This is a genomic window from Sediminimonas sp. (assembly GCF_024637375.1).
In the GTDB taxonomy this organism is placed as follows: domain Bacteria; phylum Pseudomonadota; class Alphaproteobacteria; order Rhodobacterales; family Rhodobacteraceae; genus Sediminimonas.
Genome location: NZ_JAGXFK010000061.1, coordinates 1 through 52,771 on the forward strand (window position 1 = coordinate 1; position 52,771 = coordinate 52,771).

A 52,771-nucleotide genomic window follows, 5' to 3' on the forward strand; every position below is an offset into this window, starting at 1 on the left:
ACGACGGGCGGCAACGCGCTCAAGTTCTATTCGTCGGTACGGCTCGACATTCGGCGCATCGGCGCGATCAAGGACCGCGACGAGGTGGTCGGCAACGCCACCCGGGTCAAGGTGGTCAAGAACAAGGTCGCACCACCGTTCAAGCAGGTCGAGTTCGACATCATGTACGGCGAGGGGATTTCCAAGACCGGTGAACTTCTCGATCTCGGGGTCAAGGCCGGGGTGGTCGACAAGTCGGGCTCGTGGTTCAGCTACGGCGACGAGCGTATCGGGCAGGGCCGGGAGAACGCCAAGCAGTTCCTCAAGGACAACCCGAAGATGGCGCATGCGATCGAGGATCAGATCCGGGCCGCGCACGGGCTGGAATTCGACGCGCCAGAAGAGGGCGACGACGGCGACGTCGTCGAAGCCTGACAGGCAAAACCCGTGCCCCGGCCAGCCGCGCCGGGGCACGGGTTGCGGTGGACAGTGGGGCCAAGCGGATATAAACGAACGGGAAATCCCGTTCATCCGGAAAGACCCCGCCATGCCCACGCTCAACGATATCCGTTCGACATTCCTGTCCTATTTCGAGCGACAGGGGCACCAGGTCGTGCCATCCAGCCCGCTTGTGCCGCGCAACGATCCGACATTGATGTTCGTCAATTCGGGCATGGTGCAGTTCAAGAACCTGTTCACCGGGGTCGAGCACCGCGATTACACACGCGCGGCAACGGCGCAGAAATGCGTGCGCGCCGGCGGCAAGCACAACGATCTCGACAATGTCGGGTACACCGCGCGGCACCATACCTTTTTCGAGATGCTGGGCAATTTCAGCTTCGGCGACTATTTCAAGGAACAGGCGATTCCCTTCGCGTGGGAGCTGATCACCCGCGAACTGGAGATTCCCAAGGACCGGTTGCTGGTCACCGTCTACCACACCGATGACGCGGCCGCCGAGATGTGGAAAAAGGTGGCCGGCCTGCCGGATGAGCGCATCCTGCGTATCCCCACCGACGACAATTTCTGGATGATGGGGGCCACCGGGCCCTGCGGGCCGTGCTCGGAGATATTCTTTGATCATGGCGAGGAATACTGGGGCGGCCCGCCGGGCACACCCGAGGAGGACGGCGACCGCTTTGTCGAAATCTGGAACCTCGTGTTCATGCAGTACGAGCAGTTCGAGGATGGCACCCGGCGCGACCTGCCCAATCAGTCGATCGACACCGGCATGGGGATCGAGCGGGTCGCGGCGCTGTTGCAGGGCACCAATGACAACTATGCCACCGACCTGATGCGCGCCCTGATCGAGGCCAGCGCCGATGTCTCGAACAGCGATCCCGACGGCCCCGGAAAGACCCATCACCGGGTGATCGCCGATCACTTGCGCTCGACCTCGTTCCTGATCGCCGACGGCGTGATGCCCAGCAACGACGGGCGCGGCTACGTGCTGCGCCGGATCATGCGCCGCGCCATGCGGCACGCGCACCTGCTGGGGGTGCGCGACCCGCTGATGTACCGCCTGGTGCCGGCGCTGGTGCAGCAGATGGGCGCCGCCTATCCGGAACTGGGCCGCGCGCAGCCGCTGATCGAGGAGACGCTGAAGCTGGAGGAGACGCGATTCAAGCAGACGCTCGACCGCGGGCTCAGGCTGCTGGACGAGGAACTCACTGGCCTGCCTCGGGACGCGGATCTGCCCGGCGAGGCGGCGTTCAAGCTGTACGATACCTTCGGGTTCCCGCTCGACCTGACCCAGGACGCGCTGCGCGAGAAGGGCCGTACCGTCGACGTCGACGGGTTCGAGGCGGCGATGGCCGCGCAGAAGGCGCAGGCCCGCGCGGCCTGGGCCGGGTCCGGCGAGGCGGCCGATTCCGCCATCTGGTACGACATCGCCGAAACCCACGGCGCCACCGATTTCCTGGGCTACGAGACCGAATCCGCCGAGGCCCAGATCATGGCGCTGGTGCGCGACGGCGCCGAGGTGACGCGCGCCGCGATCGGCGAGCGCGTGCAGATCGTGCTGAACCAGACGCCGTTCTATGCCGAAAGCGGCGGCCAGGTCGGCGACAGCGGCACCCTGCGCGGCAAGGACGGTGTGGCGCGGATCACCGACACCCGCGCCACCGCCGGCGTTTTCATCCACTTCGCCGAGGTCACCGAGGGCGCGCTTGACGCGGGGGGATTCGTCGAGCTCGAGGTCGATCATGACCGGCGCCGCGCGATCCGCGCCAACCACTCGGCCACGCACCTGTTGCACGAGGCGCTGCGCCGCGCGCTCGGGGCTCATGTGGCGCAGCGCGGCTCGCTCAACGCGCCCGATCGGTTGCGCTTCGACTTCAGCCACGCCAAGCCGCTGACCCCCGAGGAAAGGGCACGCGTTGAACGCGAAGTCAACGCCTATATCCGGCAGAACGCACCGGTAACGACACGGATCATGGCGCCCGACGACGCGCGCGAGATCGGCGCACAGGCGCTGTTCGGCGAGAAGTACGGCGACGAGGTGCGGGTGGTGTCGATGGGCGAACTCGATGGATCGGGCAAAGGGGTCGACGGGCGCACCTATTCGATCGAGCTGTGCGGCGGCACCCATGTCACGCAGACCGGCGATATCGGCGCCTTCAAATTGACATCCGAGGGCGCCTCGTCGGCCGGGGTGCGCCGGATCGAGGCGATAACCGGCGACGACGCGCTTGCGTTGGTCCAGAAGAACCAGGCGATTCTCGACGAGCTGGGCGAGGCGTTGCACACAACGCCCGACGATCTTGTGGCGCGGGTTCGCCAGTTGCAGACCGAACGCAAGACACTGAGCAACGAAGTGGCACAGCTGCGCCGCGAACTGGCCATGACCGGCGGCCGCGGGCAGGGCGGCGCGGCGCCGGAGCCGCACAACATAGGCGGTATTCCCTTCGTGGCGCAGGTGCTTTCGGGGGTGTCGGGCAAGGATTTGCCGGCGCTCATCGACGAACACAAGGCCCGCCTGGGCAGCGGAGCTGTGTTGCTGATTGCTGACGCGGACGGCAAGGTTGCGGTGGCCGCCGGGGTGACCGGGGATCTGACCGACCGGGTCTCGGCCGTGGACCTGGTGCGTGCCGCCACTCCCGAACTGGGCGGCAAGGGCGGCGGCGGCCGCCCGGACATGGCACAGGGCGGCGGCCGCGACGCCGGCAACGCCGAGGCCGCCATCAAGGCCGCCGAAGCGGTATTGGAGGGCTGATCAGATGCCTGCACTGTGGATCGCCCATGTCACCGTCACCGACGAGGATGCCTACGGGCGCTATGCCGCGCTCGCCGGGCCGGCCATCGCGGCGCACGGTGGCCATTTCATCGCCCGCGGCGGCCGCTACGTGCAGCTTGAAGGCAAGGACCGTCCGCGCAACGTGGTGGCCAAGTTCCCGTCGGTCGAAGCGGCCGAGGAATGCTACCGCTCCGATGCCTACCAGGAGGCGCTGAGCCACGCGCGCGACGCGTCCGAGCGCGAATTGCTGATCGTCGAGACCAGCGAATAGACCGCGCGCCCCCCGGATCACCGGCGCGCGCGGGCGAGGGTCAGTCGGTGCGTGCCCGGCGCTTGCGTTCGTGCGGGTCCAGGTGGCGCTTGCGCAGGCGGATCGAGTGGGGGGTGACCTCGACCAGTTCGTCGTCGTTGATATAGGCGATCGCCTCTTCCAGCGACAGGGTGATCGGCGTGGTCAGGCGCACGGCGTCGTCGGTGCCGCTGGCGCGCACGTTGGTCAGCTTCTTGCCCTTGAGCGGGTTCACTTCCAGGTCGTTCTCGCGGCTGTGTTCTCCGATGATCATGCCTTGATAGACCTGCTCCTGCGCGCCGATGAACATGCGCCCGCGCTCTTCGAGGTTCCACAGCGCATAGGCCACCGAGATGCCGTTTTCCATCGAGATCAGCACGCCGGCGCGGCGCCCGGGAATGGGGCCCTTGTGCGGCGCCCAGCCGTGAAAGACGCGGTTGAGCACCCCGGTGCCGCGGGTGTCGGTCAGGAATTCGCCGTGATAGCCGATCAGCCCGCGCGCCGGCACATGGGCGACGATGCGGGTCTTGCCGGCGCCGGCGGGCTTCATCTCGACCAACTCGCCCTTGCGCGGGCCGGTGACCTTTTCGATCACCGCGCCGGAGTAGTCGTCATCGACGTCGATGGTGACTTCCTCGATCGGCTCCAGCCGCTCGCCGTTCTCGCCCTCGCGGAACAGAACCTGCGGGCGCGAGATGCTCAGTTCGAAACCCTCGCGGCGCATGTTCTCGACCAGCACGCCCATCTGCAATTCGCCGCGGCCTGCGACCTCGAACGCCTCGCCGCCGGGCGTGTCGCTGACCTTGATGGCGACGTTCGACTCGGCCTCTTTCATCAGGCGCTCGCGGATCACGCGGCTTTGTACCTTCTTGCCGTCGCGCCCGGCCAGCGGGCTGTCGTTGATGCCGATGGTCACGGTGATGGTGGGCGGGTCGATGGGCTGCGCGTAAAGCGGCTCTTCCACCGCCAGGGCGCAGATCGTGTCCGACACGGTCGCCTTCGACATGCCGGCGAGGCTGACGATGTCGCCGGCCACCGCCTCGGGGATTTCCTGCTGCGACAGGCCCCGGAAGGCCATGATCTTGGAGACGCGGAACTGTTCGATCTTCTGGCCCACGCGGCTGAGGGCCTGCACCGTGGCGCCGGCCTTGATCCGCCCCGATTCGACGCGCCCGGTCAGGATGCGGCCCAGGAACGGGTCGGCGCCCAGGGTGGTGGCCAGCATGCGGAACGGTTCATGATCGTGCGCGGCCTGGCGCGGCGGGGGGACGTGGTTCACGATCAGGTTGAACAGCGCCGTCATGTCCTTGCGCGGGCCGTCGATATCGGTATCAGCCCAGCCGCTCAGCCCCGAGGCATAAACATGCGGAAAATCGAGCTGGTCCTCGTTGGCGTCGAGGTTGGCGAAGAGGTCGAAGACCTCGTTGAGCACGCGGTCGGGCTCTGACGTGGGCTTGTCGACCTTGTTGAGCACCACGATCGGGCGCAGCCCCAACGCCAGCGCCTTGGAGGTGACGAACTTGGTCTGCGGCATCGGCCCCTCGGCGGCATCGACCAGAAGGCACACGCCGTCGACCATCGACAGGATGCGTTCGACCTCGCCGCCGAAATCGGCGTGGCCGGGGGTATCGACGATGTTGATGCGGGTGTTCTTCCACTCGACCGAGGTCGCCTTGGCGAGGATCGTGATGCCGCGCTCGCGCTCCAGATCGTTGCTGTCCATGGCGCGATCGGTGGTTGCCTGGTTTGCGCGGTAGGTGCCCGATTGCTTGAGCAATTCGTCAACAAGGGTCGTTTTGCCGTGGTCGACATGCGCGATGATAGCGATGTTTCGCAGTTCCATTCCGGGGTCCTTTGGGGGGAAGCGTTTGCGGCGACCTATACCGCATCGCGGCGGAATACCAGACCCAAAGCCGCCACGCCCGCGAACAGGCCAGTGTGCATGGCTTGTGGTCGCCGGGCCGCGTCTGGCGACCATGACATCTGGCGACCACGACATGCCGGGCGATCAGGCGCTCAGAACGGGATCTCGTCGTCGAGGTCGCGCGATGCGCCGCCGCCGCCGGGTTGCGGGCCGGGGTCGCCGCCGTCCTGGCCACCACCGTAGCCACCGCCACCTCCGCCGCTACCACCGTCGCCGCGGCCGTCGAGCATGACAAGCGTGCCGTCAAAGCCCTGCAACACAACCTCGGTGCTGTAGCGATCCTGACCGTTCTGATCCTGCCATTTGCGGGTCTGCAGCTTGCCTTCGAGATAGACCTTGGAGCCCTTGCGCAGGTATTGTTCGGCGACGCGGACAAGTCCTTCCTGGAAAATGGCGACGCTGTGCCATTCTGTCTTTTCGCGGCGTTCGCCGGTGTTGCGGTCTTTCCAGGTTTCCGAGGTCGCGACGCGCAGGTTGCACACCTTGCCGCCGTTCTGGAACGTGCGTACCTCGGGGTCGCGGCCCAGGTTCCCGATGAGAATTACCTTGTTTACCGAACCGGCCATGCCATCCTCCCGTCGAATCCGTATGCCGAGGTTACACCACTGCATCGGGCTGAAGGAAAGGTTAATCTTGCCCCGGAAACCGCAAAAATCGCCCCGCGCGCCGGGGCTGGCGCGGCGGCAGGTGCTGGGCTATACTGTGATCCTTGCATTCCGGGGGGCATATGCGACACGGCATTTCCATCACCATCGCGTTGGCCATGGCGGCCGGCGGCGCGGCAAACGCCGACGTTCTGGCATCGAACGCGCGCAAGGCCATGTTCAAGGGGCAGACCAGCGTTCTCGACAAGCGCGCATCGGGCCGCACCGCCACCAAGGTGCGGCTTGCCGCGCCGCAGGTGGTCACGCCCACCAAATGGGGGAGCGCCAAGCCCTATGACGGCGCCTATGACGGCCCCTATCTGGACATGGCGCGCAGCGCGGCGAAGCGGCACGGCGTGCCGGCGGACCTGTTCCTGCGGCTTGTGCAGCAGGAATCGGGCTTCAACCCGAAGGCGGTATCGTACAAGGGAGCCATCGGGCTGGCGCAGTTGATGCCCGGCACGGCACGCCGGCTTGGTGTCGACCCGGAAGACCCATACCAAAACCTTGACGGCGGGGCGCGATATCTTGCCACGCAACACCGCCTGTTCGGATCATGGCGCCTTGCGCTGGCCGCATACAATGCCGGCCCCGGGGCGGTGCGCAAACACAACGGCGTGCCACCCTATGACGAAACCCGCGCCTATGTGCGCGTGATCCTGGGCCGTGGCTGATCAGCGGCCCGCCGGGCCCTCGTACTGGCGCTCGACCCTGGCGATGCGCAGGCAATAGCGGTCATACCAGCCGGCCTTTCCCAGTCGCTGCGCCACGCGGTGCCGGGCGTTGTCTTTCCAGGCCGTGATCGCCGCCTCGCTGTTCCAGTAGCTCACCGTGATGCCCAGGCCATCGGGCCCGCGGGCGCTTTCCATGCCCAGAAATCCCGCCTGCGCGGCGGCCAGTTCGACCATGGTGGTCGCCATGGCGTCGTACCCGTCGCCCTCCCGCGCGTGGCGCTGGCTGGTGAAGATCACCGCGAAATACGGCGGCTCGGGCAGGGGGGCAATTTCGGTCATGCATGTCCGCGCCCAGGCCGATGGCGGGGCGGCTCCTTCCATAGTTGCGTCGCCGGGGCCTGACAGAGCGCACCCGCAGCCGGTCTATTCCGCGGCGACCTTGATCACCGTCTCCATCCGCGCGAGCAATTCCTCGGCCAGGTGGCACTTGATCTGGTGCCCATCGCCCAGCTCGCGCATCGGTGGCACCTCGGTATCGCACAACCCGCCGGGCACCTGGTCTTTCCAGCCGCAGCGGGTCTGGAACGGGCAGCCCGAGGGCGGGTTCATCGCCGACGGAATATCGCCTTCCAGCACGATGTGGCGTTTCTCGACATGGGTATCGGCGATCGGCACCGCCGACAAGAGCGCCTCGGTATAGGGATGATAAGGCGGGCTGAAGACCTGGTCGGTGGTGCCCAGTTCCACGACATGGCCCAGGTACATCACCATGACCCGGTCGCTAAGGTAGCGCACGATGCTCAGGTCGTGGCTGATGAACAGCAGCGTGGTCTTGTGTTCGCGCTGGATTTCCATCAGCAGGTCGGTGACCGCCGCCTGCACCGACACGTCGAGCGCCGAAACCGGTTCGTCGGCGACCACGATGCGCGCGTCGCCGGCAAAGGCGCGGGCGATGCCCACGCGCTGTTTCTGCCCGCCCGACAACTGCCGCGGCATGCGGTCGGCGAATTCGCGCGGCAGCTTCACCAGGTCCAGCAGCGACAGCATGCGGTCGCGCCGCGCCGCCTCGGTCTTGCCGATGCCGAAGATTTCGAGGGCCCGCATGATCTGCCGGCCCACCGTCATCGACGGGTTGAGCGTGTCGAACGGGTTCTGGAACACCATCTGTATTTCCGAGACGGTCTTGGTGTCGCGGTCCTGGATGGCGATGTCCTGGATTTCGCGCTCATCGAGGATGATCTTGCCGGCGGTCGCGGTCTCCAACCCCATCAGCACCTTGGCGAAGGTGGATTTGCCGCAGCCGGATTCGCCGACGATGGCCAGCGTTTCGCTTTCGCGTGCCTCGAAGGTCAGGGTTTCGTTGGCCTTGACCACCTTCTTGTCGCCGCCGCCGAACAGGGCGTTGGCGGCCACCTCGTAATACTTGCGCAGCTTGTCGATCGACAGCACCACCTCGCCGGGTTCGGCGGGCGCCTTCTGCTCGCTCTTGCGCAACGGCGCGTCCCAGTCGATGTCGTTGAAGCGCAGGCAGCGGCTCTCGTGCAGGCCGGCCTCGTCCACGGGGGTCATGTAGATATGCCCCTGGTCGCACAGCCCGGCCTCGAAGTAATCGCATCGGGGGCCGAAATTGCACCCCGGCGGGCGCTCGTGCGGAAGCGGGAAGTTGCCCGGAATCGCCACCAGCGGGCGCGCGTTCTTGTTCGCGCCCGGCAGCGGGATCGACCGGAAAAGGGCCTGCGTGTAGGGGTGGCGCATCTTGTTGAACACCGTCTCGATGGCGCCGCGCTCGACCGCCTCGCCCGAATACATCACGCAGATCCGGTCGCAGGTTTCCAGCACCAGCCCCAAGTTGTGCGAGATGAAAAGCATCGAGGTGCCGTATTTCTTGCCCAAATCCTTGACCAGGTCCACGATCGCCGCCTCGACGGTGACGTCGAGCGCCGTGGTCGGTTCGTCGAGGATCAGAAGCGAGGGCTTGGACATCAGCGCCATGGCGATGACGATGCGCTGCTGCTGCCCACCCGACAACTGGTGCGGGAAGGCGCGCAGGATGCGCTCGGGGTCGGGCAGCTTGACGTCGCTGATCACCTGCAACGCGCGCTTTTCGGCCTCTTCCCGGGAAACGCCCTCATGGATCATCGGCACTTCCATGAGCTGCTTGCCGACCCGCATCGCCGGGTTGAGCGAGGCCATCGGCTCCTGGTAGATCATCGCGATCTCGTTGCCGCGAATGTGGCGCAACTCGGATTGCGACACCTGCGTAAGGTCGCGTCCCTTGAACTTGATCGTGCCGCCGACGATGCGGCCGTTGACGCCGAGATCCTGCATCACGCCAAGCGCGACGGTGGACTTGCCGCAACCCGACTCGCCCACCAGCCCCACGGCTTCGCCCGGTTGCACGGACATCGAGAAATCCATGACCGCCGGGATTTCCTGCAGCCGGGTGAAAAAGGAAATCGACAGCCGGTAGATTTCAAGGATTGGGCCTTCATAGTCCGGGTTCGCCATTTTTGTCTCCCTGTCGGACGCTTGCGGCGCCCCTGTCTTCATCTTTCCCAAAATACTCCGGGGGGTAACGGGGGGCAGCGCCCCCCGTCGGTCCCGCCCGTCAATCCCGCAGGGATTCCTCGCGCAGCCCGTCGGCCAGCAGGTTCAGCCCCAGCACCAGGCTGAGTAGCGACAACGCCGGCGGCAGGGCGGGATGCGGGTAGATCGACAACAGCTTGCGGCCCTCGTTGATCGTGCTGCCCCAGTCGGGGCTTTCCGGGCTCAGACCCAACCCGAAGAAACCAAGGGTTCCCAGGAGGATGGTGGTATAGCCGATGCGCAGGCAGAAATCGACGATCAGCGGCCCGCGCACGTTGGGCAGGATTTCCCACAACATGATGTACCACGGTCCCTCGCCGCGGGTCTGCGCGGCGGCGACGTAATCGCGCGACTTGATGTCCATGGTCAGCCCGCGCACGATGCGGAACACCGTGGGCGAGTTGACGAACACCACCGCCACGAACACCACCAGCAGGTTGGGCGGAAAACCGATCACGCCCAGCGGGTCGGCATCCCACGCGATCCCTAGGTAGAGCCAGCCGCCGATCAGCACCGTCAGCGCCACGTAGAGGTTGCGCTTGGGCGGTTGCGTGAAGAAGCGCGAATTGTAGAGCACCACCAGGAAAATGATCGGAAAGATGAACAACACCCCGGCCATGTAGACGGGAATACCCGTCGCGACGATTTCCGGCGTCACCAACAGGTAGAACAGCAAGATCACCGGGAACGCCAGGATCAGGTTGGCCAGGAACGACAGGAACGTGTCCAGCTTGGTTCCGTAATATCCCGCCGGCAGCCCCAGCGTGATGCCCACCATGAAGGCGAACAGGGTGGCGAAGGGGGCGATCTTCATCACCTCCCATGCGCCCACGATCATGCGCGAGAACACGTCGCGGCCAAGGTTGTCGCCGCCCAGCAGGTAATAGGGATAGGCGTTCTCGGCCACGTCGCCGATCATCTTGGTGTAGGGGGTGCCGGGCACCTTGTTCTTCATCGCGCCGCTTTGTTCCAGCACGTCATGGGTGATGACCATGTCGAAACCGCCGCCCAGGATGCCGGTGAACACCCAGAACATCACCAGCGCGAAGCCGGTCATGCCGATGGTCGAATCGAACAGCTTGCCGTAAAGGCCCAGCCGTCGCTTGAAGGTGATCGACAGTGCGAAGGTCGCGATCAGGGCGATCCAGACGGGGATGAACTGGATCAGGATCCGGACGAAGATTTCGCCCCAACTCAATGTTTCCATGGTTCCTGCTCTCCGTTAGGACACGCTGATGCGCGGGTTGAGATAGACGTAACCGATATCCGAGATCAGCTGCGTGATCAGCACGACGAACACCGACACCACGGAAACGCCCAGCAGCAGTTCGATGTCGTTGTTGCTGGCCGCCTGCACCAGGGTCCAGCCGAACCCCTTGTAATTGAACAGCGTCTCGACGATCACCACCCCGTTCAGCAGCCATGGAAATTGCAGCATGATCACCGTGAACGGCGCGATCAGCGCGTTCCTGAGCGCGTGGCGCATCACGATGTTGGAAAACGTCACCCCCTTGAGCCGCGCGGTGCGGATGTATTGCGCGGTCATCACCTCGGCCATCGAGGCGCGGGTCATCCGCGCGATATAGCCCATCCCGTACAGCGCGATGGTCAGCACCGGCAGAAAGAAGTTCTCGAAATTGGGGTTTTCCATGGCGCTGGTCGCGGTGCCCTTGAACCATCGCAGCCCGCTTGCCGACGAGGCGAAGACCGCGATCAAAATCACCCCCGAGACGTATTCCGGTGTTGCCGTGGTGACGATGGCGAAGGTCGAAAGCGACCGATCGGTGCGCGTGCCCTCGCGCATTCCCGCCAGAACGCCCAGGGCCAGTGCCGAAGGCACCATCAGCACCACGACCCAGAACATCAGGATACCGGTCAGCGTCAGGCGCTCGGCGATGATCCCCCCGACCTCGGTACGAAACACGGTGGACGTGCCCCAATAGCCTTGCAGGACGCCGCAGAAATCGGGTGCCTCGGCGATTTTCTCGGCCGATACGGTGCCGGTCACGCACCGCCCCCGCACCCCATCGTCTACCTCGACGGTCCAGCCCGGCAGAACGCCCAGCCACTGGCCGTACTTGATCGGCATGGGCTGCATGTGGCCGTTGCGCGCCAGGTAGCTTTGCACCTGCTCGTCGCTCATGCGGAAATTGCCTTGCGTCTTGGCCAGCTTTTCCAGATTTGGATAGAGGTTGGTGAGGTAGAACACGATGAACGTGAGGCAAAGCGCCGTCAGGATCATCACGCCCAATCGTCGGAGAATGAAAAGTCCCATATTGTGCCCCTGTCGGTCGGCGCGTCGCGGCGGGCTGCGGCCGAGTGCGGATCATTCTTTTTGGCGGCCAGGCGCGCGTTCGCGGTGGCGCGCCGGGCTTGCGAAAAAGGGCCGCGCCGTTGCCGGCGCGGCCCTGTGGAGGGGATCGATCAGGCGATGCCCCACTTGTAGTGGTGATGCTCGAAGGTGATGTGCTGCTCGGCATTGATCACGCTCTGCTTCATGTGGCGATAGAGCGAGCGCCAGTAAGGCTGGATCGTCACGCCTCCTTCCTGGATCATCGCCTCGAGCCTGGCGGCGATCTCGCTGCGCTTGTCGGCATCGGCGACGGACAGCGCCTCTTCGAGAAGCGCGTCGAACTCGGGGTTGGACCAGCCGAACTCGTTCCACGCCTCGCCCGAGCGGTAGGCCAGCGCCCATATCTGCACCGCCAGCGGGCGGTGGTTCCAGTTGGTCGAGCTGAACGGGTATTTCGTCCAGTCGTTCCAGAAGGTCGAACCGGGCAGGATCGTGCGCTTCACCTTCATGCCGGCGTCGCGCAGTTGCGCGGCCACCGCGTCGGTAGTGTTCTTGCGCCAGTCGTCGTCGATCGACACGATGTCGTGCTCGAAATCGGCCATGCCGGCCTCTTCGATCAGGGCCATCGCCGCTTCGGGGTCGTACTTGGCCGGGCCGATATCGGCGTATTCGGGGTGAATCGGCGCCGCGTGGTGGTTGGCCGCGACCTCGCCGCGCCCGCCATAACCCAGTTCAAGGCAGACGGCGTTGTTGGTGGCCATCTGGATCGCCTGGCGCACGCGCTTGTCGGCGTAAGGCTTCATGCCGTCCACCTCGGCCAGCTGGTTGGGCCGCACCACGATGGTGGCGCCGGTGACGACCTCGGATTTTTTCAGCCCGAGCCCGTCCATGATGTCGATGAACTCGCCCACGGACTCGTGCAGCATGTCCACCTCGTCGGATTCCAGCGCCGCCAGCCAGGCCGCCGCGTCGGTGCCGAAGTCGATATACTCGATCCGGTCGAGGTAGGGGCCGCCGTAAACATCGGTGCCCCACCAGGTGTGATCGGGGTTGCGCACCAGGGTACTGCCGACGCCGACCTCGTGGCGTTCGATCAGGTAGGGGCCGGTGCCGACGTTCTGGATCGCGTCCGGGTTGTACGAGCTGTGCACCACCGCCGCCGGGTAGTCGGCGAAACCGGGGATGAGCGAGATATCGGACTTGGGCAGCGTCAGCTTGACGGTGTGGTCGTCGACCACGACGATCGCGCCGTCGCGGGCCTTGTTGGTTTCCGGGTCGATCAGGCTGGAGACGCGCGCGGCCATCGAGTTGCCCTCGACATCCTTCTCGCACCAGCGGTTGATGTTGCGCGCCACGTCCTGGGCGGTGAAATCGTCGCCGTTGTTCCACTTCACGCCCTTGCGGACATTCAGCATGTACTCGGTCGCGTCGTCGTTGATGTCCCAGTCTTCAAGCAGCATGCCGCGGATTGAGCCGTCGTTGTTGTACTCGACAAGGTATTCCAGCGTGCCGCGGGTGACGTTGGCGATCTCCGACCAGTCGGCGGTGCGGGTGTCCTTGAGCGCACGCAGGCTCATCTGGCAGCGCAGCGTGCCGCCCATCGGCGGGGTTTCCTGCGCCTGTACCGGCTGGGCCAGGCCACCGAGGCCATAGGCGGTCGCGGCGCTCAACCCCAACGCGGTCGCACGGGTAAGGAATTCCCGGCGGTCGAGCTTGCCCGCCTTGAATTCCTCCGCGTACATCAACGCGACGCTGTGGGGTTTCCGGGTCTCATTGTGGTCGGTCATATCAATCTCCCTGTGACACGATGGTTCGGTCGGTCTGGCGGTCTTCGCCGCACTTGTAGGCGCTGCAACACGCCCGGTGCGATCATTCGTCCGCTCCCGCGATCATTCGGCACCAGATTCCATGCTCCGTCAACGCTTACCTTCGCCATTTCACGACGAAAAAGCGACATCTCGACAATGCAAAAACGACATTTGCGGCGCATGCGCGGCCATCGCGGGCACAAACTGCCGGAACCGCGGCGGTGCGCGATGAACTACATCAGGGTTGTGCAAGGCGGCGCAGCGCGCTTGGCGGCTGGCCGGTCTGGTGCTGCACGAAACGCGAGAAATAGGCGGCGCTGCCGAAGCCGAGCGCATGGCCGATATTCTGCAACGGATGGTCGGATGTTTCGATCAGGTCGCGCGCGGCGTGCAGGGTGCACTGGGTCAGTATTTCCGAGGCGGTCATCCCCGACGCCTCGCGGCACGACCGGGTCAGGTGCGTCGGCGTCACGCCCAGGTCGGCGGCATAGTCGGCCATCGGCTTGCCGGTGTGGAAATCGCGCGCCACCAGCGCGCAGAAGGCCTGCGACAGCCGCCGCGCCGCGGCGCTGCCGGCGGATTGCTCTGGCGTGTCGCCGATCTCGATCATCTGGCGCCTGAACCAGACCGACAAACGGATCGCGTCGGCCATCACGCATTCGTCGGCGAAGGGCCGCTTGCCCGACTGCTCGCGCTGCATGTCCTCGACGATGCCGGTGATCTCGGCCTGCGCGTGCACGTCGCGCACCCGCAAGTGCTGCGCTTCGTCGGGCATGCCCAGGCCGCCGGCGGCGGGCAGTTCGATCGCCAGGCCGAATCCCTGTTTGCCCAGGTCGAGCGAAAACAGATGCCCCGCCGGGATGAACAGCGCGTTATGGATGCCCACGCCACGGCGCACCCCTTGCACCACCGACAGACCCTGGCCCTTGGTGACCCAGAATAGCAGGTCACCATCATGCACATGCAGCAGGCTCAGGCGCCAGCCGGCACCGCGGGAAAGCTGCGAGATGGTCCGGATTCGGATGCGTGGCATGGCGTGATCTGCGGTCAAGGGGCCTCCATTTCAACATGACGTCTGCGGTCAAGGATTCGTGGCATGTTGACGGGAAACTGCGGCAATATGTTGAAATATGTAAAGCGCCCGATACGTTCAGAGTGATTCGGCCGCGAGAATCCGCCAATCGCGCATACGCTTGCGGAACCAGCTTCGCTGGCGCTTGGCATATTGGCGCGTGGCGACGCTCACCGCCGCGCGCGCCTGGTCGAGCGTGATCTCGCCACGCAAATGGGCGATCAACTCGGGCGCGCCGATGGCCTTGGCCGCGGGCCGGGCGGGTTCCCATCCGGCGAGGTTCGCGCGCGCCTCGTCAAGCACGCCGGCGGCGATCATCGCATCGAAGCGCCGCGCGATCCGGTCGTTCAGCCATGCCTTGTCGGCCTCGATCAGGATCGGCGTCGCCGCGCCAAGCGGCAGCAGCGGCGGCGGTGTGCTGTCCTGCCACGCGGCCAGCCCGCGCCCGGTGACCTGCAACACCTCCCACGCGCGCTGCACCCGGACCGGGTTGCAGGTGTCGATGCGCGCGCGTGTCGGCGCGTCCAGTTCGGCCAGCAACGGGCGCGGCCCCTCGCGGCGCATGCGTGCGTCGGCACGGGCGCGAAGCTCGGGCGGCGTTGGCGGGATGTCGGCCAGCCCTTCGGTCAGCGCCGCAAAGTACAGCCCCGTGCCGCCCACGATGATTGGGCGCGCGTCACCGCGACCGGCCAGCAACGGCGCCACCTCGCGCAGCCAGTGCCCGACGGAATAGGCCGTCTCGCCGGGCACATGCCCGTAGAGGTGGTGCGGCAACCGCGCCTCGTCGTCGGGCGAGGGCCGGGCGGTCAGGATGCGCCAGTCGGCATAAACCTGGATCGCGTCGGCGTTCACGATCACGCCGCCATGATGCCGCGCGACGCGCATCGCCAGCTTGGATTTTCCCGACGCCGTCGGCCCGGCGATCAGCACCGGACGCGGCGCATCGAGCGCCCGAGTCAGCGCGGCGGGCAGGGGGGCGAGAGCATCCATGCGCGCCAACATAGACGGCCGCGGCGCCGGATTTAAGACGCACACGGCGGGTTTTTCACCGCCCCGGTCATCGGTCATTGAACACCGGGACGTTTTGCGACATTTTGCGCGCAATCAAACACATCCCACGGAGCCCGCCCATGGACGACGACCCGACCCCGCGACCGCCCATGTTCGGCCGCGTGATGCTGAAGATATCGGGCGAGGCATTGATGGGGGATCAGGGCTATGGGCTGCACCCGCCGACGGTGCAGCGGATCGCCCGCGAGGTGCAATCGGTGCACGAGATGGGCGTCGAGATCTGCATGGTGATCGGCGGCGGCAACATCTTTCGCGGGCTCCAGGGCTCGGCCCAGGGGATGGAACGCACCACCGCCGACTACATGGGCATGCTGGCCACGGTGATGAACGCGCTGGCGATGCAGAGCGCGCTCGAGGGTCTTGACATCCACACCCGCGTGATCAGCGCCATCCGCATGGACGAGGTGGCCGAGCCATACATCCGCCGCCGCGCCGTGCGCCACCTTGAGAAAAAGCGCGTGTGCATCTTCGCCGCCGGCACCGGCAACCCGTATTTCACCACCGACACGGCCGCCACGCTGCGCGCCAACGAAATGAACTGCGAGGCGATCTTCAAGGGCACCAAGGTCGATGGCGTCTACGACAGCGACCCCGGCACCAATCCGAATGCGCGTCGCTTCGACCGGGTAACCTATGACGAGGTGCTGGCGCAGCACCTGGGGGTGATGGATGCCAGCGCCATCGCGCTGGCGCGTGACAACAACCTGCCGATCATCGTCTTTTCGCTGGACGAGCCGGGCGGATTCCGGGGCGTCCTTGCCGGCGAGGGGACCTATACAACCGTGCACGGCCAGGGATAGGTTGGTGGCCAACACGCGCCGCCGGTGATGTGCAAGGCGGGCGGCAGTCAAGGAAAGAGCAAGACGATGGCAGAAGATATCGAAATCGACACCGACGATCTGGAGCGGCGCATGGAAGGGGCGATCGGGTCGCTGCGCACCGAGTTCGCCTCGCTGCGCACCGGGCGCGCCTCGGCCTCGATGCTGGAGCCGGTGATGGTCGATGCCTACGGCCAGAAAACCCCGATCAACCAAGTCGGTACCGTCAACGTGCCCGAGCCGCGCATGGTCACCATCAACGTCTGGGACAAGAGCCTCGTCGGCAAGGTGGAAAAGGCGATCCGCGAATCGGGGCTGGGCATAAACCCGCAAACCAACGGCCCGATCATCATGCTGCCGATCCCCGAGTTGAACGAGGAGCGCCGCTGGGAACTGAGCAAGGTCGCCTCGCAATACGCCGAGCATGCCCGCGTCGCGATCCGCAATGTCCGCCGCGACGGCATGGACCAGATCAAGAAGGCCAAGGCCGACGGAATGTCCGAGGACGACCAGAAGTTCTGGGAAACCGCGGTGCAGGAGTTGACCGACAAGTATACCGGCGCGGTCGACGAGGCGCTGGAGCACAAGCAAGCCGAGATCATGCAGGTCTGAATGCCGCCCGCCGTCGAACCGCGCAACCAGAGAGGGGGCCCAATGCCCGCAACCACGACCACCGCGAAACAGGACCCGGCGTCAGACCACATCGACGGCACGCCGGCCAACGGGCCGCGGCATGTCGCCATCATCATGGACGGCAACGGTCGCTGGGCCCGGATGCGCGGCCGCCCGCGGTTGTTCGGGCATCACGCCGGCGCACGCCGGGTGCGCGAGATCGTCGAGGCATGCCCCGACCTGGGCGTCCGGTACCTGACCATCTTTGCCTTCTCGACCGAGAACTGGAAGCGCACCCAGGCCGAGGTTTCCGGGCTGATGAGCCTGTTTCGCCGCTATATCACGCGCGAAGCGCGCGCCCTGCGCGACGAGGGCGTGCGGGTGCGTTTCATCGGCGACCGGGTGCGGCTTGACGACAAGCTGATCGCGCTGATGGACGAGCTGGAGGCGATGACCGCCGGCAACGACCGCGTGCACCTGACCATCGCGCTCAATTACGGCGCCCGCGACGAGGTGGCGCGGGCCACACGGCGGCTGGCCGAGGACGTGGCCGCCGGCCGGCTTGACCCGGGCGACGTGGATGTCGAGACGCTGCCGCGCTATCTGGATACCCGGGTGCTGCCCGATCCCGACCTGGTGATCCGCACCAGCGGCGAGGCGCGAATATCGAATTTTCTGCTCTGGCAGTCGGCCTATGCCGAATACGAGTTCATCGACACGCTCTGGCCGGACTTCACCGCCGACGAGTTCGCCCGGCTGGTCCATGCCTTCGGCGGGCGCGAGCGGCGGTTCGGCGCCGTCAAGGCATGAGCACCGCCCGCTGGGACGACCTTGTGCCTCGGGTGGCATCGGCCGCCGTCATGGTGTGCATCGCCGCCGCGGCGCTGTGGTGGGGCGGGCTTGCGTTTCGGGCCATGGTATCGCTGGCCTGCGCGCTGATGCTATGGGAACTGATGCGCCTTTGCGCCCCGCATCCGGCCAGTGCGCCTGTGCAGATCGCTTTGCTGGGCGGCGCGGTACTGATGGTGGCACCGCTATTGCCGGCGGTCTGGATGTTGCCCGTGGTGCTGGCCGTTGTCGTTGCCGGGCTGGCGCAGGCGGGTGCCGGGCAGCGGGTGGTCTGGGCCGGCTACGGGGCGATGATCCTGCTCGCCGGCCTTGGCATGATCCTGGTGCGGGCACAGGCCGGGGCAGGGTGGATGACATGGTTGATCGCGCTTGTGGCGATAACCGATATCGCGGGCTATTTCGCCGGCAAGACGTTTGGCGGGCCTTTGCTGTGGCCCCGTGTCAGCCCCAAGAAGACCTGGTCCGGCACCGTCGCGGGATGGGCCGGCGCGGCGCTGACCGGGGCGCTTTTCGCCGGCTGGCTTGGGGTTGGCGCGGCCGCGATGGCCGCGCTGAGCGTGCTGCTGGCAGTCGCCGCGCAGGCCGGCGACATTGCCGAGAGCGCCATCAAGCGGCGCGCCGGGGTCAAGGACAGCTCGGCCCTGATCCCCGGTCATGGCGGGGTGCTCGACCGCTTCGACGGCATGGTGGGGGCCGCGCTCATGCTTTTCCTGGTCTGGTTCGCGGCGGGGATGCCGCCGGGGGTGTCATGAGGCGGGTGACGGTTCTCGGAGCGACGGGCTCCATCGGGCAGAACACGCTGGAGCTGGTCGCGCGCGCGCCGGACCGGTTCGAGGTGGTGGCGCTGACCGGCGGGCGCAACATCGCGCAACTGGCGCATGATGCGCGCCGGCTGGGCGCACAGGTGGCCGTGACCGCGCATGACGACCTTCTGGGCGATCTGCGCGACGCGCTGGCCGGCAGCGGCGTGACCGCGGCGGCCGGCGCGACCGCGATAGACGAGGCGGCAGACCGCCCTGCCGACTGGACCATGTCGGCGATCGTCGGCGCGGCGGGGCTGGCACCGGGACTCAGGGCGCTGGAACACGGCGGCACGCTGGCGCTTGCCAACAAGGAATCGCTGGTTACCGCCGGACCGCTGGTGATGCAGACGGCACGCCGCCACGGCGCCCGCATCCTGCCGGTGGACAGCGAGCATTCGGCGATCTACCAGGCGCTGGCAGGCGAGGATATCGACACGGTCGAACGGGTGATCATCACCGCCTCGGGCGGCCCGTTCCGTGACTGGCCGCTTGACCGGCTGCGCACCGCGACGGTAGCGCAGGCCTCGGCGCATCCCAACTGGGCCATGGGCCAGCGGATCACCATCGACAGCGCGTCGATGTTCAACAAGGCGCTTGAAATAATAGAAACCAAAGAGTTTTTCGGGGTTTCCCCGGAGATCATCGAGGTCCTGGTGCATCCCGAGTCGCTGGTACACGCGCTGGTGGGATTCAACGACGGCGCGCTGATGGCGCATGTCGGCCCGCCGGACATGCGCCACGCCATCGGCTACGCGCTGAACTGGCCCGCGCGGCACGATCTGCCGGTGGCGCGCCTGGATCTGGCGCAGGCGGGGCGGCTGAGCTTCGAGGCGCCCGATCCCGGGCGGTTCCCGGCCCTGCGCCTCGCACGAGAGACGCTCGCGCGCGGCGGGCTGGCGGGCGCGGTGTTCAATGCCGCCAAGGAACGCGCGCTGGACGGGTTCCTGGCCGGACGCATCGGATTCATGCAAATGGCCGAAACCGTCGAGGACGTGCTGTCCCGAATTTATCCCGACAATGGCCTCATTGATGCCGGGTTTTCACTTGATACCGTCGCCCGGGCTGACCATGTCGCGCGGGTGACGGCCGACGCGGCGATGGCCGCGCGCGGTGCCGCGGCGCACTCATAATCACAAACGAAGCGATTACAGGACGAACACCTCGTGGATAACATTGCACTACTTCCCGAATTCGGCGGATTCATCTGGACGCTGGTCGCGTTCGTCGTTGCGCTGTCGGTTATCGTGGCGGTCCACGAATACGGCCACTACATCGTCGGGCGCTGGTCCGGGATCAGGGCAGAGGTCTTCAGCCTCGGTTTCGGCCCGGTACTGTATTCGCGCCTCGACAAGCGCGGTACCCGCTGGCAGGTGGCGGCGCTGCCACTTGGCGGCTACGTCAGGTTCCTGGGCGATTCCGACGCCGCCAGCGGCAAGGACGGCGAGGCGGTGGCCTCGCTGTCCGCCGAAGAGCAGCGCCACACCATGCACGGCGCGCCGCTGTGGGCGCGCACCGCTACGGTGGCGGCGGGGCCGGTGTTCAATTTCGTGCTGGCGGTGGCAGTGTTCACCGCCATCGGGATGACCCGCGGCGTGCCGGTCGAGCCGCTGACCGTCGGCGCGCTCCACCCGGTGCCGGTGGCGCACGACATCCGCCCCGGCGACACGTTGCTGTCGGTCGAGGGACACCCCATCGACGAGGCGACCGGCGCGCAAGCCGCCGACGTGATGGAGGCACTGCCGAAATCCGATCTTCTGGATTACACCGTGCGCCGCGACGGGCGCGAGATGTCGGTGCGCGGGCCATACGTGATGCCGCCGATGGTGCAGCAGCTCAGCCCGAAATCCGCCGCCATAGACGCCGGGCTCGAGCGCGGCGACGTGATCACCGCCGTCGACGGAGAGCCGATCGTCGCGTTTTCGCAGCTCAAGGACCGGGTCGAAGCCGCCAAGGGCGCGCCGCTTTTACTCGAGGTTTGGCGCGAGGGCGAGACGCTGGAGCTGACGCTGGCACCGCGCCGTGTGGATGAACCCCAGGGCGGCGGCGGGTTCGAGGCCAACTGGCGCATCGGTATCATGGGGGGCATGTTCTTTGCCCCGGCGACCGAAACGCCCGGCCTTGGCAGCGCCTTGTTGGGCGGGGTGGCGACGCTGTGGGAAATCATCGTCGGCTCGGTGTCGGGACTGTATCACATGATCACCGGGGCGATCAGCAGCTGCAACATGTCCGGCCCCATTGGCATTGCCGAGGTCTCGGGCCAGATGGCCAGCCAGGGCGCGTCGAACTTCATCTATTTCGTCGGCGTGCTGTCGGCGGCGATCGGGCTACTCAACCTCTTTCCCATCCCGGTTCTGGATGGCGGCCACCTGGTGTTTTACGCCTACGAGGCGGTGACCGGCAAACCGCCCAGCGACGGCGCATTGCGGATCCTGATGGCGGTAGGGCTGGCGTTCATCGTGTCGCTGATGGTGTTCGCGCTCAGCAACGATCTGTTCTGCCCCTGAGCCGCGATTGCCTGAAACGGGGCACGATCCTGTCCCAATTTCGCCACAATTGCCCGCCACGGTCGAGGTTTCTGACGTTGGCGAAGAAGGATGCAGCTCATGCACACGATCCAGGCGGGAACGCGCGGGCTGGGCCTGCTGGTGACCCTGAATTGGGATCGGCTGCTGGCACTTCTGGTGCTGGGTGCCTCCCTGGCGCTCGGGGCATATCTGCACGCTTTCTGAGGTTTTCTCTCCCTGACCGGCAAGGACGCCCGCTCCCCCCTCGGAGCGGGCGTTTTGCTGTCTTCGAAGCGGACGTTTTGCTGTTTTGACAAGGCAGGACAATATCATTACTCAGAAGAGGACTGGGATGTCTGACGGGGTTTTACAATGACCATTCACAATAGCGTGCGCAGCAATGTCCGCGCCGCGGGCGCGGCGCCATCCGACGGCTTGCGGGTATTTTCCATCCTCTTGTTTTCATTGGTTTTCGTTCTTCTTGCGCAGCTTGCCAGCGCGCAAACCTATCGCTTCGATTCGGTGCGCATCGAAGGCAATCAGCGCATCGAGGCGCAGACGATCCTGAACTACGCGGGAATCGCCCGCGGCCAGACGGTATCGGCCGCGCAGGTGAACGCCGCCTATCAGCGCATTCAGAACAGCGGCCTGTTCGAAGAGGTCAGCCTCGACCCGCGCGGGCGCACGCTGGTCATTTCGGTCCAGGAATACCCCACCATCAACCAGATCGCCTTCGAGGGAAACCGCCGCATCAAGGATGACGCGCTCGCCGACATCGTGCAATCGCAGACACGCCGGGTGTTCAACCCAACCCAGGCCGAGGACGACGCTGCCCGCATTGCCGAGGCCTACAGCCAGCAGGGCCGCCTTGCTGCCAAGGTGACCCCGCGCATCATCCGGCGCAGCGACAACCGCGTCGACCTGGTGTTCGAGGTATTCGAGGGCGGGCTGGTCGAGGTCGAGCGCATCAGCTTCGTCGGCAACCGCGCCTATTCCGACTACCGGCTGCGCCGGGTGTTGCACACCAAGCAGGCCGGCCTGCTGCGTGCGCTGATCAAGAAGGATACCCTGGTCGAGGACCGGATCGAATTCGACAAGCAAGTGCTGACGGATTTCTACCAGTCGCGCGGCTATGTCGATTTCCGCATCACCGCGGTCAACGCCGAGTTGACGCGCGAGCGCGACGGCTACTTCATCACCTTCAACATCCAGGAAGGCCAGCAGTTCCACTTTGGCGAGATCAGCACATCCAGCGATCTGCCACGCGTCAACGCCGATGACTTCCAAGCGGTGGTCAAGATGCGGCCCGGCGTCGTCTACTCGCCCAGCCATGTCGACAGCACCATCGCGCGGATGGAACGGCTGGCGATCCGACAGGGGCTCAAGTTCGTGCGGGTGGAACCGCGCGTCACCCGCAACGACCGCGAGCTGACGCTGGACGTCGAGTTCGTGCTCAGCCGCGGGCCGCGCGTCTTTGTCGAACGCATCGACATCCAGGGCAACACCACCACGCTCGACCGGGTGATCCGGCGGCAGTTCCGCGTCATCGAGGGCGACCCGTTCAATCCGCGCGAAATTCGCGAGGCCGCGGAACGCATTCGCGCGCTCGGCTTCTTCGAGAACGCCGAGGTGAACGCCCGCGAAGGCTCGCGCCCCGACCAGGTGGTCGTCGATGTCGAGGTTGACGAAAAGCCCACCGGCTCGCTCAGCTTCGGGGGCGCCTATGGCACCAACAGCGGCTTCTCGCTGCTAGTCAACTTCAAGGAAGAAAACTTCCTGGGCCGGGGCCAGCGGCTGAGCCTGTCGTTCTCGGGGGCCGATGACGACAAGGTATATGCCCTGGGATTCTCCGAACCCGCGCTCCTTGGCCGCGACCTGCGGTTCAACCTCGACCTGTCCTATCGCGAAACCGACAACGACTTCGCGCTTTACGATACCGAGGTGGCGCGCTTCCGACCCGGTGTCGAGTTTCCGGTGGGGGAAAACGCACGGCTGAACCTGTTCTACAAGGCCGAGGCGGTGGACATATCGAATTACACCGGGGCCGGGGCCATCATCGCAGGCGAACAGGCGCAGGGCAGCCTGCTGTCCAGCGCCGTCGGTTATTCGCTCAGCTACGATACCCGTCGCACCGGACTTGATCCCAAGGCCGGGGTGCTGCTGGAGTTCGGGCAGGAATTTGCCGGGCTTGGCGGCGACACCACTTATATTCGCAGCAGCGGCAAGGTCGCCGCGCAAACCCGCGTTCTCAACGAGGAAATCACGCTGCGCGCCACGCTTCAGGGCGGCATCGTCAACTACACCAAGGGCACCAGCCGGGTGACCGACCGTTTCCTGATCGGCGGCGGTTCGCCCATGCGCGGCTTTGAACCGGACGGCATCGGCCCGCGAGAGGTCACCGCCACCTCCAACGACGCGCTCGGCGGCAACGCCTACGCGGTGGCCAGCTTCGAGGCGGAATTCCCCCTCGGCCTGCCCAGCGAATATGGCGTGCGCGGCGGGGTGTTCTACGATGTCGGCTCGGCCTGGGATCTGGACGTGACCAATGCCAACGTCCTTTACGAAAAGTTCTCGCTGCGCCACGTCGCGGGTGTGTCGATCTTCTGGGATACGCCGGTCGGGCCGCTGCGGTTCAACTTCTCGAACGCGCTCCAGAAAGAGAAGCAGGACCGCGAGCAGAACTTCGAACTGACGATCTCGACGCAATTCTGATGGCGGCGGCGCGCGGATGGGGCGCGCTGCTTGTCGCGGCGCTGATGGCGCTGGCCATGCCGGGTGGTGTGGCCAGCGCGCAAGATGCCGACGTGGTGCGCAGCCCGGTTCTGACGGTGGACCCCGACGCGCTGTTCGCGCGTTCGCAGTTCGGGCAGGCCTTCGACGAGAAGCTCGTCGCCGACAGCCGCGCGCTGGAGGCCGAAAACCGGCGGCTGGAAGACGAGCTGGCCACCGAGGAACAGGAACTGACCAGCAAACGCGCCGAGATGTCGCCGGCGGACTTCCGCGATCTTGCCGACGCCTTCGACAGCAAGGTGCAGCGCATCCGTAGCGAACAGCAGGCCAAGGCGCGCGCGCTCGGCGAGCGGGGCGACAAGGCGCGCCGCCGCTTCTTTTCCGCCGCCGCCCCGGTGCTGCAATCCATCATGCAGGAGGCCGGCGCGGCGGTCATCATCGACAAGCGCAGCGTGTTCATGAGCGCCAACATCGTCGATGTGACGCAATTGGCGGTCGAACGCGTGAACGCCGAGATCGGCGATGGTGCGGACCTGCCCGAGGTGCCCGATGACGCCACCACCCCCGGCGACGATATCCCCGGCGCGGCACCCAATACGCCGCGCGCCGACGGGGCCGTGCGCCTGCCCCCCGCCGACGCGGCCCCCGAAGGCGAACGCCCCTGAACCCGGTCGGACAGCGGACGCGCGGCGTCGCTTGCCCACGCCGCGGCGAATTGCTAGGGACACCGGGGCGCCCGCGTCGGGGCATGGCCCGCGCATGAATGACGTGAAAGGATCCCCATGACCGAGCCGCTGCCGTCCGCCGACATCCACCTGATCCAGCGTATCCTGCCGCATCGCTACCCGTTCCTGCTGATCGACCGGGTCGAGCGGATCGACGGTACGCAATCGGCCACAGGCATCAAGAACGTCACCGTGAACGAGCCGCATTTCCAGGGCCATTTCCCCGGCAAACCGATCATGCCCGGCGTTACCATCGTCGAGGCGATGGCCCAGACCGCCGCCGTCATGGTCGGGGTATCCATGGACATGGCCGACAAGAACATGCTGGTCTATTTCATGGCCATCGACCGTTGCAAGTTCCGCCGCATGGTGGTGCCCGGCGACGTTCTGCGGATGGAAATGACCACCCTGCGCGGCAGGCCGGGCGGCAAGGTCTGGAAGTTCTCGGGTTGCGCGACGGTGGACGGCGAGATGGCGGCAGAGGCCGAATTCACCGCCATGATGGAGCTGGGGCAGGGGTGACGGGCATGAACAGCCAAATACACCCCTCCGCGGTGATCGAGGACGGCGCGCGCATCGGCGAGGGCTGCACGGTCGGCCCGTTCTGCCATATCGGCGCGCAGGTTGAACTCGGCCCGCGGGTGCAACTGAAATCTCACGTCGTTGTCACCGGCCAGACCCGTATCGGCGCCGATTCGATGGTGTTCCCCTTCGCCTGCATCGGCGAGATCCCGCAGGACATGAAGTTCCAGGGCGAGGACACGCGCCTGGAAATCGGCGTACGCAACCGCATCCGTGAACACGTCACCATGAACCCCGGCACCGCGGGCGGCGGCGGCGTCACCCGCGTGGGCGATGACGGGCTGTTCATGGCCGGCTGCCACGTCGCCCACGATGTGCAGATCGGCGATCGGGTCATCGTGGTCAACAACGCCGCGCTTGCCGGGCACTGCATCATCGAGGACGACGTGATCATCGGCGGGCTGTCGGGGGTGCACCAGTTCGTGCGCATCGGGCAGGGCGCGATCATCGGCGCGGTGACCATGGTCACCAACGACGTGATCCCTTACGGCCTTGTGCAGGCGCCGCGCGGGGGGCTCGACGGGCTCAACCTGGTGGGGCTCAAGCGCCGCGGCGTCCCGCGCGAGGACATCACCGCCCTGCGTGCCGCGTTCCAGATGCTGGCCCAGGGCGATGGCGCTTTCCAGGACCGGGCACAGCGCCTGGGCGAGGAAACCCAAAGCGACTACGTCCGCCGGATCGTCGATTTCGTCATGTCCGGCAGCGACCGGTCTTTCCTGACACCGGGGTGAGTGGCATGACCGGGCGCCTCGCCATTCTGGCCGGCAGCGGCGCCTTGCCCGTGGCGCTTACGGCGGCATGCCCCGACGCGCTGCGCGTGGTGTTCGACGGCGTGGCGCACGCGCTCGATCCGCCCACGCACGCGCACCGCTTCGAGCGCCTCGGCGCGCTGTTCGACTGGTTGCGCGACCAAGGGGTGGATCGCGTCGTGCTGGCCGGCGCGATGGCGCGACCGCGCTTCGACCCGGCCGAGTTCGACGCCGAGATGACGCGCATCGCCCCGCAGCTCATGCAGGCGATGCAAAGCGGCGACGACGCGGTGCTGCGCTTCATCGTTGCACTGTTCGAGGCGCAGGGCTTCACCGTTCTGGGCGCGGCCGAGATTCTGCCTGACCTCACCCCGCCCGAGGGCCTGCTTGCCGGCCCTGCACCGCACCCGGGCGCCGATGCGGATGCCATGCGCGGGGCCGAAATTCTCGCCCGCATCTCGCCCCTCGACCTGGGGCAGGCCTGCGTGGTCGAACGCGGCCTGTGCCTTGGCGTCGAGACGCTGCAAGGGACCGCCTTCCTGCTTGATGTCGTGGCCCGCACCCCGGCACAATTGCGCACCCCTGCGGGCGCGCGCGGCGTGCTGGTGAAAGCGCCCAAACAGGGCCAGGACCTGCGTGTCGACATGCCCGCCATCGGGCCCGACACCGCCGCGCAACTGGCGCGCGCGGGGCTCGACGGCGCGGTGATCGAGGCCGGACGGGTGATGATCCTGGATCGCGCCCGCTGCATCGCCGCGTTCGATGCGGCGGGGCTTTTCCTGCTGGCGCGGAGGATGTGACATGCGGGTGTTCCTGGTGGCCGGCGAGACTTCGGGCGACCGGCTCGGCGCGGCGCTGATGGCAGGGCTCAAGACGCTGCGCGACGATGTCGAGTTCATCGGCGTCGGCGGCCCGCAGATGCAGGCCGAGGGGCTCGACAGCCTGTTTCCGATGGACGATCTCAGCGTCATGGGCCTGTCAGAAATCTTGCCCCGTTACCGGCAACTCAGGGCGCGGCTCGACCAAACCGCAAGCGCTGCCATCGTAGCCCGGCCCGACGTGCTGATCACCATCGACAGCCCCGATTTCTGCATGCGCGTGGTGCGCCGCGTCAAGGGCCGTATCGACGTGCGGGCGGTGCATTACGTGGCGCCCTCGGTCTGGGCGTGGCGGGCCGGGCGGGCGCGCCGGATGGCGCAGGTGATCGACCACGTTCTGGCGCTGCTGCCGTTCGAGCCGCCGCTGATGGAAGCCGCCGGGATGGATTGCGATTTCGTTGGCCACCCGGTGGTGTCGGAGCCGCTGGCGAGCGATGCCGACATCGCCGCGGTGCGTGCCCGCCACGGCCTGGGCGACGCGCCGCTGCTGCTGGCGCTGCCGGGCTCGCGCCGCGGCGAGGTGACGCGCCTGGCGCCCGTCTTCGGGCAGGCGCTGCGCCCGGTGATCGCGCAACATCCCGGGATGCGCGTGGTGGTGCCGACCACCGCCGACCTGGCCGCCTCAATGCCCGGGCTGATCGCCGACTGGCCGGGCGACCCGGTGCTGCTGCACCCCGGCATGCCCGAATTCGCCGCCGACAAGCGCGCCGCGTTCCGCGCCGCGCGGGCGGCGCTGGCGGCCTCGGGCACCGTGTCGCTGGAACTGGCCGCCAACGACACCCCGATGATCATCGCCTACGACATGGCGCCGCTCAGCCGCTTCGTGATCTCGCGCATGCTCAAGGTCGACACGGTCACGCTGGTCAACCTGGTCAGCGACACCCGCGCGGTGCCCGAATTCATCGGCAAGGCCTGCCGGCCCGAGCGGATCGCCCCGGCCCTGTCGGCGCTGCTCGACGCGCCCCAGACCCAGCGCGCGGCGATGGCCCTGACGATGAAGCGATTGGGCCGCGACGGCGATGCACCGGGGCTGCGCGCGGCGCGCGCGGTGCTCGACCGGCTCACCTGAACTTCGCGCGCCACAGGGCTTTTCCTGCCCCGACGAATATCCCGGGCGTGCATTGGCCCGAACGGGTGAGAGAGGGGCAGCGCCGCCATTCGGCGATGCCGCTACGAAGCCCTGATCCAGCCGCCGCCCAGGATGCGGCTGCTGTCGGTTTCGTAGAAGACGCAGGCCTGACCGGGCGCCACCCCTTCTTCGGGCGACAGCAGTTCCACCTCGGCGCGATCGGGGCTAAGCGGGCGCACGACGGCCTCGCGCGGGGCGCGGGTCGAACGTACCTTCACCGACATGCGCCATTCGGGTTGCGCCTCGAACGGGGTATCGCCCAGCCAGTTGATCTCGCCCACCGGCACGGTGCGGGTGGCCAGAAGCTCGCGCGGGCCGACGATCACCTCGCGCGCGGCGACATCCAGCCTGACCACATAGAGCGGCTCGCTCAGCCCGCCGATGCCGAGGCCGCGGCGCTGTCCGACGGTGTAATGGATGACGCCTTCATGCGTGCCCATCTCGCGCCCGTCGACATGCACGATGCGGCCCGGGTCGGCGGCGCCGGGGAGCAACTTCTCGATGACGCTGGCATAATTGCCGTCGGGCACGAAGCAGATGTCGTGGCTGTCGGGCTTGTCGGCCACCTGCAGCCCGTAGCGCGCGGCCAGCGCGCGCGTGGCGTCCTTGCCGGGCAAATGCCCCAGCGGAAAACGCAGGTAATCCAACTGCTCGCGCGTGGTCGAGAAGAGGAAATAGCTCTGGTCGCGGGCCGCGTCGGCGGCGCGGTGCAATTCGGGGCCCCCGGCGCCTGCCTTGCGCTGGATGTAGTGGCCGGTGGCCATGCAATCGGCCTCCAGGTCTTTCGCCGTCTCCAGCAGGTCGCGGAACTTCACCCGCTCGTTGCAGCGGATACAGGGCACCGGCGTCGCGCCCGCCAGGTAGCTGTCGGCGAACTCGTCGATGACCGCGTCGCGAAAGATGTTCTCGTAATCCAGAACGTAATGGGGAAAGCCCATGTCCTCGGCCACGCGGCGGGCATCATGGATGTCGATCCCGGCACAGCAGGCCCCCTTTTTCGCCAGCGCCGCGCCGTGGTCGTAAAGCTGCAGCGTCACGCCCACCACGTCATAACCCTCTTCGGCCAGCTTGGCGGCCACGACCGAGGAATCCACGCCGCCCGACATCGCCACGACGACGCGCGTCTCGGCCGGCGGCTTGGCGAAGCCCAGCGAATTGATCTTGGTGTCGCGATCCAGCGGCATCTTGTTCTCCCATCGAAGGTCCGCGGGAATATAGGAAAATCCTAACCACTCTCAAGGCCGGATTTCACCGCTCATTAAGGCGCGTGACGCAGATTTTCCCCGACGACAAGGGGAGTAGGGCCATGTTTCTGAGAAAAGTCGACGGATGCCGATCCGTGCGCCTGCCCGATGGCAGCGTGATGACCCAGGCAGATTTGCCGCCGGCCGATTGCTGCCGGTGGGTGGCCAGCCGCAAGGCGGCGGTGGTCAGGGGCGTGGCCCACGGCCTGATAAGCCGCGAAACCGCCTTGCGGCGCTACCGGCTGAGCGAGGAGGAATTTCGCGACTGGGTCTCGGCCTACCACGACCACGGTACCGACGCGCTGAAGGTAACCTGGGCAGGAAGGTATCGTCAACCATAGGTTGATCGGCGTAAAGTTAATCTGCGGTAACCAGTGGTTAACCTTTTTTGCCCACGGTTCGGAAGCAACATGATTGATTAGCGGAGATCGGAAAGATGCGCGTGCTGCTGGTGGAAGACGATCCCACGACGTCGAAGAGTATCGAGATGATGCTCACCCACGCCAACCTCAACGTCTATACCACCGACATGGGGGAAGAAGGGATCGACCTGGCCAAGCTCTACGATTACGATCTCATATTGCTGGATCTTGGCCTGCCGGACATGAACGGGCACGAGGTGCTGCGGCAGTTGCGGCTGGGCCGCGTCGACACCCCGATCCTGATCCTTTCGGGGGAATCCGACACCGATAGCAAGATTCGGGGCTTTGGATTCGGTGCCGACGACTACCTCACCAAGCCCTTCCACCGCGAGGAACTGGTGGCGCGCATCCATGCCATCGTGCGGCGTTCGCAGGGGCATTCGCAATCGGTGATCCAGACCGGTCAGGTGATTGTCAACCTCGATGCCAAGACCGTCGAAGTGGCGGGAAAATCCGTGCACCTGACGGGCAAGGAATACCAGATGCTCGAACTGCTCAGCCTGCGCAAGGGCACGACCCTGACCAAGGAAATGTTTCTCAACCACCTCTACGGCGGCATGGACGAACCCGAACTGAAGATCATCGACGTGTTCATCTGCAAGCTGCGCAAGAAACTCAGCACCGCCACCGGCGGCCACAGCTACATCGAAACGGTCTGGGGGCGCGGCTACGTGATGCGCGACCCCGAACCGGCGCACAGCGGCGAGTCTCCGCTGGCCATCGGCGCCTGAGCGGCAGCGCGCGCCGCGCCAGCACGGGCGCGCGCGCACTGGACGTTGCGCGCGCGCGGCCCTATCACTCGACCAGAGGATAGGGGAACGGCGGTGACGGCTGATATCGACATCGACGCGCTGACGCGGTCGCAGGCACAACAGGAACTGGGCCGGCTGGCCGATCTGCTGGGCCGGGCCGACGCGGCCTATCACCGCGACGATGACCCGATCATGAGCGACGCGGATTACGACGCGCTCAAGCGGCGCAACGCGGCGATCGAGGCGCGTTTTCCCGATCTCAAGCGTAACGACAGCCCCAGCGACCGGGTCGGCGCCACTCCGGCCGAGGCATTCGAAAAGGTCACCCATGCCCGGCGCATGATGTCGCTGAGCAACGTGTTCTCGCCCCAGGAAGTGCGCGATTTCGACGAGTCCGTGCGCAAATACCTGGGCCTCGGGGCCGATGCGCCGCTGGACTACACCGCCGAACCCAAGATCGACGGGCTGAGCCTGTCGCTGCGCTACGAGCATGGGCGGCTGGTGCAGGCGGCGACGCGTGGCGATGGCACGGTGGGCGAGGACGTCACCCGCAACGCCCGTACCATAGACGATATTCCCACCCGCCTGGATGACGCGCCCGAGGTGCTGGAAGTGCGCGGCGAGGTCTACATGGGTCACGCCGATTTCGCCCGCCTCAACGACCGCCAGAAAGCCGCCGGCGACAAGGCCTTCGCCAACCCGCGCAATGCTGCCGCCGGGTCGCTGCGCCAGCTCGACCCGCGCGTGACGCAGGCGCGCCCGTTGCGCTTTTTCGCCTATGGATGGGGTGAAATTTCCACTCAGCTTGCGGATACGCAATATCAAAGCCTGCGCGCGCTGGCTGGGCTGGGCTTCGTGATCAACGACCTGACGCAGCTTTGCAACGGACCCGAGGCGCTGCTGGCCCATTACGCGGACATCGAGGCCGCGCGCGCCACGCTGGGCTATGATATCGACGGCGTCGTCTACAAGGTTGATGACCTGGCGCTGCAAGCCCGGCTGGGGTTTCGTTCGACCACGCCGCGTTGGGCCACGGCGCACAAGTTTCCCGCCGAACTGGCCTGGACACGGCTTGAGGCGATCGACATTCAGGTCGGGCGGACAGGCGCGCTCAGCCCGGTGGCGCGGTTGCACCCGGTCACGGTGGGCGGGGTGGTGGTGTCGAACGCGACGCTGCACAACGAGGATTACATCGCCGGGCGCGATTCCAGCGGCGCGCCGATCCGCGAGGGCCGCGACATTCGCGAAGGCGACTGGGTGCAGGTCTACCGGGCCGGCGACGTGATCCCCAAGATCGCCGATGTTGACCTCTCGCGGCGCCCCGCCGACGCGGCGCCATATGCCTTTCCCGACACCTGCCCCGAATGCGGCAGCACCGCAATCCGCGAAGAGGGGGATTCGGTGCGCCGCTGCACCGGCGGGCTGATCTGCCCGGCGCAGGCGGTCGAGAAGCTCAAGCATTTCGTCTCCCGTGCCGCGTTCGATATCGAGGGGCTGGGCGCCAAGCAGGTCGAGCAGTTCTACCGCGATGGCTGGATCAGCGAGCCTGCCGACATCTTCACGCTTGAAAAGAATTACGGCCCCGGCCAGCCGCGCCAGTTGAAAAACCGCGAGGGCTGGGGCGAAAAGAGCGCCGACAACCTCATTTCCGCCATCGACGCGCGCCGCGCGATCCCGTTAAGCCGGCTGCTGTTCGCGCTCGGCATCCGCCATGTGGGCGAGGAAACCGCGCGCACGCTGGCGCGCCATTACGGCACCTGGGAGGCGTTCATCGCGGCCATCGATGCCGCCGCCGCGCAAGAGGGCCCCGAGTGGGACGAGCTGCTGGCCATCGACGGTATCGGCAAGGTGCTTGCGCGCTCGCTGGTCACCAGCTTTTCCCAGCCCGCCGAGCGCGCCAGCATCGACCGGCTGGTCGCGCATCTCGACGTGCAGCCCGAGGAGGCCCATGCCCCCGCCGACAGCCCGCTGGCCGGCAAGACGGTGGTGTTCACCGGCACGCTCGATCGCATGACCCGGGCCGAGGCCAAGGACCGCGCCGAGGCGCTCGGCGCCAAGGTGTCGGGCTCGGTCTCGGCGAAGACCGATCTTTTGGTTGCCGGGCCGGGGGCAGGGTCAAAAGCAAAGAAAGCCACTGAGTTGGGCGTCGAGGTCATCGACGAGGACGGCTGGCTGGCGCTGCTGGGGCAGCCATGACCGGGCGGCCCGAAATCCTGTTCCCGCTGTTCGCGGATCTGGAAACCCTGCCGGGTATCGGGGCCAAGACCGCGCAACATCTTGCAAACCTGCATGTCACCCGGCCGCGTGATCTGTTGTTCACCCTGCCGCATTCGGGCATCGACCGGCGCCGGCGCGACACCGTCAAGGGCGCCGAGTTGCCGCAGGTCGTCACCGTCGAGGTGACGATCGGCCAGCACCGCGCCCCGCGCAACCGCTCGGGCGCTTACCGGGTGGTGGTCGAGGATGCCGAAACCAGCTTCCAGTTGGTGTTCTTCCACGCCCGCGGCGATTACCTGCTGCGCCAGTTGCCGGTGGGGGCGCGGCGCATCGTGTCGGGCAAGGTCGAACTGTTCGACGGCATCGCGCAGATGGTGCACCCCGATCATATCCTGCCGCCCGAGGAGGCCGGCGATATCCCCGATTTCGAACCCGTCTACCCCCTGACCGGCGGGGTCACGCAGCGCCAGATGGCGCGCGCGGCACAGGCGGCGGTGGCGCGTGCCCCCGACCCGGCGGAATGGATCGACCCGGCGCAGGTGGCGCGGGCCGGCTGGCCCGGCTGGCACGCGGCGGTGGCCAACGCCCACAACCCCGCCACCGCACCCGATCTGGCCCCGACCGCGCCGGCGCGCGAACGCCTGGCCTACGACGAATTCCTTGCCCACCAGATCACCCTTGCGCTGGCGCGGGCACAGCGGCGGCGCGGCAAGGGGCGCGAAAGCCACGGCACCGGCGCGTTGCAGGGGCAGGTGCTGGCCGCCTTGCCGTTCGCCCCCACCGGCGCGCAGATGCGCGCGCTCGAGGAGATCGCCCGCGACATGGGCACGCCGCGGCGGATGAACCGCCTGCTGCAGGGCGATGTCGGCTCTGGCAAGACCCTGGTGGCGATGCTGGCACTGCTGATCGCGATCGAGGCGGGCGGGCAGGGCGTGATGATGGCCCCGACCGAGATCCTGGCGCGTCAGCACATGGACGGCCTTGCCCCGCTGGCGGCGGCCGCCGGCGTGCGGCTGGAATTGCTGACAGGGCGCGACAAGGGGGCCGAGCGACGCGCCAAGCTCGACGCGCTGGCGCGTGGCGAGATCGGCATCCTGGTGGGCACCCACGCGGTGTTCCAGCGCGACGTGGAGTTCGCGGACCTGCGCCTTGCGGTGGTGGACGAACAGCACCGTTTCGGTGTGCGCCAGCGGCTGGAACTGGGCCGCAAGGGGCAGGGGGTGGACGTGCTGGTGATGACCGCCACGCCGATCCCGCGGTCGCTGGCGCTGGCGCAATACGGAGACATGGATGTTTCGGTGCTCGACGAGAAACCCGAAGGGCGCAAACCGATCCGCACCGCGCTGGTGGCCACCGCGCGCATGGACGAGGTCGTCGATCACCTGCGCCGGGCGATTTTGGAGGGGCGGCAGGCCTACTGGGTCTGCCCGCTGGTCGAGGAAAGCGAGGCGGTCGACCTGACCGCCGCCGAGGCACGGTATGCCCACCTGCGCGCAGCACTTGGCGAGGGCAATGTCGGGCTGGTCCACGGCCAGATGCCGCCGGCCGACAAGGACGCCGCGATGCGCGCCTTCCACGACGGGCGCACCGCGGTTCTGGTGGCGACCACGGTGATCGAGGTCGGCGTGAACGTGCCCAACGCCACCATCATGGTGATCGAGCGGGCCGAAACCTTCGGCCTTGCGCAGTTGCACCAGTTGCGGGGCCGGGTGGGGCGCGGCACGCAGCAATCCACCTGCCTGCTGATGTATCAGCCGCCGCTGTCGGAGGCCGGCCAGCGCCGCCTGACCACGCTGCGCGACACCGATGACGGGTTCCGCATCGCCGAGGTCGATCTGGAAATGCGCGGCGCCGGCGACGTGATCGGCACCGCGCAATCTGGGCTGCCGCGGTTTCGCGTCGCCGACATGGAACGGCAGGCGGCGCTGATGGCGGTGGCCCAGAGCGACGCGCGCAAGCTGCTTTCCGACGACCCGGACCTGAACAGCCCGCGCGGGCAGGCGGCGCGGGTTCTGCTGTGGCTGATGGAGCAGGACCAGGCAATCCGGTTGATCTCGGTCGGATAGCCGCAATCATGCTTCGTTCGCATATGTTCTGTTAAAGTTCTTTACTTTTGGGTAGGGATATGAGAACAAATAGGCAACACATGACATTGGGCCGGAGGAAAACAGATGTTCGACCAAATCAAGACGAGCTTTGCGCGGTCTCGCGACACCCTGGCCGGCGACGCGGCGGGGGTTGTCGCGTTGATGGTCACACTGGTTGTCGGGCTTCACCTGCCCGGTGCTTTCTGAGAACCGATCTTTCCGATTTCTGCCTGCGACTCCCGTGGCGGCGTGTATCGGTCGGCCATCCTCTGTCCCGGATGATGCTGAGCTGCGAACACCGCCTGCCTTGCCGTGTTGCCGCGCCGCGCACCGCGGGATCGCCACCTTGACGCCGCCGCCCCGACCGGGCGCGCGGCGTTCTTTTTTCCAGTACTCGGGTTTTCCGGGCGTCAGGCGGTTTGAGCGGTCTCGGCGTGTTCCATTGCCTCTGCCAGGGCTTCGAGCGTCAGCATGATCGATGCGTGGCGGTTCTTGTAGTCGCGCGCCGGGCGCAGCACCTCCAGCCCGTCGAAGGGCGCCGGCGGGGTTGGCCCGTCGTTTTTCAGCATTGCCTTGAGCGCGTCGCGCGCCGCCTCGATCTGGGCGCGGGTACAGCCGATCGCCGCCGCCCCGGCCACCGCGGCCGAGGCCTGGCCCAAGGCGCAGGCTTTCACATCCATCCCAAGATCGGCCAGCCGATCGCCATCCATCGCCACATCCACCGTCACCGTCGAGCCACACAGCGGCGCCCGGCGCCGCACCGTGGCATCGGGCGCCTCCAGCCGCTCGGTATGCGGGATGTCGGCGGCCAACGCGAGGATGCGTTGCGAATATAGCTTGATCAGGTCGTCGTTGGCACTCATGGCTTTCCCTTTGGCATCCTGTCCCATAAATAGGATGCGCTTTCCCGGATGCAAAAGGTTTTTGCCATGCCCTTCGACCCTGAAACGCTTCGGTTCGACGCCAACGGGCTGATGCCCGCCATCGCCCAGGACGCGGCCAGCGGCGAGGTTCTGATGATGGCGTGGATGTCGGCCGATGCGATCCGCCGCACGCTGGAAACCGGGCGCGTGACATACTGGTCGCGTTCGCGCGCCACGCTTTGGGTCAAGGGCGAAAGCAGCGGCCATGTGCAGGAGCTGGTCGAGATGCGCATCGACTGCGACCGCGACTGCCTGCTTGTGCTGGTCAACCAGCATGGGCCGGCCTGTCACACCAACCGGCGCAGTTGTTTCTTCACCGCGCTGCGCGGCGGGCGCGAGGTGGAGATCATGGCGCCCGAGGGATGAATGGCCCTTGCGGGCCATGCCTTCGGCGAGGATATTTTGGGCCAGAAGAAACCGCGGTCAGAGGCCCACAAGGCGCCGGATATCCGCCTGGCTGGCCCCCTGGTCGCGATAGGTGGCGATGGCGCGGGCGTCGTCGCGCTTGGCCAGCCGCTGGCCGGCATCGTCGCGGATCAGGCGATGGTGATGATAGACCGGCGTCGGCAGGTCCAACAGGCGTTGCAGAATGACGTGAATCGCCGTTGCCTCGTACAGATCGCGGCCGCGCGTGACATGGGTGATGCCCTGCGTGGCATCGTCGAGGACCACCGACAAATGATAGGATGAGCCCATGTCGCGACGCGCCAGCACCACGTCGCCGATGGTTTTAATCGCCTGGTCGTGACCGATGGTGACGCGGCGGGCCGACCCGTCACCGGTTTCGGTGAAATGCAGCGGCGCGGCAAAAGGACGCCGCGCGATGGCGTCCAGCGCGGCGCGCATGTCGAGGCGCAGCGCGGCATCCTGCGGCAGCGGGTCGGGGACAAACCGCGCCCGCGCCCGGCGACAGGTGCCGGGATAGATCACCCCGTCGGGGCCATGCGGCGGCGTGCCCTCGTGCGGGGCACTGGCAGCCTGCTGAATATCGCGGCGGGTGCAGGTGCAAGGGTAGACGAGGTCGGCCGCCCAAAGCTGCTCGAGCGCGGCGCGATATCGCTGCAGGTTGTCGGATTGTCGCATGACCGGCTCGGGCCACCACAGGCCCAGCCAGCGCAGGTCGTCGTATATCCGTGCCTCCCAGTGGGCGCGGGCGCGGGACTGGTCGATGTCCTCGATCCGCAACAGAAAGTCGCCGCCGGCTTCGACCGCCATGTCCCACGCCACCAGCGCCGCATAGGCATGGCCCAGGTGCAGCGGCCCCGTCGGAGAGGGCGCAAACCTGGTAATAGTTTTTTTATCAGGGTCTTGCGCACCATTGTTCATGTTGAAATCAGGTGCCCGCGGGCACGGTTTCCTGCGCGGTCAGCCAATCGGCCCATGCCGCCTTGGCGCGATCGGTGTAGGCCTTGTAGCGATCCTTGCGCCCGCGGCGCCCGGGCTTGAGCCCCTCGACGGGGCGGAACAACCCGAAATTGACGTTCATCGGCTGGAAACTGCGCGCCTCGGCGCCGCCGGTTATGTGGTTGACCAGCGCGCCCATGGCGCTGTCGGCGGGCGGCGCGGGCAAGGCGGTGCCAGTAATCTCGGCCGCGGCGAGCCGCCCGGCCAGGAGCCCCATCGCGGCGCTTTCGACATACCCCTCGACCCCGGTGATCTGCCCGGCGAAGCGGATGTTCGGGCGGCGACGCAACCGCATCTGCGCGTCCAGCAGTGTGGGCGCATTGATGAAGGTATTGCGGTGAATCCCGCCCAGGCGCGCAAAACGGGCATTTTCAAGCCCAGGAATCATACGAAAAACATCAACTTGGGCGCCATACTTCATCTTTGTCTGGAAGCCCACGATGTTGTAGAGCGTACCGAGCGCGTTGTCGCGCCTGAGCTGCACGACCGCGTGTGGCTTTACATCCGGCGCGTGCGGGTTGGTCAGGCCGACCGGCTTCATCGGGCCGTGGCGCAGGGTTTCGCGACCGCGTTCGGCCATCACTTCGATGGGCAGGCAGCCATCGAAATAGGGTGCGTCCTCGCCATCGTGGAACTCGGTCTTGTCGGCTGCCAGAAGGGCGTCGATGAAGGCCTCGTAATCGTCGCGCGTCATCGGGCAGTTGAGATAGGCGCGCTGCTCGTCCTCGGTGTCGCCCTTGTCATAGCGCGATTGCATCCACGCGGTGCTCATGTCGATGCTGTCGGCGTGCACGATGGGCGCGATGGCATCGAAAAAGGCCAGCGCATCGCGCCCGGTTTCGGCGGCAATCGCGGCACCCAGCCCCTGCGAGGTAAGGGGCCCCGTCGCCACGATCCAGTGGCCGCTGTCGGGCAGGGCGGTGATTTCGCCATGCTCGACGGTCACGTTTGGGTGGGCGCGCAGGGTGGCGGTGACGGTTTCGGAGAACGGGTCCCGGTCGACGGCCAGGGCGCCGCCGGCCGGCAGGCGGTGGCGGTCGGCGCTGTGCATGATCAGGCTGTCGGCGGCGCGCATTTCCCAATGCAGCAAGCCGACGGCGTTCTGTTCATCGTCGTCCGAGCGGAACGAGTTGGAGCAGACCATCTCGGCCAGATTGCCGGTGTGGTGCGCGAAGGTGCCCACCTCGGGGCGCATTTCGTGGATGACGACGCGCACGCCCATGTTCGCGGCCTGCCAGGCGGCTTCCGACCCGGCCATGCCGCCGCCGATGATATGCAATGTCTTGTCCATGCGCCCGATCTAGGACAGATCGGCGCGTTTGGAAAGGGCGCAAGCGAGGGGCGGGGAGGGGTCGAGTGGGTCACCGACTGCCATGCGTGCGGCGGTCAGAGAGAGGTTGACCAGGAGGGACGTATCTGCCCGGTGACCCACACTCGCTAATGGCGCGGCCATTGCCGCGCCGTGGCATTGATCTAGCACAGGCGAACAGCACGGCAAAGTGGCAAACATTAACGAATTTGGAAATAATGTGGCCGCGTTCGGGAAACGGCGCCCGATACGGGTGCCGTCACGACTGGTCCCAATCCGGTGGGCGCTTTTCCAGGAAGGCAGAGATGCCCTCGGCGGTGTCGCGGTAGAGCATGTTTTCAACCATCACCTGCCCGGTATGTTCGTAGGCTTGCGCAACGGGCATTTCGATCTGCTCGTAGAAGGCGCGTTTGCCGATCCGCACCGCCGCGCCCAGCTTGCCGGCGACCTGTTCGGCAAGGTCGGCGGTTTCCCGGGCCAGGTCGTCGGTCTCCGCCACGCGGTTGACGAGGCCCAGTTCGCGGGCGCGCTCGGCTTCGACGAACTGGCCGGTGCTCAGCATCTCGAAGGCGTGCTTGGCGGCAATGTTGCGGCTCAGCGCCACCATCGGGGTCGAACAGAACAGCCCGATATTGACCCCGTTCACGCCGAATCGCGTGCCGGTCGCCGCCACCGCCATGTCGCACGACGCGACAAGCTGGCATCCGGCGGCGGCGGCGACGCCGTGGACCTGCGCGATCACCGGCTGCGGCAGCCGCCGGATCGTCAGCATGACCGATGTGCAGCGGTCGAAAAGATCCTTGAAATAGGCGCGTCCGCCATCCTCGGCCTGGCGCCCGGCGGTCATTTCCTTCAGGTCATGGCCGGCACAAAACGCCTTGCCCGCACCCGACAGGGTGATTGCGCGAATGCCGGGCTCTTCGGCCAGGCGATCGAATTCCCCTTGCAGCGCCGCCAGCATCGCGTCCGACAGCGCATTCAGCTTGTCGGGCGCGTTCATGCGCAGGTGAGCCACCGCGCCTGTGTCGTGACGTTCCAGCAGTGCCATCTTGTCCTCCAATCGATTTGCGGCCAACTCTAGGCCCAAGTGACAGGAGAGGACAAGCATGCCATTGGAAATGACCATCGACGCGCTGCACGACTTCATGGCCGAACAGTTCCCGCAAGTGGCGCAGGATTTCACCATCGAGCGACTGGACGAGGATGGTGTGCGCGTGCGGCTCAACGTGGCCGAACGCCACCTGCGCCCCGGCGGCACCGTGTCGGGGCCGTCGATGTTCGCGCTGGCCGACGTGGCGGTGTACCTCGCGGTGCTTGGCCGGATCGGGCCGAAGGCGCTGGCGGTGACCACCAATTGCAGCCTCGATTTCATGCGCAAGCCGGCGGCCGGGGCCGACCTGGTGGCCGAGTGCCGGTTGCTGAAACTGGGCCGGGTGCTGGCCGTGGGCGACGTGCTGATCCATTCCGAAGGCTCCGCGCAGCCGGTGGCGCGCGCCACGATGACCTACTCGATCCCGCCGGAACGGTGACAGCGCAGGCGGATGGTCGAGGGAAATATGGGGTAAAATATTACCTATTTTGTAAGATACTGAAAATGCGAAATTAATCGCGCCTTGCCGCTCTTGACTGTGGGCCACAGGGGTCTATAACCGCGCCATCGAACACATGGGGCCGCGCCGCGCGCCGCCTTCGGAAAACAAGGGAATCGACCCGCGATGAAAACCTATTCTGCGACTCCGGCAGACATCGACAAGAAATGGATCCTGATCGACGCGGAAGGCGTCGTTTTGGGCCGGCTCGCGTCGATCGTCGCCATGCGCCTGCGCGGCAAGCACAAGCCGCAATTCACGCCTCATATGGACACCGGTGACAACGTCATCATCATCAACGCCGACAAGGTGCAGATGACCGGAAAAAAGCGCACCGACAAGACCTATTACTGGCACACCGGCCACCCCGGCGGGATCAAGCAGCGCAGCGCCGAGCAGATCCTCGAAGGCGCCCACCCCGAGCGCGTCGTCACCCAGGCCGTCAAGCGCATGCTTCCGGGCAACCGCCTGTCGCGCCAGTTGATGACAAACCTGCGCGTCTATGCCGGCGCCGAGCACCCGCACGAGGCGCAACAGCCCGATCTGCTGGACGTCAAGACCATGAACTCCAAGAACACGAGGGTTGCGAAATAATGGCCGACCAAATCAACTCGCTCGAAGAGCTGGGCACCGCCGCCGTCGCAACCGCGGCTCCCGAAGAGGCCGAATCAATCCCCCGCGAGCCGGTCCGCGACAAGCTGGGCCGCTCCTACGCCACCGGCAAGCGCAAGGACGCGGTGGCACGGGTCTGGGTCAAGCCCGGATCGGGCAAGGTGACCGTCAACGGCAACGACATCAGCGCCTATTTCGCGCGCCCGGTGCTGCAGATGATCCTGCGCCAGCCCTTCACGGTGGCCGGGGTCGAGGACCAGTTCGATGTCATGGCCACCGTCAAGGGCGGCGGGCTTTCGGGCCAGGCCGGCGCTGTCAAGCACGGCATCTCCAAGGCGTTGCAGCTTTGTGATCCCAGCCTGCGCCCGGCGCTCAAGGCCGCGGGCTTCCTGACCCGCGACGCGCGCGTGGTCGAACGCAAGAAGTACGGCCGCGCCAAGGCGCGCCGCAGCTTCCAGTTCTCCAAGCGCTGATCGTCTGCACAACAGGAAACCATGGGCCGCCCTTCGGGGCGGCCCTTTCGCGTCAAAGCCTCGGCGCCGGGTTCCGCCGGAGGCACGCGGCGCCCCTGGCGCCGCCAGGAATAGTGAAACGCCGCAAGGCGTTGCCGATGGATCAGGTGCGCTCAGGTGCCGTCGTCGGGGCCAATCAGGCCCAGCCCGCGCAGGTAGATGCCGATCCCGGTTTCCAGCAGATCCTCGGCGGGGAAAGGGCTGGCGCGGCCCGGCGAATTGCGCGCGAAAAGCTCGACCACGCCGTGGCTCATCGCCCAGATATGGGCCGAGAACATCGCCGCCGGCGGGCGGCGGGCTTCGGGGATGTGCTGGCTAAGGTCGCGGGCGGCGCGCTCCAGCACATCCCGCGCGCGGCCTGCGGCGGCGGCCAGCTCGGGCGAGCGGTTGACCGAGATACCGCTCTCGAACATGGCGATGTAGTGGCCGGGATACTTGCGCGCGAAGGCAAGGTAGGCGCGGCCCGTCGCCTCGAAGGCGGCCAGCGCCGAGGGCTGGCCGCTGTCATAGGCGTACTGCATCACATCGGCGAAAATGGCGTAGCCCTGGCGTGCCGACTCGGCGATCATGTCCTCGCGGCCGTCGAAATGGCGATACACCGCCGCCGGGGTCACCCCGGCCTGCTTGGCGGCTTCCGATACGGTGAACCCGGCCGGGCCCCGCGCCACGATCAGGTCAAGCGCGGCCTCGACCAGCGCCTGGCGCAGGTTGCCGTGGTGGTAGCCGCGCTTACCCATCCCAGATCTCGGGCCCCCCGCAGACACGGCTGTCGGCGGTTCCCACTGCCTCCGGGTCCTTGCCGGCGTAGTCGATGTGGCTCAGCACGTGGCGCAATGCCTCGATCCGGGCGCGGCGCTTGTCATCGGAGCGGATCACCGTCCACGGCGCGTCGACGGTGTGGCTGAAGGTAAGCGTTTCACCGATGGCGGTGGTGTAGGCATCCCATTTCTTCAGGCCTTCCACGTCTATCCAGCTGAGTTTCCATTGTTTGAGAGGGCTTCTCTCGCGCTCGAGAAAGCGCCGCAACTGCTCGGCGCGGCTGACATTGAGCCAGAACTTGAACAGGTGAATGCCCTCTTGTACCAGCATCCGTTCGAAATCGGTTACCTGGTGGAAGAAATGGGTGCGTTCGGCCTCGGTGCAGAAGTCGAAAACCTTTTCCACGACCCCGCGGTTGTACCATGAGCGGTCGTAGAACACGATCTCGCCCCCCGCGGGCAGATGGGCGATATAGCGTTGGAAATACCACTGGGTGTTTTCGGCGCCCGAGGGAGCATTGAGCGCCACGAGGCGCGCCCCGCGCGGGTTGAGGTGTTCGCGAAAGCGTCTGATCGTGCCGCCCTTGCCGGCGGCATCGCGGCCCTCGAAGACGAGGGCAAAGCGCCGACCGGTTTGCCTCGACCACGCCTGCAGCTTGCTCAGCTCGATCTGGAGGCGCTCAAGTTGCGCTTCATACTGCGCGCGTGGCAGGCGTTCGGAGTGCGGATAGGCCGGGTCGAGGATATCGTCCTTTTCGGCCCGCTTGATTGCGCCGCGGACGTCTTCCGGCGCCTCCCGCTCGAAAAACCTGGTGATCGCGCCGTCGAATGGAAGCTGCATGGGCGTCTCCTGTCTGGCGCCACTATGGCGGCTCAGCGCGCGGCGTTCAATCCGGCGCGGGCGGCGGCGCCTGCGGCGCGAAGATTTCGGAGATGCTGGCCTGGACATGGCGCGCGGGCGTCCGCGCCGAAAGCACCGGCACCACCAGCGTGCTGGCTTGCGCCAATCCGGTCAGCGCCGCCGATGTGGTGAGCGTCGCGATCATCTCAGGTGCCGATGGCCGTCATGTCGAAGGGCGTGGTCTGGTAAATCTGGTTGATCCAGTTGCCGTAGAGCAGGTGCGCATGGCTGCGCCAGCGGTTGAGCGGCGTGCGCGCCGGGTCGTCGTCGGGGAAATAGTCGCAGGGCAGGCGCGTCGGCGTTCCGGTGGCGATGTCGCGGTCGTATTCCTGCTTGAGCGTGTCGCTGTCGTATTCCAGGTGGTTGAAGATATAGAGCGCGCGGTGGCACGGGTCCTCGATCAGGCACGGGCCGACCTCGTCGCTGCCCAGCAGGGTGGTCAGTGTCGGCACGGCATCGACCTCGGGCTGGCGAATCTCGGTCCAGCGGCTGACCGGGACGATGAAATCGTCCGAGAACCCGCGCAGATAGGGCGAGGAGGGCGCCAGGTTGCGATGCCGGAAACACCCGACCGCCTTTTCCTTCAACAGGTGCTTTTGTACGCCGTGGAAGTGGTGGATCATCGCCATCCCGCCCCAACAGACGCCGAAGGTCGAATGGACGTGGCTCTGCGTCCAGTCGAACACGTCGCGCAGCTCGTCCCAGTAGGTCACCTCCGGGAAGGGCAGATGCTCGATCGGGGCGCCGGTGATGATCAGCCCGTCGAACTTTTCACCGCTGGCGCGCACATCGCAAAACGGCCGGTAGAAGCTTTCCATGTGGTCGGCGGCGGTGTTGCGGGTCTGGTGCTCGGTCATGCGAATGAGGCTCAGGTCGATCTGCAGCGGCGTGGCCCCGATCAGCCGTGCGAACTGATTCTCGGTCTGGATCTTGCGCGGCATCAGGTTCAACATCCCGATGTGCAGCGGCCGGATGTCCTGCCGCGCCGCCTGATCCTCGGACATGACCATGACGCCCTCGCGGGTGAGGACATCATAGGCGGGCAAATCCGACGGGATCTTGATGGGCATTGCGGGCACCGTTCCTTGCTGCGGGCGATGCTACAGGGATAGGGATCGCTCAGCCACGGTCAAGGGCGCGCGCCACGAGCCGGTCGAAATCGGCCGGCGTGGCGACGGCGGCGACCTCGTCGGCGGTGACCGTCACGCCCCACTTCGCCATTGCCGCGTAAAGCGGCTGACGGTGCGCCAGCGCCTGCCCATAGGTCCAGCGGATGAAGCTGTCCGGGTCAACTTCGTCTTCCTGGCAATTGTTTTCAATAAGGTATTTGCGCCACATCCTGGTAAGGAACCGGGGCTGGTACGACATCGGCTTGGGGGCCTTGTCGAAGCGGCGGATCAACTCGTCGGTGTGCGCGTCGTCGCCCTTGATCCAGATCATCAGCATGTGGTGCGACAGCATCGACAGGATCGGGTCGTTCGGGTCGCCGGGATCGACCCATTCGCAGATCGACCCGCCGGTGTCGCAGACGAAATGCGGGTAGCCGTACAGCGCCTCGGCGCGGTCGATGAAATACGGCGTGTCATTGAGCGCGGCGATCTCGCCGCGGCGGAACTGGTCCTGACGGCGGGTGTATTCGTCGTGGCTCAGCCCGCCGCGCGCCGGGTTGCCCGGCTTGCCCAGGTAGGTGGATACCGGCGCGAGGTTGTCGAAGGTGATGTTGGAGCCGATGTAGATCGAATCCGACATCAGCAGATCGCGCAGGAACGGCACCTTCATCGCGTGCGCCTTGGCGTTGTCGGCGATGTATTCGTCCATGTAGCGCGTGCCGATGCGGTAGTCGATGGAGTAGTGGAACCAACCGCCACTGGCGCGCAACAGGTTCGACAGGTGCGTCTTGCCCAGCCCCGACATGCCGAACAGCAATACCCGTTTGCGCGGGGCTTCAAGCCACGCCTGCCCGTTGGTGTAGATCATCTCCGGTTCTCCGCTACCGGGCGGAACCGCACGGCCCGCCGCTTGCCCGTTCCCGTGTCCTAGCGGGGCCGGGCGGGGCGGTCAAACGCTGTGCGCTTCGCCGATCCAGGTGAAGTTCACCCCACCGGTCGCGATGGTTCGCGAAGCCGTCACAGCGGCGCCGCGAAGCGGCGGGTTTCCCACCAGATGTTGAGGTAGTTACCGGCGAAAATCAGCGCCGCGCCGGCGAAAACGAAGATGTCCAGCGCCTCGCCGTAAAGCGCCATGCCGACCACCGCGATAACCGGCAGGCGGGCGAAATCCAGCGGCACCACGACGGTGGCCGGTGCGATCGCCAACGCCGAGGTCAGGCAGTAGTGCGCCGCCAGCCCGGCCGCGCCCACCACCGCCACCCATGGCAGCAACGCAACCGGCGGCAGCGCAACGTCGCCATCCACACCGGCACAGAGCAGCCCCATGAGCGCCTGCAGCAGCGTCATGTAGAACAGCACGCAGGTGATCGTCTCGGTCCGCGTCAGCCGCTTGGTCAGCATGATGTTCATCGCGAACCCGACCGCCGCGACCGCCGCCGCCAGAACGCCCGCGTTGACCGTCTCGGGGCTGGGCCGGGCGACGATCAGGATACCGGCAAAGCCCAACGCCGCGGCAAGGCTGCGCATCGGGGTCATCCGTTCACCCAGAACCAGCGGTGCCAGCACCAGCACCCACAGCGGCGAGGTGAACTCCAGCGCGAAAACCTGCGCCAGCGGGATCGCGGTGATCGCGAAGAACCACAGGTTCTGGCCGGCGAAGTGGAACACGTTGCGCGTCAGGTGCAGCGCCGGCCGGCGCCGGGTGATGCCGCGCCAGCGCCCTGTCATGACGGCAACCGCAAGCACGATGACCAGCCCCACCAGGCTGCGATACATCATGATCTCGAAGGTGTCGAAACGCGCCGACAGCGCCCGCCCGGCCACCGCCATGGACGAGAACGCCGCCACGGCGCCGCTCATCCACAGCGCGGCACGCAGAACGGGTGGCGAGGTGATGTCGGTCATGGCGGTGCCGCCAGCGCGGCTTGGACCCGATCAACGATCAGCGGCGCCAAAAGCACCGCCCCCGCAGTCGAGGGGTGATCGTCATCGAAATACAGCGCCTTGCCGTCGCGTGCGTTCTCGCACCGTCCCGGCGGGCGGGTGTCGCAGAACACGTCGACCGGCCGGACATGATGCAACCCCGGCAAAGTCAGCGCATTGAACAGCGACAGCACGTCGGCGTTGCGTTCCTTGTAGCGCGCATAAGAGGTGCTTAGTGGCTCGGTCATGTCGGGGGCGAACAGCGCCCGTTTGGCACGGGTGCGCGGCACGTGCCACCCGGCTTCGGGGATGGGGTGAACAAGGATGACATTGAATTCCTTCGTTGATGCTCTGATCTGCGCCTCCATCTCGGCCAACACCTTCGCCTTCCGGTTACCCCCGCCACGCGACAGCGCCTGCCCGGGAATTGTATCCGTTTCGGCGGGCGTTCCGTTCTCCACCCCCCCTTCGCCATTATCAAACCTCTCGCCGGTCGCGTGCAGGGTAAACCGAGACGTCAGAACGATTGTCGACGCGCCAAGATCATGAGCCACCTGCCGCATCATGCGATTGTATCGATCACAGGCCAGGCTGCCGTTGCGCTTGAATCCCGGCAGCGCAATACATCCGGGGCTTTCATATGCGTAGGAGGAAATGCCTGCCGCCATCAAATGTTTCTGCGCCATGTGGGAAACTGCGCCGGAATGGCTGTCGCCGATGAACACGACCTCGGCGCGCCTATTGATCAGAAAATCGTCGCACCCCTCGACCGGATGATTGGCCGCTAATCGTTTATCCCGGAATTGGCAGCGTCGCGTATATGGGTTGCGATCCTTTTCGAAGGAATCAAGCGCAACAACCCGCGCCGGAAGTCGCCCCGGCAGGCCGTTGCTCAGATGCCCCACCAGCCCAAAGCCGAATAGCGCCACGCCGACCGCTGCGGAGGTGCCGAAGACCTGGCCTCGGCGCGGCAGCAATGGCGCGCCGCGGTCGCGGAAGGGCTGCTCGACATAGCGCCAACTCAACCATGCCAGCGGGAACGTGGCGAGGGCCAGCGCCATCATCAGCCAGACGGAAGGTTCGTGCAGACTGCGCACCCGCGCGAAGGCAAACAGCGGCTGGTGCCAGAGGTAGGCACTGTAGCTGATCACCCCGATTGCCGTGAAAGCGCGCAGCGACAGCAACCGCGCGACCGCCGTGCCCCGCACCCCATAGGCGATGATCAAGACCGTGCCCCCCACCGGGGCTAGGGTATAAAGGGACGGGAATGGCGTCCCCGCATCATAGACCAGTGCCGACCCCACGATCAGCGCCAGCCCAAGCGCACCCAACGCGCCGTTGCCGCGCGGTGTGCGACCGAACATCGCAACCGCGCAGATCGAGCCAGCGAGCAGTTCCCACAGCCGCGACAACGTGAAAAAGAAGTTCTCCGCAGGGTAGGCCCGCCAGCCCCACTCGGCCACGCCCAGCGATGCCAGCGCAAAAGCGCCAAGGCAAACCAGCAACCACCGTCGTGACAGCCACGCAAGCGCCATCAACAGCGGCGGGAACATCAGGTAATACTGTTCTTCCACCGCCAGGCTCCAGGTGTGGAGCAGCGGCGCGAATTCGGTGCCGGTTGCGAAATACCCTGCGCTGTCAAGAAAGTAGAGGTTCGATACGAACAGAACCGTCGCCGCCAGGCTGTAACAGAACTGCACCAGGGCCGACGGAATCATCCAGGCCCAGGCAAATGGCAGGCACACAAGCAGCACCGCGAAAAGCGCCGGCAGTATGCGCCGTGCACGCCGTTCGTAGAATCGCAGTATTGAAAACCGCCCCGCGGCCTGTTCACCCAGCAGGATGGTGGTGATCAGGTAGCCGCTGATGACGAAAAAGACATCCACGCCGACAAAGCCGCCGCTCATCGCGCCGAATCCCGCATGGAACAGGATCACCGGCACCACGGCCACCGCGCGCAGGCCGTCAATCTCGGGACGATATTTCATTGGGCGATGGTCCTGCTTCCTGCGCCTTTTCGACGGGCCTTAGCAACTTCGGTGCGCGTGGCCAAGCCCACACCGGTTCAGCGCGCGATAACCAGGTCCGCGCACAGCCCGCCCAGCCGCCCGGACCGGCCCAGCCGCAGGCTGCCGCCATGGGCGCGGGCGACGTCCGAGGCGATGGCCAGCCCCAGCCCGACGCTGCCGCCGCGATCCTGGTTGCGGGCGGTGTCGAGCCGGGTGAACGGCTTGAGGGCCTCTTCTCGGGCGTCCTCGGGGATACCGGGGCCGTCGTCCTCGACGCGGATGCGCAGGTTGCGCGGCGTCAGTCGCGCCGAAACGACGGCGTGCTCGCCGTAGCGCACGGCGTTGCCGATCAGGTTGTCGACGGCGCGCCGTATCGCCACCGGCCGCAGCGCCACGGTGGTGCCGGGTTCGGGCACCTCGCCCAGTTCGACCGGCTTGCCGGCGCGCTGCGCATCCTCGACCAGTTCGCGGATCATCACGCCCGGATCGGTGTTCTCCGGCAGGGTATCCGTGGCGGTGCCGCGCGCGAAGGACAGAAACTCGTCCAGCATCCTTTGCATGTCGGCCACGTCGCGCTCCAGTGGTGCGCGATCGGCCTCGTCGAGCATCGACAGCCCCAGCTTGAGCCGCGTCAGCGGCGTGCGCAGATCGTGACTGACCCCCGACAGCATCAGCGTGCGCTGTTCGATCTGCCGCTCGATGCGGGCGCGCATGTCGAGAAAGGCATGCCCCGCGGCGCGCACCTCGATGGCGCCGGTGGGCTTGAAGGGCAGGTGGCGCCCCTTGCCGAAGGCGGCGGCGGCATCGGCAAGCCGCTTGATCGGGCGCAACTGGTTTCGCAGGTATAGAAACGCGATCAGCGTCATCACGCCGCCGAAGAACACCATGTTGACGAACAACTGGTGCGAATTGCGTGCGCTCAGGCGGCGCCGGTTCACGCCGATCTCCAGCACCCCGGCCGACGTGTCGAGGTAAAGCCGCGCCGGCCCGTCGCCGCCCAGTTGCACGGCACGCAACCCGGGCAACTTGTTGTCCAGCCGGCGCAGTACGATCGCGCCGGACAGATCGTACCAATCGCGGTCGGTCTCGGGCAACTCGGCCCCTTCGGGCAGGTAGCGCAGTTCCAGCTTCAGCACCCGCGCGGGCGCCGCCATCGCCGCCAGCGCCGCGTCATGCCCCGCGTCCTCGGGGATGCGCGCCGTGACCAGCGCGATCTCACGGCTCAGGGCACCGGTCATCTCCTCGGTCACGTCCTCGAAATAGCGCTGGATCACCACCACCGAGACGACCAGTTGAAGCGTCACCACGGGCAGGATGAGAATCAGCAGCGCCCGGCCATAGAGGCCACGAGGCATGCCGCGCTTGAGCCAACGGAAGATCATGGCTTGCAGCCTACTGCAATCAGGGGAAAAATGGACAGGTTTTTTGCGCTTCGCAGATGCCCGGCCGAGCAGGAGACGACATGCAGACCGAGGATGATTTCGACCCGCCCGCCGGCGTGGCGCAAACGCTTGCGCCGGGGCTGCGACGCGTCCTGGCGCCCAACCCCTCGCCGATGACATGGCGCGGCACCAACACCTACCTGCTGGGCGGGCAGGGCGGCATCGCGGTGATCGACCCCGGCCCCGACGATACCGGCCACCTGACCGCGATCATGGCGGCGCTGGAGCCGGGCCAGAAGATCACGCATATCCTGGTGACGCATGCGCATCTCGATCACTCGCCGCTGGCCCGGACGCTGGCGCGGGAAACCGGCGCACCGGTGCTGGCCTATGGCGACGCCGGCGCCGGGCGCAGCGCGGTGATGCGCGAGCTGGCCGCAGCAGGGATTTCGGGGGGCGGCGAAGGGGTGGATGCGCGCTTTGTTCCCGACGAGTCCTTGCCCGACGGCGCCCGCATCGTCGGCGACGGCTGGCAAGTCGAAGCGTTGTGGACGCCGGGCCATTTCGGCAACCACCTGTGCTTTTGCACGGGTGATGCGATATTCACCGGTGACCTGGTGATGGGATGGGCCAGTTCGCTGGTATCGCCGCCCGATGGCGACCTGACCGATTTCATGGCGTCGTGCCGGCGTTTGCGCGCGCGCGGGGCAGGCGTGTTCCATCCCGGCCACGGCGCCCCCGTCACCCGGCCGGCGGAGCGGCTGGACTGGCTTATCGCGCATCGCGAGGCACGCGGCGCCGCCATCCTCGGTGCGCTGCGCGACGGCCCCGCCGATGCCACCACGCTCGCGCGGCGCCTATATACCGACACGCCCGCCGCCCTGCTGCCCGCCGCAGCGCGCAACGTCTTTGCACATCTCATTGATATGGAAGGTAAATCAATGGTTCGCGCGCGCGGCCCCCGGAGCGCCGACACCGCCTATGAGATCTTCGCCTGAGCCCCCGGATTCTCTGCCGTTTTCCCGGTAAAACCCTCTGGACGCCGTTCCCGAGGGTTGCTATACGCCACCTCGTGTTCCGGCGTAGCTCAGCGGTAGAGCAGTTGACTGTTAATCAATTGGTCGTAGGTTCGATCCCTACCGCCGGAGCCAAAATTCTCTAAGGTGCTGAAAATATTGGCATAACTGCGACAAGAGTCGCAGATGCGCCATCATGGCACGACTCCTGTCCCTCCGCCTGGCACATTCGCTGGCACAGGAGTCGTAGACATGCAGGCCAAGCTCAGAACCCAACCACATCTCGAATACCGTCCTACGGGCTTTCATTGGCGTCGTCGCTGGCCGAGCCGAATCCGAAAAATCTGCGATTCCCGAAAAAAATCTTTTCTGCTCTTTTCGCTCCGCTCCCACGTCATCCCCGACGCGAAGGCGCTGGCTCAGAAACTCACCCTTCTGAGCGATATCGCCTTCGCAGGAGTGACGGAGAGAACGATGGCGATCGCCCCGGACATCATGGAAAGGCTCCTTGTGGAGTTGTGTCGCTTCCTGATCGAGGCGGCCGATGTTGCGCGCGAGACGGCCCCGGCCCGTAGCGCCGAGACCGCAGCCTACGAGCTTGCATGTGCCAATGCGGCCGTGGACAGCCTTCGAACTGCAATCGCCACCCGGGACCGTGAGGTAGCCCGCGCGCCGCTTCAGGCTGTCGCGGCACGGCTGGGCGTCACGCTCGATGAAGACGATCCCGACTGGCGTCGCCTTGCCTTCCGCGCCTTGCGTGTCATGCTGGATGCCGAGCAAGAAAACCAGCGCCGCGATCAGGGCGAGTTCGAAGCCCCATCCGCCGTTTTTCAGACCGCTCGGACGCTCGTCGAGGCGCCCCGGGCGGGCGCAGAAGCGTTTTCCACGGTCCCGTGCAGGTCAATGCCGCTCGGGAGTGACTATGTAGCTGATATGGCCCCGTCCCCAGCCGCATGCGCTGCACACCCACCGGCGCAGGCAGCGATCGCATCGGTCGCGCCAGACAGTGCCAATGCGCCGCGTTCCGCTCAGGAGGCACCCGCATCTGCGACAAGGCCAACTGAGGTCGCAGCCGCTCAGGAAAACGATACCGCCTGCCCGAGCCTCACAAAGGGCGCCCAGATCTACATCGATCTGCGCAGCAAAGGATACAAGAGCTTCAAGCCAAGCGAACAGAGGAACGAAAAGGCTGGGGCCAGCTGGGCGCGCAATACCGCGCCGAATGTGCGCTCGACCGCCTGCCTCATGTCACGTATCTTCGGCGACAAACCCTTCAGCGCAATCAATGATACCGACCTGAAGGACGCTTGGGAACTCCTCGACCGCCTACCTCGCTCCTATCAGGCCAGGACCTCGAAACTTTCGCCGGAAGCGGCCGCAGACGAGGCAGACGCCACCGAAAAGCGCAACCAGCAGATCACCCGCGCACGGCTTAAGAAAAAGGGAGCCAGCCCCGGCAAGATCGAATCCGCGATACTGAAGGACCGCCTCCCGCGTCTAAGAACGGCCACGATCTATCGGCACATGCAGGATTTTCAGCGGATTTGCGTCTGCATGAAGAAAAAGGGACATATCGCGACCAACATCATGGAAGATCATATCTGGGATTCAGCCGAATATCTGCGCCGTGAAACGCTCGAAGAAGACAATGAGCGCCTGACCTGGTGCGGACATCTCGACAGCCTCTTCCGTTCACCGGTCTACCAGGACAATCTTGACGATGTCGGTGACCCGATGTTCTGGGCGCCGCTGATCGCCCTGCACATGGGTTTGAGAAGCGAGGAAATCCTGCAACTTTTTGTATCTGACATTCAGGTGATCGGCGATGTTCCCTGTATCGTGCTGCGGCAAGGACCGGGGCAGAGCCTGAAAAGCAAAGCCGCCCGGCGCACTGTGCCGATCCATAAAAACCTTTTGAAGCTCGGTTTCATGAAGCTGGTCGCGCTGCGAGACCGAGATCAGGAGCCGCGTCTGTTTCCGTGGATCGAACGCAGCCAGAACAAAAAGACCTTCACCGAGACGTTCTCGAAACGGTTCACGCGATACCGCCAAGATCACAAGATCTACGACAAGCAGCGCGACTTCCATAGCCTCCGCACGACCTTCAATCATCTGCTCATCGCTGCCGAATGCCCCGACACGCAGCGGCGCGCTCTGATGGGCCATGTCGAGCGAGATATCGGGATCGTGCACTATAATCCCCACGGGTTCTCGGAAGAGCAGCTTCAGCGGCGCGTCAATTCGATCGAGGTTGATATCTCAATGATCCGACCGCCATTCGATACGTCTCAGACCATGAACGTGACGCATTTGTCTGACCGCCGTCAGCCGCTTCCTGCGTAATCGGCACAGGCGTGTAGAGCGTCAACCACCTTGTCCGCGTGCGACAACCACCATGGCCGGTTTTGAGGCCGCCGGGGTTGGCGTGTCGTTTGGTGTTTTGGGTTAGGTTTCTCCTTCGTTCTGGTTGTCGGCGATGGTTGTCGCTGAGGCATCGGCCTGTGCCCGCTTGTTCAGGGCAGCCGCACGCTGCCGGTAACTTTCGGCGTTCATCTCCATGATGGTGGCATGGTGAACGAGCCGGTCGATGGCGGCGACGGTCATGGCCTTGTCCGGGAATATCTGATCCCATCCGCTGAACGGTTGAT

General features: G+C 66.1%; 50 protein-coding genes, 1 tRNA gene and 1 pseudogene. 29 read left to right on the forward strand and 23 right to left on the reverse strand.

Features of this window, described 5'->3' with window-relative positions:
* The 3 genes and pseudogenes from Q0L89_RS10205 to Q0L89_RS10215 all read left to right on the forward strand — a co-directional run.
* Positions 1 to 414 (forward strand): annotated as a pseudogene (locus tag Q0L89_RS10205) (DNA recombination/repair protein RecA); the annotation flags it as partial.
* A gap of 112 nt (positions 415 to 526) precedes the next feature.
* A complete protein-coding gene (gene alaS / locus Q0L89_RS10210; RefSeq protein ID WP_296764592.1) occupies positions 527 to 3,193 on the forward strand; it encodes an alanine--tRNA ligase in 2,667 nt (888 codons plus the stop codon).
* A 4-nt stretch (positions 3,194 to 3,197) separates the two neighbouring features.
* Positions 3,198 to 3,485 carry a DUF1330 domain-containing protein gene (locus tag Q0L89_RS10215; RefSeq protein WP_296763253.1) on the forward strand — a complete coding sequence of 96 codons (288 nt, stop codon included), beginning with the start codon at positions 3,198 to 3,200 and terminating at the stop codon, positions 3,483 to 3,485.
* A gap of 40 nt (positions 3,486 to 3,525) precedes the next feature.
* On the opposite strand, the gene typA is transcribed toward Q0L89_RS10215, so the two are convergent.
* Complete coding sequence (gene typA, locus Q0L89_RS10220) at positions 3,526 to 5,346, reverse strand: translational GTPase TypA (RefSeq protein ID WP_296764594.1); 1,821 nt, start codon at positions 5,344 to 5,346, stop codon at positions 3,526 to 3,528.
* A 173-nt stretch (positions 5,347 to 5,519) separates the two neighbouring features.
* Positions 5,520 to 5,993 carry a single-stranded DNA-binding protein gene (gene ssb / locus Q0L89_RS10225; RefSeq protein ID WP_296764597.1) on the reverse strand — a complete coding sequence of 158 codons (474 nt, stop codon included), beginning with the start codon at positions 5,991 to 5,993 and terminating at the stop codon, positions 5,520 to 5,522.
* 161 nt (positions 5,994 to 6,154) lie between these two features.
* Between ssb and Q0L89_RS10230 the strand changes: the two genes are divergently transcribed.
* Complete coding sequence (locus tag Q0L89_RS10230; protein ID WP_296764599.1) at positions 6,155 to 6,745, forward strand: lytic transglycosylase domain-containing protein; 591 nt, start codon at positions 6,155 to 6,157, stop codon at positions 6,743 to 6,745.
* On the opposite strand, the gene Q0L89_RS10235 is transcribed toward Q0L89_RS10230, so the two are convergent.
* From Q0L89_RS10235 to miaA, 7 genes are all read right to left on the reverse strand, one after another.
* A complete protein-coding gene (locus tag Q0L89_RS10235) occupies positions 6,746 to 7,084 on the reverse strand; it encodes an antibiotic biosynthesis monooxygenase (protein WP_296764601.1) in 339 nt (112 codons plus the stop codon).
* 84 nt (positions 7,085 to 7,168) lie between these two features.
* Positions 7,169 to 9,253, reverse strand: coding sequence for an ABC transporter ATP-binding protein (locus tag Q0L89_RS10240; protein WP_296764604.1), 2,085 nt, complete (start codon positions 9,251 to 9,253; stop codon positions 7,169 to 7,171).
* Positions 9,254 to 9,353: 100 nt separating this feature from the next.
* Positions 9,354 to 10,538 (reverse strand): ABC transporter permease, encoded by a 1,185-nt coding sequence (locus Q0L89_RS10245; RefSeq protein WP_296764606.1) that lies wholly within the window; start codon positions 10,536 to 10,538, stop codon positions 9,354 to 9,356.
* A gap of 15 nt (positions 10,539 to 10,553) precedes the next feature.
* On the reverse strand, positions 10,554 to 11,606 hold the full coding sequence (locus tag Q0L89_RS10250; protein WP_296764609.1) for an ABC transporter permease: 1,053 nt from the start codon (positions 11,604 to 11,606) through the stop codon (positions 10,554 to 10,556).
* A gap of 149 nt (positions 11,607 to 11,755) precedes the next feature.
* Positions 11,756 to 13,411, reverse strand: a complete 1,656-nt coding sequence (locus Q0L89_RS10255) for an ABC transporter substrate-binding protein (RefSeq protein ID WP_296764610.1) — start codon at positions 13,409 to 13,411, stop codon at positions 11,756 to 11,758.
* Positions 13,412 to 13,670: 259 nt separating this feature from the next.
* Positions 13,671 to 14,465, reverse strand: a complete 795-nt coding sequence (locus tag Q0L89_RS10260) for an AraC family transcriptional regulator (RefSeq protein WP_296764613.1) — start codon at positions 14,463 to 14,465, stop codon at positions 13,671 to 13,673.
* 117 nt (positions 14,466 to 14,582) lie between these two features.
* Positions 14,583 to 15,494 (reverse strand): tRNA (adenosine(37)-N6)-dimethylallyltransferase MiaA, encoded by a 912-nt coding sequence (gene miaA, locus Q0L89_RS10265; protein ID WP_296764616.1) that lies wholly within the window; start codon positions 15,492 to 15,494, stop codon positions 14,583 to 14,585.
* 140 nt (positions 15,495 to 15,634) lie between these two features.
* Between miaA and pyrH the strand changes: the two genes are divergently transcribed.
* The 13 genes from pyrH to lpxB all read left to right on the forward strand — a co-directional run bounded on the left by pyrH (position 15,635) and on the right by lpxB (position 27,894).
* Positions 15,635 to 16,375, forward strand: a complete 741-nt coding sequence (gene pyrH / locus Q0L89_RS10270; RefSeq protein ID WP_296764618.1) for a UMP kinase — start codon at positions 15,635 to 15,637, stop codon at positions 16,373 to 16,375.
* 66 nt (positions 16,376 to 16,441) lie between these two features.
* Positions 16,442 to 17,005 (forward strand): ribosome recycling factor, encoded by a 564-nt coding sequence (gene frr / locus Q0L89_RS10275; RefSeq protein WP_296764621.1) that lies wholly within the window; start codon positions 16,442 to 16,444, stop codon positions 17,003 to 17,005.
* Positions 17,006 to 17,047: 42 nt separating this feature from the next.
* A complete protein-coding gene (gene uppS / locus Q0L89_RS10280; RefSeq protein WP_296764623.1) occupies positions 17,048 to 17,815 on the forward strand; it encodes a polyprenyl diphosphate synthase in 768 nt (255 codons plus the stop codon).
* On the forward strand, positions 17,812 to 18,606 hold the full coding sequence (locus Q0L89_RS10285; protein WP_296764626.1) for a phosphatidate cytidylyltransferase: 795 nt from the start codon (positions 17,812 to 17,814) through the stop codon (positions 18,604 to 18,606). Before uppS ends, Q0L89_RS10285 begins: the two co-directional genes overlap by 4 nt.
* Positions 18,603 to 19,787, forward strand: coding sequence for a 1-deoxy-D-xylulose-5-phosphate reductoisomerase (dxr, locus tag Q0L89_RS10290; protein WP_296764628.1), 1,185 nt, complete (start codon positions 18,603 to 18,605; stop codon positions 19,785 to 19,787). The genes Q0L89_RS10285 and dxr overlap by 4 nt, the downstream gene beginning before the upstream one ends.
* A gap of 33 nt (positions 19,788 to 19,820) precedes the next feature.
* Positions 19,821 to 21,161: an RIP metalloprotease RseP gene (rseP, locus tag Q0L89_RS10295; RefSeq protein WP_296764630.1), complete on the forward strand. Its 1,341-nt coding sequence runs from the start codon at positions 19,821 to 19,823 to the stop codon at positions 21,159 to 21,161.
* Positions 21,162 to 21,260: 99 nt separating this feature from the next.
* Positions 21,261 to 21,386: a hypothetical protein gene (locus Q0L89_RS10300; RefSeq protein WP_296764632.1), complete on the forward strand. Its 126-nt coding sequence runs from the start codon at positions 21,261 to 21,263 to the stop codon at positions 21,384 to 21,386.
* 147 nt (positions 21,387 to 21,533) lie between these two features.
* A complete protein-coding gene (gene bamA, locus Q0L89_RS10305) occupies positions 21,534 to 23,873 on the forward strand; it encodes an outer membrane protein assembly factor BamA (RefSeq protein WP_296764633.1) in 2,340 nt (779 codons plus the stop codon).
* Positions 23,873 to 24,556 (forward strand): OmpH family outer membrane protein, encoded by a 684-nt coding sequence (locus Q0L89_RS10310; RefSeq protein WP_296764636.1) that lies wholly within the window; start codon positions 23,873 to 23,875, stop codon positions 24,554 to 24,556. The genes bamA and Q0L89_RS10310 overlap by 1 nt, the downstream gene beginning before the upstream one ends.
* Before the next feature lie 117 nt (positions 24,557 to 24,673).
* Positions 24,674 to 25,138, forward strand: a complete 465-nt coding sequence (fabZ, locus tag Q0L89_RS10315) for a 3-hydroxyacyl-ACP dehydratase FabZ (protein ID WP_296764639.1) — start codon at positions 24,674 to 24,676, stop codon at positions 25,136 to 25,138.
* A 5-nt stretch (positions 25,139 to 25,143) separates the two neighbouring features.
* Positions 25,144 to 25,929, forward strand: coding sequence for an acyl-ACP--UDP-N-acetylglucosamine O-acyltransferase (gene lpxA / locus Q0L89_RS10320; RefSeq protein ID WP_296764641.1), 786 nt, complete (start codon positions 25,144 to 25,146; stop codon positions 25,927 to 25,929).
* Between the two features lie 5 nt (positions 25,930 to 25,934).
* On the forward strand, positions 25,935 to 26,747 hold the full coding sequence (gene lpxI, locus Q0L89_RS10325) for a UDP-2,3-diacylglucosamine diphosphatase LpxI (protein WP_296764644.1): 813 nt from the start codon (positions 25,935 to 25,937) through the stop codon (positions 26,745 to 26,747).
* Position 26,748: 1 nt separating this feature from the next.
* Positions 26,749 to 27,894 carry a lipid-A-disaccharide synthase gene (gene lpxB / locus Q0L89_RS10330; protein WP_296764646.1) on the forward strand — a complete coding sequence of 382 codons (1,146 nt, stop codon included), beginning with the start codon at positions 26,749 to 26,751 and terminating at the stop codon, positions 27,892 to 27,894.
* 101 nt (positions 27,895 to 27,995) lie between these two features.
* On the opposite strand, the gene mnmA is transcribed toward lpxB, so the two are convergent.
* Entirely contained in the window at positions 27,996 to 29,138 is a 1,143-nt protein-coding gene (mnmA, locus tag Q0L89_RS10335; protein ID WP_296764649.1) for a tRNA 2-thiouridine(34) synthase MnmA, read from the reverse strand.
* A gap of 122 nt (positions 29,139 to 29,260) precedes the next feature.
* On the opposite strand from mnmA, the gene Q0L89_RS10340 reads away from it, so the two are divergent.
* From Q0L89_RS10340 to Q0L89_RS10360, 5 genes are all read left to right on the forward strand, one after another.
* The gene (locus Q0L89_RS10340; RefSeq protein ID WP_296764652.1) at positions 29,261 to 29,539 is read left to right on the forward strand and encodes a DUF1153 domain-containing protein; all 279 of its coding nucleotides are present in this window, start codon (positions 29,261 to 29,263) and stop codon (positions 29,537 to 29,539) included.
* 95 nt (positions 29,540 to 29,634) lie between these two features.
* Positions 29,635 to 30,351, forward strand: a complete 717-nt coding sequence (gene ctrA, locus Q0L89_RS10345; RefSeq protein ID WP_296764655.1) for a response regulator transcription factor CtrA — start codon at positions 29,635 to 29,637, stop codon at positions 30,349 to 30,351.
* A 93-nt stretch (positions 30,352 to 30,444) separates the two neighbouring features.
* Positions 30,445 to 32,568, forward strand: a complete 2,124-nt coding sequence (ligA, locus tag Q0L89_RS10350; protein ID WP_296764657.1) for an NAD-dependent DNA ligase LigA — start codon at positions 30,445 to 30,447, stop codon at positions 32,566 to 32,568.
* The gene (recG, locus tag Q0L89_RS10355; protein WP_296764660.1) at positions 32,565 to 34,655 is read left to right on the forward strand and encodes an ATP-dependent DNA helicase RecG; all 2,091 of its coding nucleotides are present in this window, start codon (positions 32,565 to 32,567) and stop codon (positions 34,653 to 34,655) included. The genes ligA and recG overlap by 4 nt, the downstream gene beginning before the upstream one ends.
* Before the next feature lie 105 nt (positions 34,656 to 34,760).
* Positions 34,761 to 34,883 carry a hypothetical protein gene (locus Q0L89_RS10360; RefSeq protein ID WP_296764663.1) on the forward strand — a complete coding sequence of 41 codons (123 nt, stop codon included), beginning with the start codon at positions 34,761 to 34,763 and terminating at the stop codon, positions 34,881 to 34,883.
* A 203-nt stretch (positions 34,884 to 35,086) separates the two neighbouring features.
* Here Q0L89_RS10360 and Q0L89_RS10365 read toward each other — a convergent pair whose 3' ends face one another.
* Entirely contained in the window at positions 35,087 to 35,539 is a 453-nt protein-coding gene (locus tag Q0L89_RS10365) for an iron-sulfur cluster assembly scaffold protein (protein ID WP_296764665.1), read from the reverse strand.
* 66 nt (positions 35,540 to 35,605) lie between these two features.
* Between Q0L89_RS10365 and hisI the strand changes: the two genes are divergently transcribed.
* A complete protein-coding gene (gene hisI, locus Q0L89_RS10370; RefSeq protein ID WP_296764712.1) occupies positions 35,606 to 35,965 on the forward strand; it encodes a phosphoribosyl-AMP cyclohydrolase in 360 nt (119 codons plus the stop codon).
* A gap of 57 nt (positions 35,966 to 36,022) precedes the next feature.
* On the opposite strand, the gene gluQRS is transcribed toward hisI, so the two are convergent.
* The 3 genes from gluQRS to Q0L89_RS10385 all read right to left on the reverse strand — a co-directional run bounded on the left by gluQRS (position 36,023) and on the right by Q0L89_RS10385 (position 39,360).
* Positions 36,023 to 36,925, reverse strand: a complete 903-nt coding sequence (gluQRS, locus tag Q0L89_RS10375) for a tRNA glutamyl-Q(34) synthetase GluQRS (RefSeq protein ID WP_296764669.1) — start codon at positions 36,923 to 36,925, stop codon at positions 36,023 to 36,025.
* Between the two features lie 7 nt (positions 36,926 to 36,932).
* Positions 36,933 to 38,294, reverse strand: coding sequence for a methylenetetrahydrofolate--tRNA-(uracil(54)-C(5))-methyltransferase (FADH(2)-oxidizing) TrmFO (gene trmFO / locus Q0L89_RS10380; RefSeq protein WP_296764672.1), 1,362 nt, complete (start codon positions 38,292 to 38,294; stop codon positions 36,933 to 36,935).
* Between the two features lie 277 nt (positions 38,295 to 38,571).
* Positions 38,572 to 39,360 carry an enoyl-CoA hydratase gene (locus Q0L89_RS10385; protein WP_296764675.1) on the reverse strand — a complete coding sequence of 263 codons (789 nt, stop codon included), beginning with the start codon at positions 39,358 to 39,360 and terminating at the stop codon, positions 38,572 to 38,574.
* A 58-nt stretch (positions 39,361 to 39,418) separates the two neighbouring features.
* On the opposite strand from Q0L89_RS10385, the gene Q0L89_RS10390 reads away from it, so the two are divergent.
* The 3 genes from Q0L89_RS10390 to rpsI all read left to right on the forward strand — a co-directional run bounded on the left by Q0L89_RS10390 (position 39,419) and on the right by rpsI (position 40,986).
* Complete coding sequence (locus Q0L89_RS10390; RefSeq protein ID WP_296764677.1) at positions 39,419 to 39,841, forward strand: PaaI family thioesterase; 423 nt, start codon at positions 39,419 to 39,421, stop codon at positions 39,839 to 39,841.
* A gap of 186 nt (positions 39,842 to 40,027) precedes the next feature.
* Complete coding sequence (rplM, locus tag Q0L89_RS10395) at positions 40,028 to 40,495, forward strand: 50S ribosomal protein L13 (protein WP_296764679.1); 468 nt, start codon at positions 40,028 to 40,030, stop codon at positions 40,493 to 40,495.
* Positions 40,495 to 40,986, forward strand: coding sequence for a 30S ribosomal protein S9 (rpsI, locus tag Q0L89_RS10400; protein ID WP_296764682.1), 492 nt, complete (start codon positions 40,495 to 40,497; stop codon positions 40,984 to 40,986). The genes rplM and rpsI overlap by 1 nt, the downstream gene beginning before the upstream one ends.
* A gap of 152 nt (positions 40,987 to 41,138) precedes the next feature.
* On the opposite strand, the gene Q0L89_RS10405 is transcribed toward rpsI, so the two are convergent.
* The 8 genes from Q0L89_RS10405 to Q0L89_RS10440 all read right to left on the reverse strand — a co-directional run bounded on the left by Q0L89_RS10405 (position 41,139) and on the right by Q0L89_RS10440 (position 49,107).
* Positions 41,139 to 41,762 carry a TetR/AcrR family transcriptional regulator gene (locus Q0L89_RS10405; RefSeq protein ID WP_296764684.1) on the reverse strand — a complete coding sequence of 208 codons (624 nt, stop codon included), beginning with the start codon at positions 41,760 to 41,762 and terminating at the stop codon, positions 41,139 to 41,141.
* Positions 41,755 to 42,624 (reverse strand): polyphosphate kinase 2, encoded by an 870-nt coding sequence (gene ppk2 / locus Q0L89_RS10410; protein WP_296764687.1) that lies wholly within the window; start codon positions 42,622 to 42,624, stop codon positions 41,755 to 41,757. Before ppk2 ends, Q0L89_RS10405 begins: the two co-directional genes overlap by 8 nt.
* Before the next feature lie 46 nt (positions 42,625 to 42,670).
* Positions 42,671 to 42,829 (reverse strand): hypothetical protein, encoded by a 159-nt coding sequence (locus tag Q0L89_RS10415; protein WP_296764689.1) that lies wholly within the window; start codon positions 42,827 to 42,829, stop codon positions 42,671 to 42,673.
* A 1-nt stretch (position 42,830) separates the two neighbouring features.
* The gene (metA, locus tag Q0L89_RS10420; RefSeq protein ID WP_296764692.1) at positions 42,831 to 43,754 is read right to left on the reverse strand and encodes a homoserine O-succinyltransferase; all 924 of its coding nucleotides are present in this window, start codon (positions 43,752 to 43,754) and stop codon (positions 42,831 to 42,833) included.
* 49 nt (positions 43,755 to 43,803) lie between these two features.
* Entirely contained in the window at positions 43,804 to 44,661 is an 858-nt protein-coding gene (locus Q0L89_RS10425) for an ATPase (RefSeq protein WP_296764694.1), read from the reverse strand.
* 149 nt (positions 44,662 to 44,810) lie between these two features.
* Positions 44,811 to 45,698, reverse strand: coding sequence for a DMT family transporter (locus tag Q0L89_RS10430; protein WP_296764697.1), 888 nt, complete (start codon positions 45,696 to 45,698; stop codon positions 44,811 to 44,813).
* On the reverse strand, positions 45,695 to 47,704 hold the full coding sequence (locus Q0L89_RS10435; RefSeq protein ID WP_296764701.1) for an acyltransferase family protein: 2,010 nt from the start codon (positions 47,702 to 47,704) through the stop codon (positions 45,695 to 45,697). The genes Q0L89_RS10430 and Q0L89_RS10435 overlap by 4 nt, the downstream gene beginning before the upstream one ends.
* Positions 47,705 to 47,781: 77 nt before the next feature.
* Positions 47,782 to 49,107: an ATP-binding protein gene (locus Q0L89_RS10440; protein ID WP_296764702.1), complete on the reverse strand. Its 1,326-nt coding sequence runs from the start codon at positions 49,105 to 49,107 to the stop codon at positions 47,782 to 47,784.
* 80 nt (positions 49,108 to 49,187) lie between these two features.
* On the opposite strand from Q0L89_RS10440, the gene Q0L89_RS10445 reads away from it, so the two are divergent.
* The 3 genes from Q0L89_RS10445 (at position 49,188) to Q0L89_RS10455 (ending at position 52,466) form a co-directional block, all read left to right on the forward strand.
* Complete coding sequence (locus tag Q0L89_RS10445; protein WP_296764705.1) at positions 49,188 to 50,105, forward strand: MBL fold metallo-hydrolase; 918 nt, start codon at positions 49,188 to 49,190, stop codon at positions 50,103 to 50,105.
* 78 nt (positions 50,106 to 50,183) lie between these two features.
* A tRNA-Asn gene (locus tag Q0L89_RS10450) sits at positions 50,184 to 50,258 on the forward strand.
* A 117-nt stretch (positions 50,259 to 50,375) separates the two neighbouring features.
* Positions 50,376 to 52,466 carry a site-specific integrase gene (locus Q0L89_RS10455; RefSeq protein ID WP_296764707.1) on the forward strand — a complete coding sequence of 697 codons (2,091 nt, stop codon included), beginning with the start codon at positions 50,376 to 50,378 and terminating at the stop codon, positions 52,464 to 52,466.
* A gap of 102 nt (positions 52,467 to 52,568) precedes the next feature.
* Here the strand turns inward: Q0L89_RS10455 and Q0L89_RS10460 are convergent.
* On the reverse strand, positions 52,569 to 52,771 hold a 203-nt coding region (locus tag Q0L89_RS10460), incomplete at its 5' end, for an ATP-binding protein (protein WP_296764710.1).

Excerpts from the sequence above, each read along its gene's own strand:
- alaS (WP_296764592.1), top strand. The coding sequence starts at position 527 with ATGCCCACGCTCAACGATATCCGTTCGACATTCCTGTCCTATTTCGAG.
- Q0L89_RS10215 (WP_296763253.1), top strand. The coding sequence starts at position 3,198 with ATGCCTGCACTGTGGATCGCCCATGTCACCGTCACCGACGAGGATGCC.
- typA (WP_296764594.1), bottom strand. The coding sequence starts at position 5,346 with ATGGAACTGCGAAACATCGCTATCATCGCGCATGTCGACCACGGCAAA.
- ssb (WP_296764597.1), bottom strand. The coding sequence starts at position 5,993 with ATGGCCGGTTCGGTAAACAAGGTAATTCTCATCGGGAACCTGGGCCGC.
- Q0L89_RS10230 (WP_296764599.1), top strand. The coding sequence starts at position 6,155 with ATGCGACACGGCATTTCCATCACCATCGCGTTGGCCATGGCGGCCGGC.
- Q0L89_RS10235 (WP_296764601.1), bottom strand. The coding sequence starts at position 7,084 with ATGACCGAAATTGCCCCCCTGCCCGAGCCGCCGTATTTCGCGGTGATC.
- Q0L89_RS10240 (WP_296764604.1), bottom strand. The coding sequence starts at position 9,253 with ATGGCGAACCCGGACTATGAAGGCCCAATCCTTGAAATCTACCGGCTG.
- Q0L89_RS10245 (WP_296764606.1), bottom strand. The coding sequence starts at position 10,538 with ATGGAAACATTGAGTTGGGGCGAAATCTTCGTCCGGATCCTGATCCAG.
- Q0L89_RS10250 (WP_296764609.1), bottom strand. The coding sequence starts at position 11,606 with ATGGGACTTTTCATTCTCCGACGATTGGGCGTGATGATCCTGACGGCG.
- Q0L89_RS10255 (WP_296764610.1), bottom strand. The coding sequence starts at position 13,411 with ATGACCGACCACAATGAGACCCGGAAACCCCACAGCGTCGCGTTGATG.
- Q0L89_RS10260 (WP_296764613.1), bottom strand. The coding sequence starts at position 14,465 with ATGCCACGCATCCGAATCCGGACCATCTCGCAGCTTTCCCGCGGTGCC.
- miaA (WP_296764616.1), bottom strand. The coding sequence starts at position 15,494 with ATGGATGCTCTCGCCCCCCTGCCCGCCGCGCTGACTCGGGCGCTCGAT.
- pyrH (WP_296764618.1), top strand. The coding sequence starts at position 15,635 with ATGGACGACGACCCGACCCCGCGACCGCCCATGTTCGGCCGCGTGATG.
- frr (WP_296764621.1), top strand. The coding sequence starts at position 16,442 with ATGGCAGAAGATATCGAAATCGACACCGACGATCTGGAGCGGCGCATG.
- uppS (WP_296764623.1), top strand. The coding sequence starts at position 17,048 with ATGCCCGCAACCACGACCACCGCGAAACAGGACCCGGCGTCAGACCAC.
- Q0L89_RS10285 (WP_296764626.1), top strand. The coding sequence starts at position 17,812 with ATGAGCACCGCCCGCTGGGACGACCTTGTGCCTCGGGTGGCATCGGCC.
- dxr (WP_296764628.1), top strand. The coding sequence starts at position 18,603 with ATGAGGCGGGTGACGGTTCTCGGAGCGACGGGCTCCATCGGGCAGAAC.
- Q0L89_RS10300 (WP_296764632.1), top strand. The coding sequence starts at position 21,261 with ATGCACACGATCCAGGCGGGAACGCGCGGGCTGGGCCTGCTGGTGACC.
- bamA (WP_296764633.1), top strand. The coding sequence starts at position 21,534 with ATGACCATTCACAATAGCGTGCGCAGCAATGTCCGCGCCGCGGGCGCG.
- Q0L89_RS10310 (WP_296764636.1), top strand. The coding sequence starts at position 23,873 with ATGGCGGCGGCGCGCGGATGGGGCGCGCTGCTTGTCGCGGCGCTGATG.
- fabZ (WP_296764639.1), top strand. The coding sequence starts at position 24,674 with ATGACCGAGCCGCTGCCGTCCGCCGACATCCACCTGATCCAGCGTATC.
- lpxA (WP_296764641.1), top strand. The coding sequence starts at position 25,144 with ATGAACAGCCAAATACACCCCTCCGCGGTGATCGAGGACGGCGCGCGC.
- lpxI (WP_296764644.1), top strand. The coding sequence starts at position 25,935 with ATGACCGGGCGCCTCGCCATTCTGGCCGGCAGCGGCGCCTTGCCCGTG.
- lpxB (WP_296764646.1), top strand. The coding sequence starts at position 26,749 with ATGCGGGTGTTCCTGGTGGCCGGCGAGACTTCGGGCGACCGGCTCGGC.
- mnmA (WP_296764649.1), bottom strand. The coding sequence starts at position 29,138 with ATGCCGCTGGATCGCGACACCAAGATCAATTCGCTGGGCTTCGCCAAG.
- Q0L89_RS10340 (WP_296764652.1), top strand. The coding sequence starts at position 29,261 with ATGTTTCTGAGAAAAGTCGACGGATGCCGATCCGTGCGCCTGCCCGAT.
- ctrA (WP_296764655.1), top strand. The coding sequence starts at position 29,635 with ATGCGCGTGCTGCTGGTGGAAGACGATCCCACGACGTCGAAGAGTATC.
- recG (WP_296764660.1), top strand. The coding sequence starts at position 32,565 with ATGACCGGGCGGCCCGAAATCCTGTTCCCGCTGTTCGCGGATCTGGAA.
- Q0L89_RS10360 (WP_296764663.1), top strand. The coding sequence starts at position 34,761 with ATGTTCGACCAAATCAAGACGAGCTTTGCGCGGTCTCGCGACACCCTG.
- Q0L89_RS10365 (WP_296764665.1), bottom strand. The coding sequence starts at position 35,539 with ATGAGTGCCAACGACGACCTGATCAAGCTATATTCGCAACGCATCCTC.
- hisI (WP_296764712.1), top strand. The coding sequence starts at position 35,606 with ATGCCCTTCGACCCTGAAACGCTTCGGTTCGACGCCAACGGGCTGATG.
- gluQRS (WP_296764669.1), bottom strand. The coding sequence starts at position 36,925 with ATGAACAATGGTGCGCAAGACCCTGATAAAAAAACTATTACCAGGTTT.
- trmFO (WP_296764672.1), bottom strand. The coding sequence starts at position 38,294 with ATGGACAAGACATTGCATATCATCGGCGGCGGCATGGCCGGGTCGGAA.
- Q0L89_RS10385 (WP_296764675.1), bottom strand. The coding sequence starts at position 39,360 with ATGGCACTGCTGGAACGTCACGACACAGGCGCGGTGGCTCACCTGCGC.
- Q0L89_RS10390 (WP_296764677.1), top strand. The coding sequence starts at position 39,419 with ATGCCATTGGAAATGACCATCGACGCGCTGCACGACTTCATGGCCGAA.
- rplM (WP_296764679.1), top strand. The coding sequence starts at position 40,028 with ATGAAAACCTATTCTGCGACTCCGGCAGACATCGACAAGAAATGGATC.
- rpsI (WP_296764682.1), top strand. The coding sequence starts at position 40,495 with ATGGCCGACCAAATCAACTCGCTCGAAGAGCTGGGCACCGCCGCCGTC.
- Q0L89_RS10405 (WP_296764684.1), bottom strand. The coding sequence starts at position 41,762 with ATGGGTAAGCGCGGCTACCACCACGGCAACCTGCGCCAGGCGCTGGTC.
- ppk2 (WP_296764687.1), bottom strand. The coding sequence starts at position 42,624 with ATGCAGCTTCCATTCGACGGCGCGATCACCAGGTTTTTCGAGCGGGAG.
- Q0L89_RS10415 (WP_296764689.1), bottom strand. The coding sequence starts at position 42,829 with ATGATCGCGACGCTCACCACATCGGCGGCGCTGACCGGATTGGCGCAA.
- metA (WP_296764692.1), bottom strand. The coding sequence starts at position 43,754 with ATGCCCATCAAGATCCCGTCGGATTTGCCCGCCTATGATGTCCTCACC.
- Q0L89_RS10425 (WP_296764694.1), bottom strand. The coding sequence starts at position 44,661 with ATGATCTACACCAACGGGCAGGCGTGGCTTGAAGCCCCGCGCAAACGG.
- Q0L89_RS10430 (WP_296764697.1), bottom strand. The coding sequence starts at position 45,698 with ATGACCGACATCACCTCGCCACCCGTTCTGCGTGCCGCGCTGTGGATG.
- Q0L89_RS10435 (WP_296764701.1), bottom strand. The coding sequence starts at position 47,704 with ATGAAATATCGTCCCGAGATTGACGGCCTGCGCGCGGTGGCCGTGGTG.
- Q0L89_RS10440 (WP_296764702.1), bottom strand. The coding sequence starts at position 49,107 with ATGATCTTCCGTTGGCTCAAGCGCGGCATGCCTCGTGGCCTCTATGGC.
- Q0L89_RS10445 (WP_296764705.1), top strand. The coding sequence starts at position 49,188 with ATGCAGACCGAGGATGATTTCGACCCGCCCGCCGGCGTGGCGCAAACG.
- Q0L89_RS10455 (WP_296764707.1), top strand. The coding sequence starts at position 50,376 with ATGCAGGCCAAGCTCAGAACCCAACCACATCTCGAATACCGTCCTACG.